The sequence below is a fragment of the Bradyrhizobium sp. genome, assembly GCF_027451485.1.
GTDB lineage: Bacteria > Pseudomonadota > Alphaproteobacteria > Rhizobiales > Xanthobacteraceae > Bradyrhizobium.
In genome coordinates this window covers 1-56,217 of sequence record NZ_DAIDJE010000011.1, presented here as the reverse complement: position 1 = coordinate 56,217, position 56,217 = coordinate 1, and the positions used below count along the sequence as shown (strand labels likewise).

Below are 56,217 nucleotides of genomic sequence, written 5' to 3'. Positions count from 1 at the left end.
GCGGCGGGGCCGCCCTCCAGGCCAAGGTTGCCCAATTCCTCGTCGGACTCGGCCTGCCGATCGTTGAAGGTTACGGACTGACGGAAGCCGGGCCCGTCGTCGCCTCGCGAGCCATCGAGGGCAGCCTGCCCGGTTCAGCCGGCCGACCGCTCCACGGGCTTGAAGTCAAACTCGGCGCGCAATCGGAACTCATCGTGCGGTCGCCGTCGACCATGAAGGGCTACTGGCAAAATGAACAGGCGACCGCCGAAACGCTATCGGCGGACGGTTGGCTCAGGACCGGCGACATCGCCCAGATTCGAAACGGCAGCGTCTTCATCACCGGCCGGCTCAAGGAGATCATCGTTCTGTCGACCGGAGAGCATGTCCCGCCGAACGCCATCGAAGCGGCGATCCAGAACGATCCGTTGTTCGAGCAGCTGTGTGTCGTCGGTGACCAGCGGCCTTGCGTGACTGCAATCCTGGTGCTTGATCCCGAAGCCTGGCTGCGGCTTGCGCGCGACCTCGCGGTTGACCCCGCAGATCTAGACGGGCCCGTCGCGCAGGAGGCGATCCTCTCGCGTCTGTCGGCACAGACCCGCAGCCTGCCGGAATTCTGGCAAGTGCGCGCGATCCTGGCCACCATCACGCCGTGGACCATCGAAGACGGAAGTCTGACGCCAACGCTCAAGGTCAAGCGGCGCGTGATCGAAGCACGCTTCGAAAAGCAGATCGATGAACTCTACCGACGCATCGCGCAGCAACGGCAATCGGTTGTACCGCGGCGTCGGGCTTGACGCTGTTCCCCTGGCCGCTATGCCGGCGTGAGGACGCGGTCAGCTCGCAAGACTGGCGCGTTGGCAGCCGTCGCCTGCCGGCTCGGCGGAGCCGCGCCAGGACCTGGCAATGAAGCCGCGAATGCTGGCAACGATCTTGACGTCGTCAAGGTCGTCATGGCCGCCGAGTGGAAATCGAACGAAGCATTTGGGCGCCTTGACAAGGTTGTAGAGACGCTGCCCAAACGAGATCGGCACCGTCTCGTCCTTGGCCCCATGGAACACCAGCACCGGCGCAGTCACCTTGCTGATCAGCCAATCCGAATGGAATTGATCCTTGAGCAACCACCGCACCGGCAGCAGCGGGTAATTCATGGCTGCGACGTCCGCGACCGAAGTGTAAGGCGACTCCAGCACGAGCGCCTTGATCTTCCGCTCGACCGCAAGCCAGACCGCGACGCCCGTGCCAAGCGACTGCCCCCACAGCACGATACGGTCAGGCCCGATCTGATGATCGGCGGCGAAGGCATAGGCCGCCGCAGCGTCGAGATGCATGCCATCTTCGGACGGACTGCCGGTCGACCCCTCGTAACCTCTGTAGGACACCGCGAGCAGCCCGCTGCCGTCGGCCACGAGCTTGCGGTCGCGACCGACGCGCCAGTTGAGAGTATCGCCGTTGCCGTGGAAATAGATGAAGAGGGGCTTGTCGGACTTGGGTGGCACATACCAGGCGACCAGACGCTCGCCATCGGATGTGTGCAGCGCAACCTCCTGCGCCTCGGGGAAACCCGCTTCAACCGCAGTGACATGGCCGGCCAGCTTGGGAAAGACCAGAGAGCGCTGCATCACGTACATCACCGTGCAGACGGCAATGTAAGCCACCACTACGGCGGCACCGGCCCATTTGCCAAGTTTCCAGCTGAACCCCAAAACCGCACGCATGCGATACTCCTGCGAAGGTGCCAGAATAGTTGGCCGTGCGCGACGCGAACACAAGCCGCATTCAAAGGCAAGTTGCCGCGCTTTCCTTCGAATTCTTGACTTTGATCAAGGCACGTCAGCATATTTTGTCCGATCAAAGGCGTGCCTGCCGAAAGACACTTGCGGGCGATGATGGAACGGGATGGACATGCCCGGACTCAAGCTCAATCCCGTCGAGATACCGCGTGACTTCCGGCTCGACCTATATCGGGGATTTGCGCTCTGGCTCATCTTCCTGGCCCACATTCCCGGCACGATCTTCAATCGGATAACGCCATGGAATCACGGCTTCAGCGATCCGGCTGAGGTCTTTATCTTCGTGTCCGGCTACGCCAACGCCTATGTCTATGGGCGCGTGATGGAGCAGCGCGGCTTCCTGGTCGGGGCTGCGCAGATCGTGCGGCGCGCCGTTGAAGCTTACATCGCCCAGATATTCCTGTTTGTGATCGTGATCGGCGAGGCGTTCTGGCTCTCGCATGGCTCACACGCGCTCGACGATGCGATGAACATCGCTGTGGTCCATCAACGGCCGGACGAAAGCATTCTGGCGCTGCTGCAACTGAAGTTCATGCCGGTGAACATGAATGTGCTGCCGCTCTATGTCGTGGTCCTTGCGGTCTCGCCGGCCGTCCTGTGGCTGCTGCGAAAAGCGCCGGCGCTGGCGCTGGTATTGGCCATCAGCCTATACGCCGCGGCCAATGGGTTCGGACTGAACTTCCCGGCTTTTCCGTCCGGATACTGGTACTTCGATCCGTTCGCCTGGCAATTACTGTTCGTCTTGGGCGCCTGGTGCGGTCTCGGCGCGGCAGACTGGGTGTGGCGGCTGGCGCGCTCACGCTGGGTGCTCATTCTGTCGGCCGTCTATGCGGTATCGGCGTTCGCCTTGTTTCTCCCCTGGAATGGCCTGAACCTTGGTGAACTCCTCCCCGAATGGAGCCTTTACGCGTTCGGCAAGACCAATCTCGGCGTGCTGCGCCTTGTGCATTTCCTGGCGCTTGCGGTCGTCGTCGACCGGCTGATTCCCCGGGACTGGCCGCCGCTGAACTGGCTGGTCCTGCGGCCGCTCGTCGTGAGCGGGCAGCATTCGCTGGAAGTGTTCTGCCTGGGCGTGGCATTGGCCTTTGCCGGCCAGGTCGCCGCGGTTGAAGCGCCGGGCAATGCCTTGATCCGCCTGCTGGTCGCCGTGACGGGGATCGCCGCGATGGTCGCGGTCAGTGCGCTGTTGAGCTGGTACAACTCGACCCGCGTGTCCTTCCGGATCATTGCCGATGCCGACGAGGCCATGGCGCGCCCCGTTCGAAGTTTTGCACCGCCGGTGCGACCGCCCGAGAGCGGACCTCAGCTCTCGTAAGAGGAAATCTCGATCAGACTGCCGTCGGGATCGCGGCAATAGACCGATCGTAACGCGCCGCGGGCGCCTTGCTTGATCACCGGGCCCTCCTCGATCGCAACCCCGCACGCCTTCAGGTGCGCCACCACCTCCTCCGGCGCGCTCGCAGTGAGAAAGCACAGGTCGTCGCTGCCAGGCATGTCATGATCGGCGGTGAACCATTCGGTCTTGTCGGCGCCGCGCGGACGTACATTGATCTTCTGCTGACCGAAAGTCAGCGACGTCCTGACCGGCTTGCCGTGGCCGGGATCAAACACCCTGACCTCCATGCCCAGCACCTTGCGGTACCAGTCGACCGAGCGCGCCACGTCGGCGACATTGATCACGAGATGATCGAGCGCATCGACTTTCACCGACATACGAATCTCCGCGAGCTTTCGTTTGACGTTCCTTTGAAGAATTCGCGGCAACACTGCAAGGTACGTCAGTGTCGCCACGGTGGATTTTGTTTGTTACAACGCGCGCCATGTTCAATTCAACACGATCGAGCCTCGACAAACCAGGCTCGCACCAGGAGAACGACACCATGTTTCGCCGAATCGCGATAGCTCTTCTGGCATTCGGCCTGTGGGCTCTCGCCGCACCAATCGTCCCGGCATCCGCGCTGGATTATCCGACCCGGCCGGTGCGCTTCATCGTCGGCTATCCTGCCGGCGGTTCCACCGACATCATCGCCCGCCTGATCGGGCAGCGTTTGTCGGAACGGCTCGGCCAGCAGTTCGTGATCGAAAACAAGCCCGGCGCCGGCAACAATATCGGCACGGAGGCCGTCGTGCGAGCCGATCCCGACGGCTACACGGTGCTCCTGGTCAACCCCGCCAACTACATCAACACTTCGCTGTACGCCAATCTAAGCTTCAATTTCCTCAAGGACATCGCGTCGGTCGCCGCGTTCATTCGCGTGCCCAATGTGATGACGGTGGCAAAGCAGGTGCCCGCCAAGACGGTGGCCGAATTCATCGCCTATGTGAAGGCCAATCCCGGCAAGGTGAACCTCGCCTCGTCCGGCAACGGCACTTCGGTGCATTTATCCGGCGAGATGTTCATGGCGATGACGGGCGCGAAGATGCTGCACGTCGCCTACAAGGGCGCCGCGCCGGCGACGACCGATCTCATCAGCAACCGCGTGCAGGTGATGTTCGACAACATGCCCTCGATCATCGGACATATCCGTGGCGGCGAGTTGCGCGCGCTGGCGGTGACCACCGCCCAGCGGTCGTCGCAGTTGCCCGACGTGCCGACCGTCGCCGAAACCGTTCCGGGCTATGAGGCGAGCGCGCTGTTTGGCATGGGCGCGCCGGCCAAGACGCCGCCCGAAATCATCGCCAAGCTCAACCACGAGATCAATGAAGTCCTGGCGGAGCCCGAGGTGCGAAAGCGCCTGGTCGAGCTCGGCGGCGAACCGCTGGTCACTACGCCGAAGGATTTTGGCGACATGATCAAGGCCGAAACCGACAAATGGGAAAAGGTCGTGAAATACGCCGATATCAAGATCGAATGAGCCGTACGATGAGCGCAGGTTAGCGAAGCCGGCGCCGGGACTTCCGATGCCGGCTTCGACCTGTCAGGTGCCGTCCGCCGGGGCCATCGCGGACTCAGCCGGCTTGGCGCCATCCGCCACCGGCGTCGTCGACGGTTCGGGATCGAAGCCGAACAGTTCGACGAGGAACTTGTAATATTTCGGCATCTTCTCCTTCAGCCGCGCGCGGGTATGCGGCTCGTGAAGGGATTCCTTGTCGGCCAGGAAGACGCTCGCGGTCACGGCGAAGAATTCCTGTGCGTTCTTCATCGCATACTCTTCCTTTGGGAAGACGTTCTTGCTCACGGCCTGGGCGTACATGGCCTTGATGCCGAGATTGTCCAATCCTCCGGCCATCAGCTTGGCGTGATAGGCGTGCAGCAACTCGTGCAGAATGACCGGATCCTCGGCATATTTCAGCATGTTCGGACGCAGCTTGATAACGCCGGGGCCGGCATCCGCCGCGAGGTCAACAAAATTCGGGTTGCTCCAGCTCATGGTCTTGGAGTCCCAAACCGTGAAGGTGCGATTACGTGCCGTCGTTTCAGGCGCGATCGAACCATAGCAGGCGATCGCGGCCCCAAGCTCGGTGCAGCCCATCTCGCTCGCGACGATCGGAACGGTGTGGAAGAATTGCAGCACCTTCGGTGAGAGCCCGACGCTCTCGACGACATCGAGCTGCTTTTTCAGAAGATCGACAATCGCGCCTTTATCCTTGCGGTCGACATTTTCGGACAGGTCGTAAATGTAGCCGCGATAGGTCTCAAAGCCAGGAGGCACCTCTGTGGCCGCCGGGTCAACCTCGATGACCCGCGGACCTGCGCCGGCAAAAGTCGAGGCGAACGAAAGCATCAGCACAATGGACGAAGTCAGAATCAGTCCGCGCATGGTTTCCCCACTTATGGTGTTGGCGATCAATGAAGGCGTGTGGCCCCACCGTTCTCCCAACATCATACAAAAGCGAACTTGCAGCGCGGTTTCGCCATTCCGCCCAAGTTTCGGCAGGGTGTTTTGTTGGCATTAACCATGGGCACGCAGCCTTGTCGCCACTTCTGGAACGACAGACCCCCGCCTGCCGGCGAGTGGGGGCGCTCGCGGGGGAGGCAAGCGAGGGTCTGTATTCCGGACACGCCACCGAGAACGGCGTGCCAGAATTCACTTAAGCGAGCTGTGGATCGCCAAAATCCGGCGTTGAGGACCTAGCCGGTCACGGCCGTAATGACGGAAAGCGACCGGCCGAAAGACCGCATTCATGGCCCGCCGCCGCGGCGGTCGTCAAAAATGTTGTGATGATTTTCACGCTCGATGGCCTCTCCCCGTTATTCCGTCCAAACGAACCGTTCTGGAAAGATAACGCGCGGGCTTCTCTCGCAGCGCTGGTGGATGGATAGCACGAAGCACTTGCGAAAATGCTAATCATCAAGGTTAAGCAATCCTGGAGATGGCGGGAACGCTGCCGCCAAAAACAAGATCGGGAGAAACGAAGATGATGGAAGGCTTCACGAAGGAAACGCTGCATGTGAACGGGGTCGACATCGTCCTGCGCCACGGCGGAAAAGGACCGCCGCTGCTCCTGATGCATGGCAATCCCTTCACGCACTTGTCGTGGAATCGCGTGGCGCCCGATCTCGCCGAACGCTTCACAGTGGTGACGCCCGATCTTCGCGGTTATGGTGACAGTTCCAAACCGGACGGCGGCAACGATCACTTTGCCTATTCCTTCCGCGAGATGGGCAAGGACATGGTCGAAGTGATGCAAGAGCTCGGCTTTTCAAACTTTTCGGCCGCCGGACACGATCGCGGCGCGCGGGTGCTGCACCGGATGTGCCTCGATCATCCCGAGAAGATCGACAAGGCCTGTTTCGTCGACATGCTGCCACAGCACCACCTGCTCAACAACGTGACGTTCAGCTGGGGCAAGTTCTCCTGGCACTGGTTCTTCATGATCCAGCCGACGCCCTATCCGGAGACGATGATCAGCAATGATGCGGAATTCTTTCTTCGCAGGAAGTTGTCGAAGACCGATCAGGGCACGGCCTTCTTCGTACCCGAGGCGCTCGACGAATATATTCGCTGCATCAAGAATCCACGAACCGTCTATGCGATGTGTGAGGATTATCGAGCCACGGTGTCCTGCGATCTCGAAATGGATACCGTCGATTTCAACGCCGGAAAGCGGGTGACCTGTCCCACCTTTCTGTTATGGGGCGCCACCGGCGGCGTCGGCCGCAACCACAATGCAAAAGAAGTCTGGTCGAAATACGCGACCAATATCGTCGGCACGTTTGCCGCCCCGGCCGGCCATTATGTGCAGGAAGAGGCCCCGAAGGAAACTCTTCAGGCGATGCTCGGCTTCTTCGCCGGTTGAGGCAGCGGATAAACCACGCGGGATGCGCAATCGCTCGGTTTAGCGTCGCGAGGTGAATTGGGCGGCCGAGCGCCGGCATTCCCATTTCGCGCGCTCCAGAGCCGGCCGGTCATCCTCGGTCTCGGGATAGCCAAGGCAGAGATATCCGATGAACTTCCACGTTTTCGGCACGTCGAGGATGTCATTGATCCGCGCCGGATTGAGGATCGAAACCCATCCGAGCCCGATTCCCTCGGCGCGCGCTGCCAGCCACATCGAACAGATGGCGCCGACGACGGAATATTCTGTTGTCTCCGGCATCGTCATGCGACCAAGACCATGGCCGGCCTGGCTTTCCTTGTCAGCGAACACGGCGAGATGGGCCGGGGCTTCTTCAAGGCCGGCCAGCTTGAGGGTTGCATAGTGCGAAGCCCGTTCGCCCGAATAGGATCGCAGCGCATCGGCATTGCAGGCCTTGAAATCCTCGATGACGGCGCGGCGCCGCGAAGCGCTCTCGACCATGACAAAGCGCCACGGCTGGCTCAAACCGACCGAAGGTGAAAGGCAGACGGTCTCGATCAGCCGTTCCATCGCGCCTTCAGGCAATGGGTCGCGGCGGAACCGCCGCACGTCACGGCGCCACACGAACAACTCATGCAGCTTGTGGCGAAACGCCTCGTCGAATGCGACCATCCCGGAACTCCGATACCGAGGTTCGAAAGCTATAAGCGGCGACCGCTGATGCAAATATTGATCTCTGGTATGCTTTGAATTTCAAAGTGCCTGTGATCGCCGCGACGTTGATAGGAACTTCTTATCGGCAGCACTGGCCATACCTAAAAAGCCGCGACTGCCATCAGCAGAATCGCGATCTCGCCGGTCTGCTCCAGCGCGCCCAGAATATCGCCCGTCTGCCCGCCGACTTGTTTCGTCGCCAGCCAGGCCCATCCCGACCCAATGAGCGCCAACAGTAAAAGTCCCATGACAGCCTTGCCGAAACCCAGAGCGAAGGCGAGACAGAGGAATCCGAGACCCGCGGCGATCACTGCGCTTTGCGCCGCCGCCTGTCCGGCTGCGGCCGAAAGCCCGTCCGACCGCGCCGGCGGAATCAGCCACATGAACACCGGCAATTGCGCGCGCGCTGCAACATGCGCGGCCAGGAGCGCTGAGGCCACCGATGCCGGCTCAGCAATCGTCGCCAGCGCGCTCCAGCGCAGCAACATCGAAAGCACAAGAGCACAGGCACCGTAGGTGCCGATCCGGCTGTCGCGCATGATATCAAGCTTCTGTTCGCGGCCGTTGCCGCCGCCGAGTCCATCGGCCGTGTCGGCAAGCCCGTCTTCATGGATCGCGCCGGTGACGATAATCGTGGCCGCGAGCGCCAGCAGCGCGGCCGGGCTGGCGGGGATTCCAGTCCGGCGGGCGAGTTCGTAGACGATCGCGGCGATAAGGCTCACGACCAAACCCGCCATCGGCAGAGCCCAACTCGCCGCCGCGATCCGGCCATCGTCGAGCGGCTTCTCCGGAGCGGTCGGCAGAATCGTCGAGAGCGACACAGCGATCCGGATGTCGATAACGATTCGCTCGATGAACTCGGATTGGCGCATCCGGGATCGGCCCTATTTCAGCTTCATCGGCAGGCCGGCAACGACGAACTCGACCTCGTCGGCGACGCCTGCGATCGTCTGGTTCATGTGACCTGCCGCATCGCGATAGGCGCGCGCCAGCGCGTTGTCGGGCACAATGCCGAGCCCGACCTCGTTCGTCACCAGCACGACCGGGCTCTGCTGACGTTTCAAAGTGTCAGCGAGCTCGGTGATGGTTTGCGGCCAGTCGCGTTCGGCGTGAAGCAGATTGGAGAGCCAAAGCGTCAGGCAATCGACCAATCGTGCGCCGACGCCGTCGGTTTCAATCAGCGCTTGCGACACATCAAGCGGTTCTTCGCGTTCGATCCATTCGCTGCCGCGCCGTGCGCGATGCCTGGCGATGCGTTCGGCCATCTCGTCGTCGAGCGCCTCGGCGGTGGCGATATAGACGGACCGGCCGGAAAAGGCGCGTGCGCGCACTTCTGCGCGCCGGCTTTTGCCAGATCGCGCGCCTCCCGTGATCAGAATGACCGGCATCCCGCCGCCGCCCCGTTAGAACCGGACTACTAGCCGCAGTAATCATCATTTACCGGCAAAGACAAAGCGAATTCGCTGCGTGAAGAGCTTGCGCAGGGGCGGCTTCTTGCGCATGAGAAGGGTGCCGTACCGGAGACATGAGCTTGGGATTTGCAGGAGCGATGGTGGTGGCGATGGCGATCGACGCCGTGCTGAACTGGCCGGAGCGGCTGTTCCGCGCCATCGGCCATCCCGTCACCTGGCTCGGCCGGCTGATCGAAGGCGCAGATGCAGCATGGAACAGGGATGGTGATCCACCCGCGTTGCGGCGCGCCATCGGCACTATGGCGGCGCTTGGTGCGATTGGGCTGCCGACAGTGGTTGCCTGGGCGGTTCAGGCGCAACTGGGGTCTGGATGGACTAGCATCATCGTTGCAGGAATCCTGGCGTGGCCGCTGGTGGCGTTGCGCTCGCTGCATGACCATGTCATGGCGGTCGCCGATCCCTTGCAGGCCGGTGATATCAAGGCGGCCCGCGCCAATGTCGCGCAGATCGTCGGCCGCGATCCATTGATCCTCGACGAAGCGGCCATCGCGCGGGCGGCGATCGAAAGCCTGGCGGAAAACGCCTCGGACGGCGTGGTTGCGCCGCTGTTCTGGGGCGCCATCTTCGGCCTCCCGGGCATCGTCGCCTACAAGGCCATCAACACGCTCGATTCCATGATCGGTCATCGCACGCCACGTCACGCGGCCTTCGGCTGGGCTGCGGCGCGGATCGACGACGTGGCGAATTACATTCCGGCACGCCTGACCGGCGTGCTGTTTGCGCTGCTTTCCAGGGAGCGGCGAATTGCCATCTCCCGCATGATCTGCGACGGCCCGCGCCATCGCTCGATCAATGCAGGCTGGCCGGAAGCGGCCATGGCGAGCGCGCTCGGGGTGCGATTGAGCGGACCCCGGACTTACCACGGGGAAGTGGCAGACGAGCCGTGGCTGAACGCCGGCGGACGCGATCCGCATGCGCCAGATATCCTGCAAGCTTTGAAGATCTACCGCCGCGCGATGCTGCTGCTCGCAACAGCGCTTGTCATTTTAGCCTCGGTGTGACGGAAAGATGCCTGAGCACGGCGGGAATCTCGATCTGGCGATGCAGCGCTTCGGCGGCGATGCGCGCGACTGGATCGACCTGTCGACCGGCATCAATCGCAAGCCATATCCGGTCGGTGAACTGCCCGAAACAGTCTGGCGCGCCTTGCCGTCGCGATCGGCAATCGAGGCGCTGCACCGGGCCGCGCGAGAGGCCTACGGCACGACGGCAGCAATTCTCGCGACGAATGGTGCGCAGGCCGCGATACAATGGCTGCCACATCTTGCCCCGCCTGGAAGGTCACGGATCCTTGGTCCGACCTATAATGAATATGCGGCTGTCTTTTCGGCCTCCGGCTGGGACGTGCGAGAGGTTTCTGATCTCGAAGCGCTCGCTGGCGCCGACATCGCCGTGCTTGCCAACCCCAACAATCCTGACGGCAAGCGCTATGAGCCGAGCCGGCTGTTGGCGCTTTTGTCGCGCGTCGGCCGGCTCGTCGTCGACGAGAGCTTTGCCGATGCTGCTCCCGAACTGTCGCTTGCGCCAGCTGCGGGGAAACAGGGGCTTTTGATCCTGCGCTCGTTTGGCAAATTTTTCGGGCTTGCCGGATTGCGGCTGGGCTTTGTCGCCGGGGCTGAGACCGACATCGCCGCACTTTCCGCCATGGCCGGGCCGTGGCCGGTGTCCGGTCCGGCGATTGCCATCGGCGAACGCGCGCTATCGGACCGAGAATGGGCGAAGACCACATCGGCCCGTCTCGTGCGCGACAGTCAACGGCTCGATCGCGAGGTGACCAAGCTCGGCTGGACGCTCGTCGGCGGAACGCTGCTGTTTCGGCTCTACGAGACCGGCAATGCAATCCGCGCGCAGCAGAGGCTTGCGTGCGCGCAGGTCTGGTCGCGCGTCTTTCCCGATCACAACGGATGGCTGCGGCTGGGATTGCCCGGCAACGAAGCCGAATGGGCGCGATTGTCCGCGGCCTTGACCGGCTGACTGCTCTCAGCGAGCGAACGCAAGAATGGCTTCAACATCCAGGTGGGCATCGATGTGATCGGCGAGCGCGTCGAGCGCGCTCTCGACCTTGGCGCAGTAGGTTTGATCGGCAGCGGGAATACCGAGTTGGGCGAGAAAGGCCTTTCGGAACGCATCTGACGCAAACACGCCATGCAGATAGCTGCCATGGACGTGTCCGTCCGCGGAGACCGCCCCCTCGGTTTCGCCGCCCAGAATGGCGAAAGGACGCGCGCGATCCGGTCCCTCGGTGCGACCGATGTGAATCTCGTAAGCGTCGATCGCCTGCGCCGTACCGGCATGACAAGCGCTGACGCGCGTCAGGGTCTTTTGCGGCGTCATCACGGTCGAAACGTCCAGCAGCCCGAGGCCGGGCGTCTCACCCGGTGGTCCTTCGATCCCTTCGGGATCGGCGACACTCTTTCCGAGCATCTGATAGCCGCCGCAAAGGCCCAGCACGTGACCGCCGCGACGATGATGCGCGACAAGATCGATGTCCCAGCCTTGCGCGCGCAGGAAGGCAAGATCGCCGCGCGTCGATTTCGAGCCGGGAATGATGACCAGGACGCAATCGCCCGGGATGGCTTCCCCCGGACGAACCATCACGAGATCGACCTCGCCCTCGAGCTTGAGCGGATCGAGATCGTCGAAATTGGCGATGCGCGACAATGCGAGAAAGGCGATCTTGCATTTGCCGATTCTGCGCGCTTCGCCCATTCCCAGTGCATCTTCGGCCGGAAGCTCCGTCGCGCGCGCAAAGTAAGGCAAAACGCCAAAGCCCCGCCAGCCCGTTCGCTGCTCGATCAGGCGGTAGCCGTCGTCGAACAAGGAAGCATCGCCGCGGAATTTGTTGACGATGAAGCCGCCGATCACGCCGGCATCGCGCGGATCGAGCACGGACTTTGTCCCAACGATTTGCGCGATGACGCCACCGCGGTCGATATCGCCGACCAGCACCACAGGTACGTCCGCCTTGCGCGCAAAGCCCATATTGGCGATGTCGGCGGCGCGAAGATTGACTTCCGCCGGACTGCCGGCGCCTTCGACCAAAACGAGATCGGCGCTTTCCTTCAGCCGCGAAAAACTTTCCAGCACCGGCGCCATCAGGGAGGGCTTCATGGCGGCGTAGTCGCGTGCTCGCAGCGTCGCGACGCGCTTTCCCTGCACGATGACCTGCGCGCCGATGTCGGTCTCGGGCTTCAGCAGCACCGGGTTCATGTCGGTATGCGGTTCGACCCCGGCGGCTTGCGCCTGCAACGCCTGCGCGCGCCCGATCTCGCCGCCATCCACCGTCACCGCCGCATTGTTCGACATGTTCTGTGGCTTGAACGGAACGACGCGAAGGCCGCGACGCCTGGTGGAACGAAGTAGGCCGGCCACAATGAGCGACTTACCCACGTTCGAGCCGGCTCCCTGGATCATCAATGCGCGGGCCATCGGTCGAAATCCACTTGTTCAGAATTCCACGCCGGGCTGCGCCTTGATGCCGGAGCGGAACGGATGCTTGACCGGCGTCATCTCGGTGACGAGATCGGCGGCATCGATCAATTCCTGCTTGGCGTTGCGACCGGTGAGCACGACATGCGTCATGTCAGGTTTTTCATTTCTCAGGAATTCGACGACTTCGTTGATGTCGAGATAGTCGTAGCGAAGCGCGATGTTGATCTCGTCGAGCACGACCATCCGCAGATGAGTATCGGCGATGAGTTGCTTGGCTTTTTTCCACCCGGCTTGCGCGGCAGCGATGTCGCGGGCACGGTCCTGGGTCTCCCAGGTAAAGCCTTCGCCCATCGCGTGGAACTGGCAGAGATCGCCGAAATGACCGGTCAAAAGCCGCCGCTCGCCGGTATCCCACGCGCCCTTGATGAACTGAACGACGGCGCAGGGAAATCCATGGGCGACGCAGCGCAGGATCATGCCGAAGGCGGAGGAGGATTTTCCTTTGCCCGCGCCCGTGTGAACGATGATGAGGCCCTTGTCGCCGCTCTTGGTCGCCATGATGCGGTCGCGCGCGGCCTTCTTCTTCGCCATTTTTTCGGCATGGCGTTCATCGAGCGAAGCCTCGGACAATCCTGCTGTTTCGCCCGCTCGCGCGTCTTCGTCCGACGTCATCCGATCCGTTCCTTTGGCTTGACAAGTACCGCCCATCGGCAAATGGTGGGCCCGCGTTGGTTCCTGTCCTACGACAGGCGAAGAGGGAATGCGATAGGGCTAAATCCCTAGAAGCAGCCGCCCCCGCGACCGTGACCGGAGAGATGCCCAAAGCCACTGACCCCGACGGGTCGGGAAGGCGGGGATCGAAGGGAAACAAAACCCTGCTCCGCAAGCCGGGAGACCTGCCAGCGCACGAGTTTCAAGACCGGCGGACGGGGTGTTCCGCGACGGGGAGCGGACCGTGATCGTCGTTGGTCCGCGCACCTCATCGCCTTCCGCCGAGAGATTGAGGAGAGCGATGAGCGTCACGCTTCACGTCTGCATCACCTGCCGCGCCGGCCAAACCGTCAATGAGGGCGAGACCACGCCCGGCGCGCGATTGCATGCGGCGATTATCGATGTCGGCGCGCCCGAAGGCGTGGAGGTGGTCCCGGTCGAATGCCTGTCGGCCTGCAGCCAGGGCTGTTCGGTCGCGCTTAGCGCGCCGGGCCGCTGGTCCTATGTTTATGGCCGTCTTTCCGAGATCCATGCACGAGATGTGATTGCCGGCGCCGCGGCTTACGCTGCCGCGCCCGACGGCATCGTGCCGTGGCGCCGTCGCCCGGAAATTTTCCGCAAGCAATCGCTCGCCCGCATTCCGCCCATCGCGCCATTGATCGCCATCGCTCCAGAGGCCGCCGAATGAATTCGCTCGCCAAGGTTCCCGTTACTGTCGTGACCGGCTTTCTCGGCTCCGGGAAGACGACGCTGATTCAGCACCTCCTCGCGAACCCTAACGGCAAGAGGCTTGCCGTTCTCGTCAATGAATTCGGCAGCGAAGGCGTCGACGGCGACATATTGAAGTCCTGCGCCGACGCCAACTGTCCGGCCGAAAACATCGTCGAACTCGCCAATGGCTGCATCTGCTGCACCGTGGCCGACGACTTTATTCCGGCGATGGAGCAGTTGTTGTCGCGGCGCGTACGTCCCGATCACATTCTGATCGAGACGTCAGGGCTGGCGCTGCCCAAACCGCTTCTGAAGGCGTTCGACTGGCCCGAGATCCGGTCGAAGATCACCGTCGACGGCGTGGTGGCACTGGCCGATGCGGAGGCAGTTGCCGATGGCCGCTTCGCGCCCGACCCTGCCGCCGTTGAGGCACAGCGCGCGGCGGACAAAAATCTCGACCACGAGACACCGCTGTCGGAAGTATTCGAAGACCAGATCGCCTGCGCCGATATCGTGCTCTTGACCAAGGCGGACCTCGCCGGCGCCGCGAGGCTTGAGGCTGCGAAAGCGATGATCGCTGCCGAGATGCCACGCCGCGTGCCGATGCTGCCGATCACGAACGGCGCAGTCGACCCGCGAATCATCCTTGGCCTCGAGGCTGCCGCCGAAAATGATCTGGCCGCGCGCCCCTCGCACCACGACGGCGAGGAAGACCACGAACACGACGATTTTGCCTCGGTCGTGATCGACCTGCCGGAAGTGAACGACATCGACGCGCTGGTCGCCTCCGTGCAGCAGCTCGCGCGAAAGCAGAATGTGCTGCGCGCCAAGGGGTATATCGCCGTCACAGGCAAGCCGATGCGGCTTCTGTTGCAAGCCGTCGGCGAGCGGGTTCGGCATCAATACGACACGCCGTGGGGCGCCAGGCCGCGGCAATCGAAACTTGTGCTGATCGGCGAGCAGGGCGATATCGACGAGGCGGCGATCAGGACGGGACTGGGCATCTGATGCATGTCATCTTCCGCGAGAGCCGCGGGCTTGAAGAGACCGCGGTGCCAAAGGACCTCGGCCAGGACCCGGCCGATCTCGCGGTGCTTTCGTTTTCCGACAGCGATCTTGCGGCCTTCGGAACCGGCTGGCGGCGCGATGCCGCCGCTCTGCCATCGCTGCGGCTCGCCAATCTCGCAGAACTGCGGCATCCACTGTCGGTCGACACCTATATTGAAAGGACTTTGCCGCGTGCACGCGGCATCCTGGTGAGGCTGATCGGCGGCGAGCCTTATTGGCCATATGGGCTTTCGGCGCTGCATCGCCTGGCGAAAGACCGCAACATCGCGCTCGCCGTGCTTCCGGCAGACGGCCGCGATGATCCACGGCTTGACGAGCTCTCGACAGTTCCGATTTCGGCTCTCCGGCGGCTCAAGACTTTATGCGATCAGGGCGGCGGGATCGCGGCACAGGCTGCGATTGCTGAGCTTGCGCTGGCCGCTGGTCTCAAGGCGAAACCAGTCACCGGCGCAACCGATATTCCGGCGATGGGCTTTTACGATCCCGCCCACGGCGTCATCGCAGCGCCGTCCAGCCGAGCTCAACGGCCGCACGCGCTGGTGACGTTTTATCGCTCCTATCTGACCGCGGCCGACGTGGCGCCAGTCGATGCGCTGATCGATGCGCTGCGGCAAAAGGGTTTCGATGCCTACGGCGCCTTCGCCGCTTCGCTGAAGGCGGCGGGCGTCGCGGATTGGTTGAAAGCGCATTTTGTTGCGAAACCGCCGGCCGTAATCGTCAACGCCACTGCCTTCTCGGCGCGCGGAGATGATGGGGCGACGCCGTTCGATGCCGCATCCTGTCCTGTCTTCCAGGTCGCGCTGTCAACGGCGCGGCGCGAAGACTGGGCGGAATCGCTGCGCGGTCTTGCGCCAGGCGACCTCGCGATGCACGTGGTGCTGCCCGAAATCGATGGCCGCCTGTTTGCTGGCGTGGTGAGCTTCAAGTCGCCGGGCATGCGCGACGGCGATTTGCAATTTGTGCATCTGGCGCACCGGCCCGACGAGGAAAGAGTGAATGCCGCCGCCGCACGGGCGGCCGCTTGGTGCCGGCTTGCCAAGAAGCCGGCAGGCGACAAGCGTCCCGCCATCGTGCTTTCGAATTACCCCGGCCGACCGCACCAGATTGCCCATGCGGTCGGGCTCGATGCGCTCGCTTCGGTCGAAGCGCTGCTGTCCGATCTCAAGCTAGCCGGGTTCGACGTCGCGCCGATGGGCGACCTGGGCAACGCGTTGTTGCGCCGGGAATTGACGTGGAGCATCGACGATTATCGTGTCGAACTCGCGAGGCTTCCACAAGCCTTGCAGGACGATCTCACCCGAACCTGTGGTGCGCCGGAAGACGACGCTTGCTGCCGCGGCGGGAGATTTCACTTTGCCGCAATCGAATGCGGCAGCGCCATCATCGCCGTGCAGCCGGAGCGAGGGGACGTCAGCGCACGCGATGCTGATTATCACGATCTCTCCCGCACGCCGCGCCACGCTTATGTCGCGTTTTATCTTTGGCTCCGCCGGCAGGGATGTGATGCGCTGATTCATATGGGCGCGCATGGAACGCTGGAATGGCTGCCCGGCAAGGCCGTGGCACTGTCGTCATCCTGCTGGCCGGAAGCATTGATCGGAGAGATGCCCGTCATCTATCTCTTCATCGTCAACGACCCGGGCGAGGCCGCGCAGGCCAAGCGGCGCCTAGGCGCCCTCACCATCGGCCATCTGCCGCCGCAGCAGATTCAGGCGGCGGTGCCGGAGCATCTGCGCCGGCTCGAGCAATTGCTCGATGAATATTCCACCGCCGATGGGCTTGATCCCGCGCGCCGCAATCGCCTGATCGCATCGATCCGCGACGAGGCCCGCAGCGCCGGCGTCGAAGACGATCTCGGCCTTGGACCGTCGACCGCGCCGGCCGAAGCCGTTCCGCGGATCGATCGCTTTGTCTGCGATCTCAAGGAAAGCCAGTTCGGCGAGGGCCTTCACGTCTTCGGTCGCGGGGACTGCGGCGAAGCCGAGCGTGATGCGATCCTCGCGGCTCTCGCTGGCAAGCGGATTGCCGCGGGACCGGCCGGTTCGCCCTGGCGGGGACGACGCGACGTGCTGCCCACGGGACGCAATCTGTTCGCGGTCGATCCGCGTGCGGTGCCGACGCCTTCAGCCCACGCGCAAGGCATCAAGCTTGCCGAGGAACTGCTCCGCCGTCACTTGCAGGATCACGGCGACTGGCCGAAAAGCCTGATGGTCGATCTCTGGGGCTCTTCGACCATGCGCACGGTTGGCGAGGACTTTGCGATGGCGCTGCACCTCGCCGGCCTCGCGCCGCGCTGGGATCATGCGTCGGGCCGTGTGACCGGCTACGACATGATTGCATTGGCAGAACTCGGGCGGCCGCGTATCGACGTTACGCTGCGGGTGTCCGGCCTGTTTCGCGACGTGTTTTCGAATCTGGCGCAGATGTTCGAGGCGGCGACCACTGCGCTCGGCGCGCGCGAGGACGAAGGCGACGAAAATCCGTACTTGCTCAAGGCCGCGCGGGTGTTTGCGCCGCGCCCCGGGCACTATGGTGCCGGCATGGCGCACGCACTGGATACGTTCACGCAACAGTCGCGCGCAGCGGCCGGCGAGGCATGGCTGTCGGCATCCTCCTGGGCTTTCGCTCCCGATGGCGAGATGCGGCCCGACCGAAGCGGTATCGAAGCGAGGCTCGCGGCAGCGGATGCGTTCGTTCACATGCAGGACTTGCCGGAAACAGACCTGTTGCTTGCATCCGATTATGCGGCCCATGAAGCGGGCGTCGCGGCCGCAGCGACCCGGCTCGGCGCAGTTCCCCCCTCGCTCTATCATCTCGACGCCACCCGGCCAGACCATCCGCGTGCACGTGCGCTCACCGAAGAGATCGCGCGAGTGGTGCGCTCCCGCGTAAGCAATCCCGCCTGGATCGAGGGCATGATGCGCCATGGCTTTCGTGGTGCCGCTGAAATCGGCGCGACGCTGGAGCATATGGCCGCATTCGCACATCTTGCCGACGCCGTACCGCCGCATCTGTTCGATCTCTATTACGATGCGACCCTCGGCAATGATCGTGTGCGCGCCTTTATCGCGCGGGAGAATGCAGCGGCGTTGTCGGCGATGAAGACCTGCTTTGCGCGCCTGCACGAGGCTTCGCTCTGGAAAACGCGACGCAACTCGATCGCGGCCGCTCTGGGAGACGCCTCATGAGCGCCGTTGCAATCAAGGGATGGTGTCCCGGCGCCTGGCATCCGATGCTATCGGGCGATGGGTTTGTCGTCCGCGTCCGTCCCTATGGCGGCCGGATTGATGCGGAGCAAGCGGCCGGCCTTGCCGATCTAGCCGAACGATACGGCAACGGGTTGATCGACCTGACCAACAGGGGCAACCTTCAGATCAGAGGCGTCAGCGAAGACCGTCATCCACCGCTGATCGACGCTCTCGCGCAGCTTCGCCTGCTTGATGCCGACCCGGATGTCGAGGCGCGGCGAAACGTTATGGTCGCGCCACTCTGGACGAAGGGTGACGAGATCATCTCCGTCGCGGGGGAGCTTGAGTGTGAGCTTGCGGATGGTCCCGTCGGCCTTCCTGCCAAATTTGGCTTTGCCGTCGATTGCGGCAGCGAGCGCAGGCTGTCAGCAGCCTCTGCCGATGTCAGGATCGAGCGTGACGTCGGTGGCCAGTTGATCGTTCGTGCCGACGGGGCGGAATATGGGCGATCCGTCACGCGGGCCGACGTCATAACGATCGCGCTCGATCTGGCAAGATGGTTCGTTACGTCAGGCGGCGTCAACCATGGCCGCGGCCGGATGGCCGCGCATCTTGCGGCCGGCGCGAAGCTGCCAGAGACGCTTGGCGGCCATATGCTGCCGGCGAGAAGGCAATCCGTGCCGCAGCCCGGTCTTACGCTTCTCGGCGCACTCATCGGTGTAGCCTTTGGACAAATGACTCATTCCACCTTGCAATGGCTGGCGGAACACGCGAGCGGCTTGCGCATGACGCCATGGCGCATGCTGCTCGCTGAAGGAATGAACGAGATGCCCGCCTGCGATGGCCTGATCACGTGTGCGGACGATCCGTTGCTGCGCGTCGTTGCTTGCAGCGGCGCACCACGCTGCCCGCAGGCGCATGCCGATACACGTGCGCTCGCGGCCGTACTGGCGCCGCATCTTGCGCCTGGCACGCGGCTGCATGTCTCCGGCTGCGCCAAAGGCTGTGCTCAATCCGGTTCCGTACCGCTGACGCTGGTGGCCACTGCGGAGGGGTTTGATCTCATCCGCGACGGCGCGACGCGCGACAAGCCCGTTCGACGCGGGCTGAGCGTCGCCGGCATCCTGGCAGACCCTGCCGTCCTGTCGGGAGCGTGCTGATGCTCCACCGCTATGAAACCGACGGCGCGGCGATCTACCGAAAATCCTTCGCCATCATCCGTGCCGAAGCCGATCTCGCTCGTTTTTCGCCCGACGAAGAGCCGGTGGTGGTGCGGATGATCCACGCGGCCGGCATGGTCGGGCTGGAAACCCACGTCCGCTTCACGCCGGGTATGGCGAGCATAGCGCGCACCGCTCTGCAGCAGGGCGCGCCGATCCTTTGCGATGCGCGCATGGTCTCCGAAGGGATCACGCGTTCGCGCCTGCCGGCCGGCAACGCTGTGATCTGCACACTGGCTGACCCTTCCGTGCCTGAGCTTGCACAAAACATGCGTAATACCCGCTCCGCCGCCGCAGTCCAGTTGTGGCGGCCGCATCTTGAAGGCGCCATCGTTGCCATTGGCAACGCGCCGACCGCGCTGTTTCATCTGCTCAATCTCCTGAAGGATGAAAGCTGCGCAAAGCCCGCGGCCATCATCGGCTGTCCGGTTGGATTCGTCGGAGCTGCTGAGTCAAAGGCGGCGCTGATGGCCGACCCGCCCGCGCCGGCGCTTAGCGTCCAGGGAAGGCTCGGCGGCTCGGCCATCACGGTGGCCGCAATCAATGCGCTGGCGTCCAGGAGCGAATAGCAGTGGGCAAGATCATTTGCTGTGGCCTTGGACCCGGCGATCCCGACCTGATGAGCGTGCGTGCGGCGCGCGAGGTGCGCGGCGCCCGCCACGTGGCGTTCTTCCGCAAGAAGGGCCATCCCGGCCAGGCGCGGAGCATCGTCGAGGGAATGCTCTCGGAAGGCGCGATCGAATATCCCATGGAATATCCGGTCACCACCGAGGTCGCCTTCGACAGTCCCGAATACGCCCGCCTGCTTGACGCCTTCCATGATGATTGGGCCGCGCGGCTTGCAGAGCTGGCGCTCCGCGATGACGTCGTCGTGCTCTGCGAGGGCGATCCCTACTTCTATGGCTCCTTCATGCATCTGCATCTGCGCCTGCAGGGGCGCACGGAGGTCGAAGTGATCGCCGGCATCCCGGGCATGGTCGGATGCTGGAATGCAATCGGCCGGCCAATCGCGCTCGGCGATGATGTGGTGACGGTTCTGACCGGCACGCTCGGCGAAGACGAACTCGTTCGACGCATGCGCAACTCCGACGCGCTGGTCATCATGAAGACCGGCCGCAACCTCGGCAAAATCCGCCGCGCGCTTCAATCCGCCGGACGCCTCACTGATGCCTGGCTGATCGAACGCGGCACCATGCCGGGCGAACGGGTGGCGCGACTCGTCGATGTCGATGAGACCGACTGTCCCTACTTCGCGATCGTGCTGGTCTATGGCAAGGCTTGGCGCATGAAGGCGGCCGAATGAGCGGAACACTCACCATCGCCGGCCTTGGACCCGGCAGCGAGGCGCTGGTCACGCCGGAAGTATCGGCCGCGCTTAGCCGGGCGACGGACGTTCTCGGCTATGCGCCCTACGTCGCGCGCGTCACGCCCCGCGATGGCCTCACGCTGCACGCCTCCGACAATCGCGAGGAAATCAAACGTGCGACCGAGGCCCTGCGGCTGGCCGCGGAAGGACGGGACGTGGTCGTGGTTTCCTCTGGGGACCCTGGCGTGTTTGCGATGGCGTCCGCCGTGTTCGAGGCGCTGGAGGGAGCGCCGCAATGGCATGATCTTTCCATCCGCGTGCTGCCCGGCATTACCGCGATGCTGGGCGCTGCAGCGCGCATCGGTGCGCCGCTGGGCCATGATTTCTGCGCGATCAATCTTTCCGACAATCTGAAGCCCTGGGCCACGATCGAGAAGCGTCTGCGGCTTGCGGCGGAGGCCGATTTTGGCATCGCCATCTACAATCCCCGGTCAGTGAGCCGCCCCGACGGCTTTACCCGCGCGCTCGAAATCCTGCGGGAAGCCGGCTCCAGTGAACGCCTTGCGATCTTCGCGCGCGCCATCAGCACGCCTGACGAGAAGATCGAAGCGGTGAGCTTGCGCGACGCGCGCCCCGAGATGGCCGATATGAGGACGCTCGTGATTGTCTGCAACTCGGCGACACGCCGCGTCGGCCGCTGGATCTACGCGCCGAGGCAGGCCGGATGAGACAGCCATTGCATGACCTCGGCTGCGCTCTCGGCCCGCAATCGCTCCGGGAACTGCGGCGGCCTGATCATGACCACCGGCAGGCGCAACGCGCGCGCGGCATCGATCTTGGCGCGCGCACCCTCCCCGCCGGAGTTGCGCGCCACGACCCATTCGATCCGACGCGAACGCATCAGCTCGAGTTCGCCGGACAGCGTGAATGGCCCGCGCGAGACGATGAGATCGGCATCCGGCAGCGGCAGCGGACCTCCCGCAGCGTCGATGAAGCGGAGCGTGTAGGCATGCTGCGGCATGGCTGCGAACGGCGCAACATGCTGCCTGCCGATCGCGAGAAAGATATTGCTTCGCGTTTTGGGCAGCGCCGCTACGGCGGCCGCGATGTCATCCACATCGATCCAGCGATCGTCAGCCGTCTTGATCCACGGCTTGCGCTCGAGCGCGACCAGGGGCGTGGCCGTCGCTACGCAGGCCGTCAGGGCGTTTTGGCTGATTTCGGTTGCAAACGGATGGGTCGCGTCGACCACATGCGTGAATCTTTCCCGCCGAATAAAATCTGCAAGCCCGTCCGCACCGCCGAAGCCGCCAATGCGGGTCGGCAGCGGCTGATTGACCGGCACCTGTGTTCTGCCGGCATAGGAATAGGCGGCGTCAAGCCCCGCGGCCGCAACCTCGGCCGCCAGCCGATTGGCTTCGCTCGTTCCACCCAGGATGAGAACGCGCATGGATAATCCCTGGCTGACCATCATCGGTATCGGCGAAGATGGCCTTTCCGGCCTCTCGGAAGCAAGCCGAAAGGCGCTTGCCGATGCCGAAACGATTTTTGGCGGAGAACGGCATCTGGCGCTTGCGGATGCCGGCGCGCGCGGCCGGCCGTGGCCGGTGCCCTTCGATGCCGGCGCGGTACTCGATTGCCGTGGCCGCGCAACGGTCGTGCTCGCCTCCGGCGATCCGTTCTGGCATGGCGTCGGCAGCCGGCTGGCCGAACGGCTGGAGAACGGCGAGTGGATCGCCCACCCGGCGCCCTCGACGTTCTCGCTGGCGGCGTCAAGGTTGGGATGGCCGCTCGAAGCCACGATTTGCCTGGGTCTGCACACCGCGCCCTTCGAGCGCCTCTTGCTTCATCTGGCCGACGGCGAAAGGATCCTTTGCCTCGTGCGTGATGGTCGGGCCGCGATCGAACTGGCCGAATGGCTGACCGCGCGGGGTTGGGGTTCATCGAAGCTTTGGACGCTCAAGGCGCTGGGCGGCCCGCGCGAGTCCATCATCCAATATTGCGCCGACGCTTACGCGGGCGATCCGGCCGCGGCGCTCGTTGCCGTGGCATTGGAAGTCAGAGGCGCAGGCGGCCTGCCGCGGAGCGCCGGTCTTGCGGACGATCTCTTCGTGCATGATGGCCAGATCACCAAGCGGCCGATGCGCGCGCTCGCGCTCTCGGTGCTCGCGCCACGGCAAGGCGAGCGCTTATGGGATATCGGCGCCGGCGCGGGCTCGATCTCGATCGAGTGGGCCCTGCACGGTGGAACGGCCATCGCCGTCGAAGCGAGAGAAGATCGCGCGGCGAACATCCGCAAGAACGCCGACGCGTTCGGCGTGAGCCATCGGATCACCGTGATCGAGGGGACTGCGCCCGCGGCGCTATCCAGCCTGCCGCCGCCGCAGGCAGTCTTCGTCGGCGGCGGTCTTGATTCCGCGCTGTTCGATCGCGTTTGGGGGCTTCTTCCCGAAAGCGCGCGGCTGGCAGCCCATGCTGTCACGATCGAGACCGAAGCGCTCGTCTCAGAGCTGCACCGGCGTTGCGGCGGCGAATTGATGCGGATCGAGATTGCCCATGCAGGTTCCCTCGGCCGTTACCGCGCCTTTGAGCCGGCGCGGCCGGTCGTGCAATGGTGCGTCACCAAAGGATCGGGAGGCGGCCAATGACCGTCCACTTCATTGGCGCAGGGCCCGGTGCTGCCGACCTCCTCACCTTGCGCGGGCGCGATCTCATCGCCGCCTGTCCGGTCTGCCTCTATGCCGGTTCGCTGGTGCCGGAAGGCGTGCTGGCGCATTGCCCGCAAGCCGCGCGCATCGTCAACACAGCGCCGCTGTCGCTGGACGACATCATGGCCGAGATCACCTCTGCGCATGCCCAAGGCAAGGACGTCGCGCGGCTGCATTCCGGCGATCTCGCGATCTGGTCGGCGATGGGCGAGCAGATGCGCCGGCTGCGCGCACTTGATATTCCCTATACAATCACGCCCGGCGTGCCCTCGTTTTCCGCGGGTGCCGCAGCGCTCGGCGCGGAACTGACGCTGCCGGGGCTTGCGCAGTCGGTCGTGCTGACGCGAATGGCCGGCCGGGCAAGCGCGATGCCGGAAGGTGAGCGCCTTGCTTCATTCGCCGCGACCGGCGCGGTGCTGGCGATTCACCTGTCGGTGCACATGCTCGACCAGCTGATTGCCGTGCTTGCTCCGCATTACGGGGACGACTGCCCGGTGGCGATCGTGTGGCGCGCAAGCTGGCCTGATCAGCGCATCATCCGCGCTACCCTCGGCACGCTCGATGCAGCCGTTGGGCCTGAGCTTGAACGCACCGCCATTGTTTTTGTCGGCCGGACGCTGGCTTCGGAAGAATTCGCTGAAAGCCGCCTTTACGCCGCCGACTATGACCGCCGTTACCGTCCGACCGGCCCCGCGCCCCGCTTTCCGGAAAAATCGTGATGCCGCGCGGTCTCATCATCTCGGCACCCGCTTCCGGCGTCGGCAAGACGACGCTGACGCTGGCGCTGGCGCGCGCGTTTCGCGACCGCGCCCTCGCCGTGCAATGCTTCAAGAGCGGCCCCGACTATATCGATCCCGCCTTTCACGCCGCGGCAACGGGACGCGTTTCCGTCAATCTCGACAGTTGGGCGATGACGCGCCAGACGATCGAAGCGCTGGTCGGGCGCGGCGCTGACGCTGATCTTGTCCTCGCCGAAGGCTCGATGGGGTTGTTCGACGGCGTCGCGATGCCAGGTGTTTCCGGCAGCGGCGCCACGGCCGACATCGCGGCGATGATGGGCTGGCCGGTTCTGCTGGTGATTGATCCGTCAGGGCAGGCGCAGACCGCCGCAGCGGTTGCCGCAGGCTTGCGCGATTTTCGCAGCAATGTGCGGCTTGCCGGCGTCGTTCTCAACCGCGTGGCGAGCCCCCGGCATGAAAGTCTTGTGCGCGGTGCCCTGGCCGACGCCGGTATTCCGGTTCTCGGCGCGCTGCCCCGCCACGCCGAAATCGAACTGCCGAAGCGGCACCTGGGCCTGGTGCAGGCCGAGGAGCGTAGAGATATCGACCATCTGATCGGCGAAGCGGCGCGCTTCATTGTCCGGCATGTCGATCTTGACGCAGTTCTGCAATCGGCCGCTGATTGGTCGCCGAAACCGGCCTTGTCGGCCGCCAACTTCACGCCACCCGGCCAGCGCATCGCGCTGGCACGGGACGTCGCATTTTCCTTCATCTACCCGCATATGCTGGAAGGCTGGCGCGCCGCCGGGGCCGAAATTCTGGCGTTCTCGCCGCTCGCCGATGAAGGCCCCGACGCCAGCGCTGACGTGTGCTGGCTTCCCGGCGGTTACCCCGAATTGCACGGTGGACGTCTCGCAGCGAACCAGAGGTTTCAGAGTGCGCTCGCTTGCTTCGCGGCGACGCGCCCGGTCCATGGCGAGTGCGGCGGCTACATGGTGCTGGGGACCGCGTTGACCGATGCCGAAGGCGTGCACCACGCAATGACGGGATTGCTTGGCCTGGAAACGAGTTTCGCCAGGCGGCGCATGCATCTCGGCTACCGCCTTGCTGAGCTGGCAAGCCCGATTCCTGGCTACCGCACCGGCGCGCGGCTACGCGGCCATGAATTTCATTACTCCACGATTGTCGCACAGCCGGATACACCGCTTGCGACCGTCCACGACGCCACCGGCGCAGTTGTCGAGGAGACCGGCTCGCGCCGCGGCAACGTCACCGGCACGTTTTTCCATCTCATCGCGGAGGATAAATGAGGTCATCCGCCTTACCTCCAAGCGGCGTTGCACTTTCACTGATCGGAATCGGCAGCGGCGATCCAGGGCATCTCACACGAGACGCGATCCGCGCCATCAATGCCGCCGATCTCATCCTCATTCCGCGGAAGGGCGACGAGAAGTCCGAACTTGCCGATTTGCGCCGGAGCATTTGCAACGACGTCCTCACCGGCGATAACACCCGCATCGTCGAATTCGATTTGCCGGTGCGAAACGCGGCGGAGAGCGACTACCGCAAGGCCGTCGATGATTGGCACGACGCCGTCGCCGCGGCATGGTCGCAGGAAATCAGAGGTCATCTCGGGGACCAGGGGCGGGTGTCCCTGCTGATCTGGGGCGATCCGTCGCTCTATGATTCGTCCTTGAGGATCGCGCGGCGGCTCGATCCCCTGCCCGAGATCGAGGTGGTGCCCGGCGTCACCTCGATCCAGGCGCTTTGCGCCGCGCATGCGCTTCCTTTGAATGAAATCGGCGAGCCGTTTCTGGTCACGACCGGACGGCGCTTGCGCGAGGACGGCTGGCCGGTCGGCACCAACACCGTCGTGGTGATGCTCGACGGCGGCACCGCGTTTCAATCGCTCGATCCGGCCGGCCTGCACATCTGGTGGGGCGCCTATCTCGGGATGCCGGCTGAGATACTGATATCGGGACTGCTCGCCGAAGCTGGGCCGCGCATCGCAGCCGCGCGAAGCGAGGCGCGCGCGCAGCATGGCTGGATCATGGACAGTTACGTTCTCAAGCGCAGCGCATGAACTTTACAATTGACGACAGCAAAAGAGGCAGGACGCATGTTCCCTGAATGGGTCTATCGACAATGTCCGGAAATCTCGGCAGACCATCGCGAGGCTGCGCTCGCGCGCCAGGCGCAGTTGACCAAGCCTGCCGGCTCGCTCGGCCGTCTCGAGCAACTCGCCTGCGAACTCGCCGGCCTGCAGAAGACCGCGAAGCCGCGCGCAGCAACGGTGCCGATCATCGTCTTTGCCGGCGATCATGGTGTCGTCGCGCAGGGCGTGTCGGCCTACCCGCAGGAAGTCACGATCGCCATGATGGCCAATTTCGCCGGCGGAGGTGCGGCGATCTCGGTGCTGGCGCGCGAATTGGGTTCAAGCCTGGAGGTGGTGGACGCAGGAACGCTCGCAGACCAGCCGGTTCCGGGCATCGTCACCGACAAGCCGCGCCGCTGTAGCCGCGACTTCAGCAGGGAGCCGGCACTGACGCCTGACGAAGCAGCCTTTGCGCTTGAGTGTGGCAGGCGCGCCGTCCTGCGCGCCGGCACGCCTGATCTGCTGATCTTTGGCGAGATGGGCATCGGCAATACGACATCATCGGCGGCGATTGCGTCCGCCCTTCTGAAAGCGAGCGCAGAGCAGACGACCGGCCGCGGGACCGGCATCGACACCGAAGCCCGTGCATTGAAGGTCCGCGTAATCGATCGGGCGCTCGCGCTTCACGGTCTGACAATGCCAGGCGCTTCCATTGAAAGCATTTTATGCGCGGTCGGCGGGCTGGAAATTTTGGCGATCTGCGGCGCTATCATCGCGGCGACCCAGCGCCGGATTCCGGTGCTGGTCGATGGCTTCATTGTCTCGGTTGCTGCACTGGCGGCTGTGCGCCTCAATCCTTCCTGTCGGCCCTTTTTGCTCGCCTCGCACCGCTCGGCCGAGCAAGGGCACCGGCTGGTGCTGGAGGCGCTCGGCGCCCAGCCGCTGATCGATCTCGACCTCCGGCTCGGCGAAGGATCAGGCGCTGCAATCGCGCTGCCGCTGCTGCGGCTCGCCTGCGCCCTCCACAACGGCATGGCAACCTTCGGCGAAGCCAATGTTCCGGATCGGACATAGCGACTACGAGCGGAAAGTCAGGTTTACGCCCGTCACGCGCCAGGTGCCCTTGAGGCGATCGATCCGCGTCAGCGACAGCGGATCGATCACAAAGCGCAGTGCGGCCTCAGGTTCAATGTCAAGCGCAATGGCGAGCGCAGCGCGAACCGTTCCCGAATGAACCACCAGGATGGCTGAGCCCGCGTCGACTTGCTCGAGACCGCGTCGAACCCTGATGATCTGATCGGCAAAGCTCTCGCCGCCCGGTGGTCTCGAACGGGCCGCGTCATGCCAGAAATCCGCGTAGAGTTTGCCGCTGGCGACTGCGAGATCGTCATGACGATGGCCGGTCCACTCGCCGAAATCCTGCTCGGCCAATTCTGCCATCGGTACGGGATCGAGCATCAAGGCTCTCGCCGTGTCGATCGTCCGGCGCGCCGGGCTTGCATAGACCTTCGCCTTCTCGGGCAGATGCGCGCGCAACAGGTCGAACGAGGCGCGGTCGCCAAGGCACGCCGGAGCATCCGGCCCCCAGATCAGTCCCGCCGGGCCGTCAACGGCGGCGTGCCGGATGAGCCAAAGACCGGTGCTCTCGTCCACTTCGAATACCCCGCGCCTCAATTTGAGCAAATGATCGCAACAGCCCTCGCACGCGTAACGAGCCTTGCGAGCAAGCGCAAGAAGGCCGGCCCCGGTGTCATTGCCCGGGCAACTCCCAAAGACCATTCTGCCGTTGCGCCCGGAACTCTCGCCGATCCGCGCCGTTGGACCCGAAAAGAAAGGGCCCATTCATGGCAGAATCATCCCGACAAAAGCGCATCACTGGCCGCGTCATGCACGAGTTCAAGCATGGCGAGTTGAAGAGCGGCCGAGCCGGGAAAGCCGGCAAGGTCAGAAGTCGCCGCCAGGCCATTGCGATCGCGCTGCAAGAGGCAGGCGACTCGAAGTATGACAGCAAGAGGCGCAACCGCCGCAACCTTCGCCGCACCGAGCGGAAGGAAGCGCGCGGGCAAACCGCCCAGCAGGAGCGCGAAGGCCGCTCACATGTCGGTGCCCGCCGCAAGCGCGAGAGCACAAAGGCGATGGGAGGCCGCAATGCACGAAAGCAGACCGCGCGAGGCCATCGTGCCGCACTGGCCCGTGCTCACCGCGCCGACGGCCACACGCGCCAGGAACTTTACGAAAAGGCCAAAAAGCGGCACGTGGAAGGACGGTCGAAAATGAGCAAGCGGCAGCTTGAAAACGCGCTCGGGCTCAGCTGAGGGTTCGCGGAAGAACGCATGAGTTCGTATGGGTCGTCCATCTCAACTCATGCTGCCCGGCATGAAGCAGCGGATGGTCTTTCCGACCGGACTTTCAATGGGCCACACCACGGTGCGGCCAAACCGGTTGGGCTGGGTGATCACCGCATCATCCGGGACGTCGATCCATTCGCCGTCGAGACGAACGCGATAGTGGCCGTTCTTGGAATCCCAATCGGGGTCGGACACAGTAACGCCGTCGGCATCCGAGCAGCACGGACCCTTGCCGCTCTTCAGTGAGTCGAACCACGGCTTCAAGGGAGAGTTGGCAAAGCGTCCGTCATCGCGCGCCATCACCGCCCCCGTCGCGACCAACAGGATTGCAGCGGCGGCAAGACGCGCAAGGAAAGTTCTCATTCGCGGCCAACGCCGCGACCCTCAAGACGTTCCTACTCCAGCAATCACGTCGACGTGCTGACGGAGCGACGGTCGAAACCGATTTCCGCTTAGGAACGCGCAACGCCTGCGACGATTGCTCCCAGGTCGCGCCGATCCGATCGAGTTGGCCCCTCGTGATGCAGTGATTCAGACCGGCGCTAGACTGCCCTTCGGAGCTTGCATCATGGACGCCCGCTTGCCCCCTTACGAGATTCAGGAACAACGCCAAGAAAACCTCGGTGACCGCGGTTTCTTCGTTGCTCCGCTCGATGAGCTCGTCACCTGGGCGCGCTCGGGATCGTTGATGTGGATGACGTTCGGCCTCGCGTGCTGTGCGATTGAGCAGATGCAGGTGTCAATGCCGAGATATGACGTGGAACGGTTCGGCGCCGCGCCGAGGGCTTCGCCGCGGCAATCGGATGTCATGATCGTATCGGGCACCCTCTGCAACAAGATGGCACCGGCATTGCGCAAGGTCTACGACCAGATGCCAGAACCGCGTTACGTTATCTCGATGGGCTCCTGCGCCAACGGCGGCGGCTATTATCATTATTCGTATTCGGTCGTTCGCGGCTGCGACCGCATCGTTCCCGTCGACGTTTACGTACCCGGCTGTCCGCCAACGGCGGAAGCCCTGCTTTACGGCATTCTTCTCCTTCAAAAGAAGATCAGGCGCAGCGGCTCGATAGAGCGGTGACTGGTCCGGCTCGCATCTGAACCGGGCCGCTTAAATTTGTTTCGGCGTAGTGAGTTCGGCGAGACGCCCGGCGAGTTAAGCCCGCGAGAATGAAAGCGGCAGCCGCGCCGGATCGAAGCTCTTGTTGGCCGTCAGGCAACCGGCACGCCGTAATAATCATCGACCGCACGGCCGGTCGCGGAATCAGCCCAGTCCCAATCCTTTTCGTTGCTGAACTTTGGCCCGCCGCGAAGCTGCTCTTCGGTCACGCCGGTCACATAGCCGCCAAGCCGCGTGTCATATTTGAGGGATTGCCACGGCAGCGGATAATGATCGTTTCCAAGCCCCAGGAATCCGCCGAAACCAAGGACCGCGTACGACACCTTTCCGCTCAATTTGTCGATCATCACCCTTTCGATCGAGCCGATCTTGTTGTCGTCGGCGCCATAGACAGCGGTTCCCTCAACCTTGTCGCTGCCAATGAGATTGCCGTATTCGCGTTCATCCGTCGTGGTTACCATTCCATCTCTCCAACAGTTCGGCTGAACTATGCCTCGTGGCATTCCAACATTCGCCCCTTCGCAGGACATTTCTGCGAGTATAAAAATCAAGAGATCACCAGCAGACACCTCGTTTCGAGGAAGTCTGGCCTCGCTGATCTGAAGTCCCTGCACGTGCGGCGAATTCGATCGGAGGCTTCAGATCGCCGGTACTAGCCCGACGGCGCGTCACCATTGTCGTTAGGGGTCATTCCGGAACCGGGCGTCTTCTCAGCGTCGTTAAGTTCGGGATCGCGTGTCGCTTCGTGCGTCGCCGACTTCTGCGGATCCGAATGATGTGCGGTTTGTGCGCGCTTCTTGTCGACGGGTTGCTCCTGCCCCTGACGATCCTTGGCGATGCCGTGACCGGAGTGTTCTGTCATTTTGGCGCTCCTGGCTGGCATGCGTATGCCGCTTTGCTTCGAAGACCTGCCCCCCGACGCTTCAGACGCCGGAGGGCGGTCCGGAAATACTTTCGTGCCCCGGGGAGAAAAAGCACGAAAGCGCTGAGGCTACGCGCCACGGCGCAAACCGTTCCAAAGCCCGCGCCCAGTAAGTTAGCGACGATGACCTGGAACGCCCATACCCTGAGTTCCTCATCGTGGAGCGGGACGCCAGCGATGTCGATCGAGGAATCGTTTGATTCGCCCGCGCTTGCCAACATGAACATCGCGCTGGATCGTGTTTGCGCGAGAGCTGCAGGCGGCCAGGAACATTCGGTCCGCAAGCGCGTCGCCAAACAGATCATCAAATGCGCGCGTAGCGGCAGGACTGCCCTCGTTGGCCTGACGGCAGCCGGGCGCCGCGCGCTCATCGAGATCGTTCCGAACCCGAATAGCCTGCAACGCGAGACCTAGCCGCCTTGTGGAAGGCACGCCGCTTTTTCGGTCGCAACAACGCCGTGCCCGCATGGCGCGGCCACACCTTCCGGTCAGCTGATCGCTTCGTCGACTTTAGCGCTTGCGACGGATCGGATCGTCTTTGGCTCTTCCGCGGAATATCCGGGACTGTTCCAGGCAGGCTGCCATGCGGCCCGGCACATTCATAGCGGACCGTTGTCTGGACGACGTCAATCATCCATGGATGCGCGCGCGTCTTGCAGTTTCGGCCCGTCGCGCTTTCCTGGACCGACCTTCGCGTCCCGGGTCATGCGGCAGTAAGTCTGACGCATTTTTGCAAAAATCAACGTGCCTGGCTCCGCAACAACTCCGGTCCGGACGCAACGCAGCGAATGGCGGCAACGAAGCTAATTCTGGCGGTTCACCGAGCGCATCAGCGCCACATCGATGGAGGCGGGCGTAGCGCTGCCTTGCCCGCCTCCTTCAACTCATCGACCGACAGGCGACCCCACTTGGTCGCGGCAAGAAGTTTCGATGCAACGCCGGTCCTGGTCGCCGTATCCTCAAGAGCGACTTCCGCGCAGAGCTCGTCGAGAACCGCGCGAAGTACCGCAGCTGTTTCCGCATCCGGCATGGTGGAATCTCCCCGAGAGAGCAACGAAGCATAAGCGGCAATTCGGTGCAGCCGCCCTCACCTATGTTAACGACCGGGAAAATTTCGGAATCTTCGCGTACTTGTCGAATCGAACGCAAGTGGTCCGATTCCACCATTCGCACCCTTCTCAGCAGGCAACATTTGCGAATGTTGGAATTAAAAGGGCGGCCAAAAAATCTGCTAGGGATTTTAGATCTAACATTCGTTGCAAACTGCCACCAGGTGGGTAGCGAATGGCAAATCTACTCCCTAGGCAATACTCGTCGTCCTATAGCGCCGCCATCCGTCGCTTCGCAATCGGCAGGCATCGCATGTCCCGCAACCAAAGCCCCATTCGTGGCGCCGGCTCCGGTTGCCCTCGTAGCAGGTGTGTGTCTTTTCGATAATCAGATCGACCAGCGCGCGTCCGCCGAGTTTATGCGCCAGCTCCCAGGTCGCCGCCTTGTCGATCCACATCAGCGGCGTCTCGATTGCAAGACGAGCTTCCATCCCGAGATTGAGTGCGACTTGAAGAGCCTTCATCGTGTCGTCGCGACAATCGGGATAGCCCGAATAGTCCGTCTCGCAAACCCCCGTGACGAGGCGCTTGATTTTGCGTTGGTGGGCGACGATGGCTGCAAAGGTCAGGAACAGCAGATTTCTTCCGGGGACGAATGTCGCCGGAAGCCCATCTGCGCGCGTGCCGAACGGCAGATCTGCGGTAAGCGCGCTGACGCTGACCTCCGCGAGAATACCGAGATCAATCAGATGATCGCGTCCGAGCTTTTGCCTCCAGGCCGGCTCGACCGCCGCAAGGCCTGCGCGCACGGGTTCCCGGCATTCCATCTCAACCTGATGGCGTTGACCATAGGTGAAGCCGATCGTTTCCACGTGGTCGTAGCGCGACAGTGCCCATGCAAGACACGTTGTCGAATCCTGCCCCCCGGAGAAAAGAACAAGCGCATTTTCGGCCATAAGGTCTCCTGGTGCCCACTTTCCGAAGTTCGTGTACACCTCAGCACCCACTTTCACGAACTTCGGAATGTCATGGGCACCAGCTAATTTACTGTTTCTAGTACCGCCGATCTGAAGTCCCTGATCGAATTCGCCGCTTGTGGTGCAGGGACTTCAGATCGGCGGTACTAGCATGGTTCATTGGCACCTGGTGCCCATTTTCGACATTCACTGTCCCTCGCGGCGCCCAGCTTCGCGAACTCCGGAGGGTCATTGGCACCAGCAAACTGATCGATTGTAGTACCGCTTTGTCGATCGGAAGTCCCTTCGCCGCTTAGGTGACGTCAGATCGGCGGGACCCGAATGTCCCACCCCAGCCGGCAATGCTGCCGAGGCGCTTCATGGCTCGTTTCCGCGGACTGATTTCTGCCAGCAGGCGATCTGCCTTTCAAGCTGCGTGAGGGCGCAGCATATATCCCAGTCCGCGCACATTCGCGATCCGACTGGGCAAGCCGTGCTCGTCGATCTTCTTTCGAAGATTGCTGATGTGGGTGTCGACGACGTTGGTTTCGACCTCGAAGTCGTACTGCCACACATCCTTGAGCAGCATCGCGCGCGTGATGAGCTGGCCGGGCCTGCGCGCGAAATATTCCAGAAGCTTGAACTCGCGCGGCAGCAAATTGAGTTTTGCGCTGGCTTTGAATGCCGTCCCTTCGAGGAGATCGATTTCCAGATCGCCGACGATCAGCCTGGTCGTGCTAATGTCGCCGAGCCGGCGCAGCATGGCTTCCACCCTGGCCACCAGCTCAACCATGTAGAAGGGTTTCGGGAGGTAGTCGTCCGCCCCTGCCCGCAAGCCTTCGGCGACATCATCGGCGGACGAGCAGGCCGATATGATCAGAACCGGAATTTTGGCGCCCTGCTTACGAATGATTTGCACCGTGTGCAGGCTGTCGATGCCGTGATGGATCCGGTCGAGAATCAGCATGGCAGCGTCGCTCATTGCCGCCGCGTCGGCGGCGTCGGCGATTGACAGCCTGCGCACGAGATAGCCGTCTCCCTCGAGTTCGGCCTTTATCTCGTTGGCCAGATCCTCTTCGTCCTCGACGAGCAAGATGGTCGGGACGCTGACCGAAGGCCCCTTCGTCAACGACCTTCTCCCTCCGCTTGGCTCCTGCAACGATGAGGTCTGGCTCGCCGAACTAAAACTTAAGAATTCTTTAGGGTGTTGACTGCCTCTTCGGAAACTGTGGCCTGAAGAGACTCCAGGCCGTGCCGGCGCCGTGGTGCGGTCGAAATCGTCGGAGAGATGAGGCAACGGACCGCATGCGGCGGACGGGCAATAATGGGTTAGCTCGCGGAGACAGCCGTTTCCGGCCGATCCCGCAGAAGCGCGACGAACCCGCCCCTCAGGACGGCGCCCTCACCGTAAGTTCGTAGGTTGATCCGTCGGGCGTGAAGCCACCGAGCCAGCGATAGCCGCGCTTTTCAAGGTGAGGGAACAGGAAAACAGGCTCGCGCCGCAGCAGCGCCGACAGCGTTTGGCCCGGCGCAAGTTGCTCGGCGGCACCAAGGATCCGGACCATCGGTTCCGGCGGATCGAGATCGCGGTTGTCGAGACGGACGGCAGGCTCTGGCCAGTCATCGGTCGGCTGCGAGTTCGGCGAAGCCATCGCCGGCGCGGGCTCCGCAGGAGAGAACAGCACCTCCCATTCACCACCGCCGATCTCGCTGGCGGAATGCGCGAAGCCTTTGTCAGCCATGACAGCGAACAACGGGAACGGCTTGAAGGTCGCATAGAGGCGAAGGCCCTGTCCCGGCTCGAGCCGCTCGAGCGCGGCCATGATCACGGAGAACGGTTCGCCTCCGGCGCGAAGGATCGGTCGGACGTCGACGTCGATGTACTGGGTCATCGATTGCTTCCTTTCGTTGGTCAGTTGCGCGAATAAAGAAGACGCGGCGCCTGCGTCCCGTCAGGCAGCCGCAGCGGCGCGGCGACATCGGCGAGCTGTCGCGTCCGGATCAGCTCTTGAACGATACCGACCGTGGCGATCAGCATGACAACATTGATTCCGCGAAACACCAGCGCCTGGTTGACGAGAAGTGCCGCCGTGCTGCCCCAGACGCAGGCGAAATAAACCGCAAACCACTTCGATGCCCGCCGTTCGGCAACAAGATCCTGAACGCGGGGTGTCGGCACTCGGCCCATCGCGGGCCCATAGGTCTCAAGCCAGGTAAGGAACGCGACGATCTTGTAGAGCTTGGCCAGAACCAGCCCGGACAGCCATCCGAATGCGACCAGGAATGCGAAGGCTCCCACATGAGCAGCGAAGGAGCCGGTGGTTGCAAGCGCGCCCCCCAGCAGGGCCGCTGCCACAAGGCTCGCGATGCCGTAGGCCGCCATCCTGGTGTTGAGCTCCAGGCGCCGACGTCTGCGATTGCGATAGAGCCGCACGACGTCACGTCCATAGAGCGCAAGCGCAGCGAGGCTGAGCGCCGCGGCGGCGCCGAGCACGATTGGCAGACCTGTTTCCGCCGCGACGGTCAATAGGCCGCCTGCCACGGCGACGCCGATTGCGGCCGCGCCCAAACCAAGTGTCAACCGGCTGCTGCGGCCGTCGACCTCGGGCGCCAGCATGAACATCGAGAGCAGCCGGTAGCTCACCCCCATCGCCGTCAGCGTCAGCCAGCCGCCCAGCCCGGCGGTGGCATGTAGCGGCACTGCCGATGCGAGCACCGCGTCGAGCGCTTTGCCGCCGTGACCCGATAACGACCAGGCAAAGACGCTTCCAAGCGTGACGGTTGCGGCGAGAAAAATCAGGCCTGCGAACACGAAGTGTGCCGGTCCGACCGGGGGGCGCGCGCGCCAGATTGTCAGGCCGAGATCGAGGACCACAAGCGCGAAGCCAGCTGCCAGCAGGGCGGCTCCGACCGGCAGCAACCACAGCCCGACGGGAAGACGGCCGCCCAACGACAGAAAGCCCGCGAGTAGCGTGGCAAGACCGGCGGTGAGCAAGGCCAACGCCGGCATCTCCCATCGCTCGTCGAACAGCGGCTCGCCCACGAGCACCGGAACGAACTGGAACAGAGCGCCGCACATCGCCATGCTGAGCCAGCCGATACAGACGATGTGAACCAGGACCAGCGTATCGGGAGAGGCAAGATCAGCGGCAGGAAAGCCGAACCCGAACGACATCAGCGCTTCGGCCGCGATCAGCCAAGCGACCGCGATCGCGAAGTAGCTCATCGTCCATCGTGATAATCTCGTCCCCGTCATCATCGCCTCAGAATTTGCGGGCACGGCCCAGAAGCGGCGCGTAAACCAGCGCGAAGCCGAGAAGGGCAAAAACCCATGCGGCGCCCGCAAGCTCCAGCAGTGGAATCGAATGAGCAGGCTCGAGCGCGGCAAAAATACGCGCCAGGGCGGACACGACGATCGAAGCATAGATCGCTTGCGTAGCGAACGAGGCCGACAGGGCCTGTCCGGTATGACCGAGCGAGGCGCGCGTCATCACAGCGAGCGTCATCGAGCCGATCGCGCCGGCGGTCCAGGCGTGAATTCCCGCGCTCGGAGCGACGAGATCAAGCGCCGAGAGCGCTGACAGAAAGAAGCCAGCGGGTACGAACGCATAAGCGACGTGCAGGATCAGGACGAGACGGTCGGCGAGGGTTCGCTCACCCGCCCAGCGGGCGAGACGGACTACATGTAGCAGTCCTGCGAGACCGAGCGCGACCGCCGTGAGGCGGCCCGAGGGAGCCGCGACCCACGCGATGAGGGCGGCGGTTCCGGCCACCATGGTGACCGCATCGAACTTGCCGAAGGGAACAGGCAGCCGCCCCGATCCACGGCGTGCAAGCCAGTTGCGCGTAAAACTCGGCACGATACGTCCGCCGATGACACAGACCAGCGTCACCACCAGCGCGATGCCGGCGCGACTGGAAAATTTCGCAAGCCCGTTGAAATGGGCTTCGAGGTGAAACGCGATATTCGTCACGGCCAGCAGCGTGACGATGGTAACAACTTTGAGATTGTTCCATTTCCGCCCTGCAATAATCTCGCGGGCGATGGCTAAAGCGAGCAGAAGCAGGAACATGGCGTCGACGCCGAGTGCCGCCTGCCATCCGATCAGTCCGGAGAATGCAACGGCTAGGCGACCAGCAAGCCAGGCTCCGAACAGGATCATCAGCGGAACGCCCTGTATAGGCAGCCGGCCGGTCCAGTTCGGCACCGCCGTCAGGAGAAAGCCCGCGATCACAGCAGGAACATAACCGAACAGCATTTCGTGCACATGCCAGTCCCGCGGTGCGAAGGAAGCCGGCAGGGACGCATCGCCGTAGAAGACTGCGAGCCAAAGCGGAATCATCGCGCCTGCATAAATGGCGCCGAACAGGAAGAACGGGCGGAAGCCGTACGAGAACAGCGCCGGGCCGCGGTAAGATCTCAATTTCTGCATCGTCGCCATTGGCGTCTCGCGATCATTTAACGCTAACATACGCCTTCGCTGTGCAAGCCTCTTTGTCGCGGCTCAAATTACAGCCTCTTCTCTTGGCGCCAGTATTTGGTGTGTGATCCCCGATCGGCCCGGCCGCGATGAAAATATGTGTTCGCCATTGAGGGAGGACACATGCGGACTTTTGATTGCGATAGCGGCAACGAAGCGCACGCAAGCTATTTGGAACCGACACACGCGGCGTTGAAACTGCACGACTCGCGCAGGTTCCGATCCTTCTAGACGGCGAATGATGCTCGCGCCGGCCGGGTAGCTGGCGAGACCCATGTCTTCGCCCGAAAACGCCCCAATCCGCAAAATGGCGGGAAGCCGGCGACGTAAATGACATCGGAAATCCCGTCTTAAGTTGCTGGCAGGCCGTTGAGGCTTGCGCACGCGGCGGATAATGTGCGCGGCGAAATCGAACGAGGATATCCATGGCCGCCGTCGACCGAACCCTGGTCGCGAATTTGCCGATGTTCGCCGGGCTTGCGCCCGCCGAGCAGGATGAGCTTTTGCGCGAGGCCCGCTCGATCCGATACCCCAAGGGGACTGCCGTTTTCGACCAGGGCGCGGATGCGGACCGGTTTTTCCTGCTGCTGCATGGACACCTCAGAGTCGAGAAGACCACGGCGCAAGGGCAGCAATCGGTGGTACGCTACGTCTCGGCTGGGGAACTATTCGGCGTGGCGCAAGCCATGAGCCTGACGCGTTATCCGGCAACCGCAGTTGCCGCCGTGGACTCGATCGCACTAGCCTGGCCGTCGTCCTCCTGGCATCAGATGATCATCAAATACCCGACGCTTGCTTCGAGCGCGCTACAAACCGTAGGCAGCCGGCTGCAGGATACGCAGGCCCGCGTCATGGAAATATCCAACGAGCAGGTCGAGCAACGCATCGCCCACACTTTGCTGCGGCTGGCAAAGCAGGCCGGCCGCAAGGTGGAGGCCGGCATCGAAATCGATTTTCCGATCAGCCGCCAGGACGTCGCCGAGATGACCGGCACGACGCTGCATACGGTCAGCCGGATCTTGAGCGCCTGGGAAAGCCAAGGTCTGGTCGAAGGCGGAAGGCAACGGATTGTCCTGTGCGACGCGAGCAGCCTGCGCGCCTTGGCCGAGGGCAAGGACAGCTGACCCAAGCCCCAGCCGGGCTTGTTTGCGCTGGCGCAAATTGTCAGTCGATTTTCGACCGCATCGCCGCGAAATCACCCCTTTCCCTTTGATGCAGCACAAAGATTATTTGGGTGCATAGCAGCATGATGGCGCCATCGAACGAACCGAATGGAGAGCATCATGCTGACGAGAAGGACCGCCCTGATGGGAGCCGCGATCGCGGCGCTTGCGATGACCCTGCCGGCCCTGGCCGACGAACTCAATTTGCCGCGCCAGAAGATCGAACTCGTGGCGCCTCCATTCGTCCATCCGCACGAACAGGCGACCAAGGCCGGCCCGAAGATCGTCGAGTTCAAGCTGACGGTGCAGGAAAAGCAGGTGGTCATCGACGACGCCGGCACCAAGATGTGGGCCATGACCTACAACGGCTCGATGCCAGGCCCGATGATGGTCGTCCACGAGGGTGATTATGTGGAGCTGACACTGGTCAATCCGGCGACCAATACCATGCCCCACAATATCGATTTGCACGCCGCGACCGGAGCTCTCGGCGGGGGCGCGCTGAGCAAGGTCAATCCCGGCGAGCAGGCGGTGCTGCGCTTCAAGGCGACGCGGGCCGGCGTGTTCATCTATCACTGCGCCCCGGAAGGCATGATCCCCTGGCACGTCGTCTCTGGCATGCATGGCGCCGTGATGGTGCTGCCGCGCGATGGCCTGAAGGACCGCGACGGCAAGCCGCTGCACTATGACAAGGTCTTCTATATCGGCGAGAACGACTTCTATGTGCCGAAAGACGAGAAGGGCAGTTACAAGACCTACGATTCGCTCGCCGAGTCCTATGCCGATACGACGGAGGTGATGCGCAAGCTCATTCCGACCCACGAGGTGTTCGAAGGCAGGGTCGGCGCACTGACCGGAAAGAATGCATTGACGGCGAAGGTCGGCGAGACCGTGCTGATTGTGCATTCCGAAGCCAACCGCGACACCCGCCCGCACCTGATCGGCGGTCACGGCGACTATGTCTGGGAGACGGGCAAGTTCGATAACCCGCCGCAAAAAGATCTCGAGACCTGGTTCGTCCGTGGCGGCTCCGCCGGTGCGGCGCTCTACACCTTCCGCGAACCCGGCGTCTACGCCTACGTCAATCACAATTTGATCGAGGCGGTCGAGCTCGGGGCAACCGCGCACATCAAGGTCGATGGCAAGTGGAATGAAGACCTGATGAAGCAGATTTCGCCGCCCGGCCCAATTCCGCCTCAGAAACTCGGCGCCGCCGTGCTGCCCGGCGGACCGATTGCGAGGTAGGCGGACAAAGGGACCGTCAAACCCCCTCCCTTCAGGATCGAGGAGATCGGAGCCATGTTGATCGCACTGAAGCTGAAGGCCGCCGCGCTGGGCGTCGCCGTGATGGCTCCGATCGTTGCTGCATCGCTCACGCCGCCCGCTGGTCAAAAGATCGACGGCACGATTGCCCTCGCCCCCGCCTCTTTCGATTATCGGGCGGCGGGCGACTTCTCGCGCGACGGCAAGCCGGCCGCCAATCCGCTGCACAACGTTCGCTTGGCGGACGGGCTCGTGATCATGAAGGACCAGGTGACGGCCGCCGAATATGCGCGCTGCATGGCGGATGGCGCCTGCCCGCGCGTCGCCCTGCCGTCCGGGTCGCTGGATGTCCCGATCGTCGGCGTCAACTGGCACGACGCGACCGCCTATGCGGACTGGATCTCGCAAAGGACAGGCATTCCCCATCGCCTTCCGACCGACGAGGAATGGACCTTCGCCGCCGCCGAGAAGGCACGCGACGAATCCTTGCCCCTGATCGACCCCGCCGATCCGGCGCAGGCCTGGATCGCACGCTACGAAGCGGAAGCCGCCCGCGCTGGACCGGAGATCGCGACACCTCAACCGACCGGGACTTTCGGCGTCAACAGCAGGGGAATAGCCGACGTCGCCGGCAATGTCTGGGAGTGGACAAACTCCTGCTTCCTGCGCGTCTCTCTCTACGGCGGCACGGAGCGTGTCACCAATACCAATTGCGGGGTTCGCGTGGTCGAGGGCGCGCACCGGACCTACATGACGGATTTCATTCGCGATCCGAAGTTCGGTGGCTGCGCGGCGGGCGTGCCACCGTCAAATCTCGGCTTCCGGCTCGTTGTCGACTCTCGGCAGTCAGTCATCGCGGAGGCCGTCCGCAAAGTATCCAATCTGATGCCGCGGCTCTAGAACTCTCCGATTCCGAAGTTCGCAAGCCATTTTCCCCTCGCGTTCGGCTGCACGCGCGAGGCAACGCTGTCCGGAAAAAATGGGCATGCTTTAACCTGTGTCGCGGTAAACACTTGGTTGAATTGCCCGCCCTATAAACACTTGATTGACTCGCGCCCAAATGACTGCCGTCATCCGGTAAGTTCTTGGAAATGCGTGACGTACATCGGCGGTGAAATAACCCTTGAGCTGAATTTCCTGTTGCTTCGAGAACGATGCTCAAGGCAAATGTCGGGCAACGCTTCGACGTTGGCGCAGGAACAAAATGTCCCTTGCGACGTTTGCCGCATCGTTCAGCGCGTATTGGGGATACCGCTTTGACGCTTCGAAAGCTGATCGTCGGATTGGGGTTGGCGCTTTCGGTCCAGACGCTCTCCGCCACCGCCCAGACGCCTGGCCAGCCGCCCGATACGATGGCGGCCCGGGTGGAAGCTTGTACGCCATGCCATGGCAACAAGGGGGAAGGCACAACCGACGTGTATTTCCCTCGGCTGGCCGGAAAGCCGGCCGGCTATCTCTATAACCAATTGCTCTCCTTCAAGAACGGACGGCGGAAGTACCCGCCGATGAACTACCTGCTCGAATATCTCGGCGATCAGTATCTTCAGGAGATCGCCGATTACTTTGCCGAGCAGCGTCCGCCGCTGCCGGCGCCCGCCGCAAGCGAGGTCAGTGCGCAAGTGATGCAGCACGGACAATCTCTGGTCGCTCGCGGCGATCCGGCCCGCCAAATTCCGGCTTGCGGCAGTTGCCACGGCCCGGGCCTCACCGGCATGGAGCCGGGCATTCCGGGTCTGCTCGGTCTGCGTCCGAACTACATCAGCGCGCAATTGGGCGCCTGGCGCTACGGCACCCGGACGGCGAAGGCTCCTGACTGCATGCAGCAGGTCGCGGCGCGTCTCACGGAGGCGGACGTAACAGCGGTGGCGGCCTATCTTGCGAGCCGGCCGGCCCCGATCAACGCCGCCCCGGCAGGCAAGGGCGCCTACGTGCTGCCGTTCGCGTGCGGAAGCGAGCCGGACTAGGAGTCGAGGATGCGATCGTTCTCTCAAGTCCTTGGCCTGTTCTTCCTTTCCGTCGTGGCCGGCGGGGTCGCCGACGCGCAGCAGCCGACCGCCGGTCATAGCGCCAGCGACATTGTCAAGCGCGGCGAATATCTCGCCCGCGCCGGCGACTGCATTGCCTGCCATACCGCGCCCGAAGGCCGCACCTTCGCCGGCGGGCGCGCCATGCCGACGCCATTCGGCACGCTCTACTCCTCCAACATCACGCCGGACCGCGAGACCGGCATCGGCAAGTGGACCGCCGAAGACTTCTACATCACCATGCATAGGGGCCGTTTCCCCGACGGCGGCCTGATCTATCCCGCGATGCCGTTCGCCTCCTACACCAAGGTGAAGCGCGAGGACAGCGACGCGATCTTCGCCTACCTGAAGTCGATTCCGGCCGTAAAGCAGCAGAACCGGGAGCACGACCTGCGCTTCCCCTACAACAACCGGGAACTCATCCTCGGCTGGCGGACGCTGTTCTTCACGGAAGGCCAGTACAAGCCGGATCCGACCAAATCGGCTGAATGGAATCGGGGAGCCTATCTCGTCGAGGGGCTTGGCCATTGCGGGATGTGCCACTCGCCGATCAATGCCTTGGGGGGGACTTCACAGTCGGAAGCGTTCAAGGGTGGACTGATCCCGATGCAGCACTGGTACGCCCCGTCCCTCACCTCCAACCGCGAGGCGGGACTTGGCGACTGGAGCCTCAAGGACATCACTGACCTTCTGAAGACCGGCGTCTCGGCGCGCGGCGTGGTGTACGGCCCAATGGCAGAGGTCGTCTACAACAGCCTGCAATACCTGACAGATGAGGATACCCGGGCGATGGCGGTGTATCTGAAGGGCATCGCCGAACCTACTCCGAGAGCCCCGGCGGCAACAACGCTGCCGAGCACTGAGGCGAGCCTGCTTATCAGTCTCGGCAAGACCGTATACGACACGAAGTGCGCCACCTGCCACGGCGCGCAGGGCGAAGGCAAACCGCCGCACTGGCCGCCGCTCGCGGGCAATCAATCGATCGAGATGGAATCGGCGGTCAATCCGATCCGGATGGTGCTCAACGGCGGCTACCCGCCCGGCACCGAAGGCAATCCCCGTCCCTACGGCATGCCGCCCTTCGCGGGCCAGCTCTCCGACAACGAGGTCGCCGCTGTCGTGAGCTATATCCGCACGGCGTGGGGCAACCGCGGCACGGCCGTGAGTGCACGCGACGCCAATGAACTCCGCTCGGCACCACTTGATTGAGGCTGCGCATGATCAATTCGGACCTGCCGGGAGAGACCACGGACACGCTGGATGAGCGGGTCGAGCGGATCGTTGCCGCCGGACCGCGCGGCGCGCTGACCTTGGCAGGGATCACGACCGCGATCGTCATCGCGCTTTGGCTTGCCTTCTACCTTTTCGTTTTCCTGCCTCGCGGAGCCCTGCAATGACGGTGCAGGACGATTCTCACGCTGCCGCGGTCGCCGAGCGCACCGAAAAGCGCTGGGCGACGATCTCCGTCATCGTCATCGTCGCTCTGGTGCTTCTGGCGACCTTCGCCGGTCTCCACCAGGCGACGATGCCGCAAGGCCGCGTTGAGACCATCGATCCGACACGGCTGCATCTTGCCGGCGAGTTCGTCGAATCCAATCTGGGCACGGCAACCGAGCCCGACGGCAGCGTGACGGTCCGCGCGATCGGCCAGCAATACTCGTTCACGCCCGCCTGCATCCTGGTGCCGGCGCAAACTCCAATCATGCTGCGCGCTACCAGCGCCGACGTCATCCACGGCATCCTGATCCAGGGCACCAACGTCAACACGATGCTGGTGCCGGGCTATGTTTCCGAGCAATTCATGCGCTTCGAGAAAACCGGCGAGCACCTGATGCCGTGTCAGGAGTTCTGTAGCTTCGGCCACGAAGGGATGTGGGGCAAAGTCAAGGTGATCGACAAGGCCGAATTCGCGGCGCGCGCCAAAAACGGCGGGAGGTTGAGCTGTGTTGGTGAATAGAAAGCTCATTCTCGCGCATTTCTGGTTCGCTTTCGCCGTGTTCGGGCTCGCACTGTGCCTCGGCGCATGGCAGATGTTCGTCCGCAGTCCGCTCTACACATGGATCAGCAATCCGGAATGGTACTATCGCTCGCTGACCGCGCACGGCACGGTGATGGGCTATGTATTCCCGACGCTGGTCGCCATGGGGTTCGGCTACGCGATCACCGAGTCCGCCCTGCAACAGCGCCTGGTCGGCGTGCGGTGGGCCTGGGCGGGATTCTGGCTCATCGTCATTGGCGCGATCATGGCGATGGTCCCGGTCGCGCTTGGGCGAGCGTCGGTCCTATACACGTTTTATCCGCCGCTGATCGGCAGTCCGTTCTACTACATCGGCGTCGTGCTGGTGGTGGTCGGCTCCTGGATCTGGGTCGCGTTGATGTCCGTCAACCTGCGGGTCTGGCGGCGCGCTCACCCGGGCGAACCTGTGCCGCTTGCGATGTTTGCGAACGTGGCGGGATCCTATCTCTGGGCCTGGACCGCGGTCGGCGCGGCGCTCGAACTGCTGCTACAGATCATACCCGTGGCGCTCGGTCTGAAGACCACGATCGACGCCGGCCTGGCGCGCGTCTTCTTCTCCTGGACGCTGCATGCCATCGTCTATTTCTGGCTGATCCCGAGCTATATCGCCTATTACGTCATCGTGCCGCGCGCGATCGGCGGCCGGCTTTATAGCGACACGATGGCCCGCCTCGCGTTCATCCTGTTTCTGGTCGTGGCCATGCCCATCGGCATCCACCACACCTTTGCAGACCCCGAGGTCGGCGCCGGCTTCAAATTCATCCACTCGGCGTTCACCGCCCTGGTCGCAGTGCCGACCTTGCTGACCGTCTTTACGATCTGCGCATCCGTCGAGATTGCCGCCCGCCTGCGCGGCGGCCGTGGCGCGCTCGGCTGGATCCGCGCGCTGCCGTGGCAGAATCCAATCATGCTGGCGGTCGCGTTCTCCTTCGTGATGCTTGGATTCGGCGGCGCCGGCGGGCTCATCAACATGAGCTACCAGCTCGATACGACCATCCATAACACGCAGTGGATCACCGGCCATTTCCATCTGATCTTCGGCGGCGCTATCGTCATCATGTATTTCGCCATCGCCTATGATTTGTGGCCGCACCTGACCGGCCGGGCCCTGCCCAATCTCGCGTTGGTACGAACGCAGCTGTGGCTCTGGTTCATCGGCATGATCGTAACGACCTTCCCGTGGCACTGGGTCGGCATTCTCGGCATGCCGCGCCGGATGGCCTATTACGACTATTCAAATCCGGCGATTGCTCCCGAAGCCCTCTCCGTCAGCCTGTCGGCCGTCGGCGCTTTGATCCTGCTGGCCTCGGGTCTGCTGTTCTTGTTTATTCTCATCCGCTCCCACGCGCAGGGCGCGACCGAAGCCGGCGCCTACCGCTTCAGCATGCCCGTCCATCCGGTCCGCTCGGTGCCGCTCGCGCTCAACAGTTTCGCGATCTGGGTGGCGCTGATGATCGGACTGACCGTCACGAACTACGGCTATCCAATCCTGACTTTGGCCACGCGCCACGATACGTCGGTGCCCGCGGTCTACGTGGGAGCGCATTGATGAGCACCCGCGAACTCTTCACGTTCCGCAACAGCTACTTTTCGGTCGCTGTCGGCCTGGCCGCAGGCCTTTTCGTGCTGACGGCGGTCGCCGGCTTCGTCGTTTTGCCCCGCCTGCAGCCGGAACTGAAATACGCCGATCTCTGGGACGCCTTCTGTAGCGCGGCCGGACTGCCGCGTCGGAGCGTCTCGTCCGGCGAGATACCGAAATCGGCGCACCGGTCGTCCGAGGCGGTCCTCACTTCGATGACGCTTGCGCATCCGAGCCAGGAATCGATCGGCCGGGGAGCGACGCTTGCGCAACGCTGCGCCATCTGTCACGGGCCGACCGGCATCAGCAGGGCCGATTCCCCGAACCTCGCCGGACAATACGCGGCTGTGATCTACAAGGAGTTGCTCGATTTCCGATCGGGCGCGCGAACCAATGCGGTGATGTCGCCGTTCGCCGCCAACCTGTCCGACCGGGAAATCACCGACGTCGCCGCCTACTATTCCTATCTTCCGCGACTTCCTGCCTTTCATCCTGTTGAGCAGCATCCCAAGCCCCGCGTGGTGATCTACGGGGCGCCGATGCGCGGCATCGCGCCCTGCGGCTCCTGCCACGGCAGCCTGGACAACAAGACCGGCAGCCCTTGGCTCGAGGGTCAGTCAGAGGCCTACCTGAAAGCCCAGCTACAGGCGTTCGCGTCGGGTCAGCGCACCAACGACATCAGCCAGCAGATGCGTAATGTCGCGCGTGGCCTGACGCCACAGGAGATCGATGAGGCCGCGGCGTACTATGCATCGCAGCCACCGGAGATCATCAAGGCAACAGACTGACCGTCAACTCGTCGACGGTGTTCCCGCTCGCCTGCCGAAGCGCCTCTTTGCGCCTTCACGCCAGCGCTGGAAAGTGACGTAGAGCATCGGCACGACAAAGATGCCGATCGAGCTTGCCGCAAGCATGCCGCCGAACACCGCCGTGCCAACCCCGCGGCGGCTGATCTCGGCAGCGCCGGTTGCGAATACCAAAGGCAGCAGACCGAGGATGAAGGCGATCGAGGTCATCATCACGGCGCGAAAGCGCATCCGTGCTCCGAGCTCTGCGGCTTCCGTCACCGACCGCCCCGCTTCACGCTGCTCCTTGGCAAATTCGACGATCAGGATGCCGTTCTTGGCGGCAAGCGCGATCAACACCACGAGGCCGATCTGGCCGTAGAGGTCGAGGTTCAGTCCGCTTGACTTGATGGCGAGGTAGGAGCCGAGCACGCCGACGGCGACCGACAGCAGCACCGGCACCGGAATGGTCCAGCTCTCGTACAACGCCACAAGGAACAGATAAGCAAACAGCACCGCCAGCCCGAGGATAATGCCGGTCTGGCCCGAGGCCGCCTGCTCCTGATAGGCGGTCCCGGTCCATTCATAGGAATAGCCGGCGGGCAGCGTCGTTTTCGACAATTCCTGCATCGCGGCGATGGCTGTCCCCGAGGAGACGCCCGCTGCCGGGCCGCCGTTGATAGTGACCGACCGATAGTTGTTGTAGCGGGTAATTACCTGCGGTCCGGTTACGATCCGCAAGCTTGCGATGGAGCGGATCGGCACCATCTGATTCTTGTTGTTGCGAACATAGATCTGCCAGAGATCGGGAATGTCCCGGCGATTGGCGGCTTCGCCCTCAAGGTTGACCTGCCAGGTGCGCCCGAACAGATTGAAGTTGTTGACGTAGATTCCGCCCAGTGTCGCCTGCAGCGCGGTGAAGACGTCGCTGATGTTGAGGCCGAGGGCCTGCGCCTTGGCGCGATCGATATCAAGATAGAGCGAGGGGTTGGTCGCGGTGAAGGTGGAGAAGACGCGCGTCAGCCGCGGGTCGCGGTTGGCGGCGTTGATGAGGCCGCTGACCACACTGCCGAGCGCGGCCGGGTCCTGTCCTTCGAGCGCTTCGAGCTGGTATTCGAAGCCGCCCGAGGTCGAAAGCCCGATGATAGGCGGCAGATTGAAGGGCAGGATGCTGGCCTGACGGATCTGCATGCCGGCACCGAACATCTTTCGGATCGTCGCCTGTACCGAATCTGCGGCCGCCTTGCGATCCGCAAACGGCTTCATGCTCGCCACCATGAAGGCGGAGTTCGGTTCGTCGCCGCCGTCAAGCAGCGAAAAGCCGATGATCGAAAGCACGTGATTGACCGCCGGCATCTGCTTGAGCAGCGCCTCGACCTGCTTGGTCACCTCGCTGGTGCGCGCCACCGATGCGCCATCCGGCAGCTGCACAGCAATGAAGAACGCGCCCTGATCCTCCTCGGGCAGAAAGCCGGTCGGCGTCAGCCGCGAGACGCCGAAGATGCCAACGAAGAATACCACGACCGCAACCAGCGCCAGCACCGCGACTCGCAGCAGCCGCCGCACCATGCCGGCATAGCGGTCGCGAACCCAATCGATGCCGCCGAGCACGCGTCCGATGATGCCGCGGCGCTCCCCGCGGTGCCGCAAGAACACCGCGCACAGCGCCGGCGAAAGCGTCAATGCATTGAGCGCCGAGATCACCATGGCCGCGCTTATGGTCACCGCGAACTGACGAAACAGCGTGCCGGAGATTCCGGGAATGAACGCGATCGGCACGAACACCGAGAGCAACACGAGACTTATGGCGATGATCGGCGCGGTTATCTGCGCCATCGCCTTCTTGGTCGCGTCGGCGGGCGAGAGTTCCGGTTCTTCCTCCATCACCCGTTCGACGTTCTCGACCACCACGATGGCATCGTCCACCACGATGCCAATGGCGAGCACCATGGCCAGGAGCGTGACCGTATTGGCGGAATAGCCGAGCGCCAGCAGAACCGCGAAGGCGCCGATCAGGCTCACCGGGACCGCGATCGCCGGAATCAACGTGGCCCGCAGGTTTCCAAGGAACAGAAACACGACGATGACGACGAGAATGAAGGCCTCACCGAGGGTCTTCAGCACTTCGTGAATCGTATCGGAGACGAAGGCCGTCGAGTCGTAATGCACCAGATACGTCAATCCCGGCGGGAATCGCTCCGACAGTCTGGCGAGCGTGGCCTGTACCGCCTTTGCCGTCGCCACCGCATTGGCGCCGGGCGCCAGATAGATGCCCAGGGGGACTGCCGGCTGACCGTCGATCCGCGACTCGCTGTCCATGTTCTGCGCGCCGATCTCGACGCGCGCGACATCCTTGATGCGCAGGACCGACCCATCGGGGTTGGCGCGGAGCACGATATTGCCGAACTGTGTCGACGTCGTCAGCCGGCCCTGCGTCTGCACATTGAACTGGAATTGCTGCTCGTTGCTGATCGGCCGGGCGCCGATGCGGCCAACCGGCGCCTGCACGCTCTGCGCACGGATCGCCGCGATCACATCAGAGGGCGCTAGGTTGAGGCTGGTGAGCCGCTGGGTATCGAACCAGATCCGCATCGAATAATTCAGCTTGGCAAACAGCGTGGCCTGGCCGACGCCTGGCGTGCGCGAAATCGCATCCAGCACGTTGATGACGGCGTAGTTGGTGATGAACAGCGGATCCTGCTGGCCGTTCTTGCTGTAAAGCACGATGAACTCCAGCACGGCCGAGGATTTCTTTTGCACGACGAGCCCCTGGGCCTGGACCTCGGTCGGCAACTGCGAGAGCGCGGTTTGAACGCGGTTGTTGACGTTGACGGTGTTGATGTCGGGATTGGTGCCGAGCGCGAATGAGACGGTCAGCGTATAGCTGCCGTCGTTGCCGCTCGTCGACTTCATGTAGAGCATCTTGTCGACCCCGACGACAGCCGCCTCCAAAGGCTGGGCGACACTGGTTTCCACCACCTCAGCAGACGCGCCTGGGAACATGGCCGTTACCGTCACCTGCGGCGGCACGATGTCGGGAAATTGCGCGACCGGGATTTGTAAGAGCGCGAGCGCACCTGCGATGGTGATCACAAAGGCGATGACGACCGCAAGCCGCGGACGATCGACGAAGAGCGCGGAAATCATGGAGTGCTTCCCGCAGGCCGTGCCCCGATCCCGCCCTCGCCACCTCCCCTCGCGTCATCCGCCGTGTTGTTCATGCTGGACTGGATCAGCGCGCTCGCCGGCCCGGGAGCGACGGTTTCGCCGGGGCGCACGCGTTGCAGGCCTTCGACAATCACCTTGTCGCCTGGAGAAAGGCCGTTCGTCACCGATGCGACCGTGGATGTCGATTGTCCGAGCTTGATGCGTCGCTGCTCCGCCTTGTTGTCGGCGCCGAGCAAGTAAACATACTCGCCCTGCTGATCCGACAGCACCGCGGAGCGCGGGATGGCCAGCACCTCGACGGGCTGCACCCCTTCCAGCAACACGCTGACGAACTCGTTATCGGTCAGTTCGCGAACGCCGCCGGCCAGCTTCGGATTGGGAATGGTCCCGCGCAGCTGGATGGTGTCGGTGTTTTGATCGATTGTGTTGTTGACGAAATTGAGTTGGCCAACCTGGTCATAGGGCCGGCCGTCCGGCAGGCGTATCCGGATGACAACCGCCTTGAAGCCGCCGCGGGTCGCGTAGCGTTGCCGCAGCCCCAAGGCTTCGCGTACCGACACGGGGAAGGTGACATACATCGGGTCCTGGCTGACCACCGTGGTCAAGGTGCCGGAACTGGGGGTGACGACGTTGCCCTCCGTGACGGAGGTGCGGCCGATCCTGCCGTCAATGGGCGAGTGGATTTCCGTATAGTCCAGATTGATCTTCGATAGATCGACCTGCGCCTGCGCTGCCTGGACCTGCGCTTCCAGGCTCTGCTGGCTGGCGATCGCGGCATCGTAGGTGGATTGCTGGCCGGCGGGGCCGCCGAGCAGGGCCTTTGCCCGGTTGGTTGTCAGCTTGGCGTTCTCGAGCGTCGCCTGCAATTGAGCGACCTGGGCCTGCTTTGCCTTGAGGTCGGCCTCGAACGGGCCGCGCTCGAGCCGGTAAAGGAGCTCGCCGGTCTTGACCTCCGCGCCTTCCGTGAAGAACCGCTTGTCCAGAAAGGCGGTGACGCGGGCGACGACGGCGACGCGATTGACCGCCTCTATGCGTCCCAGAAATCGGTTGGTTTCGGTGATCGGACGCTTGACGGCTTCGAGCACGCCGACGGCCGGAGGTGCCGCAGCGCCCTGCTTGGTCTGGGCAGAAGCCGGTGCATCGATCGCGGCAGCCAGGACAAGGCTCAGGACCCCCGCCAACCTTCCGAGCTTCATGACTCCGCCCTTTCAACGTCGCGCGCGGGATGCACCGGCTCAATAACTGGTGTCGCCGTCAGAAGGTCCAGCGTGGTCGGCCGGATATCGGCCCGCCGGCAACCTGGGCAGACGGTGCAATGGTAACTCGCGACCTCTAGGGGCGCTGGGTCCAAGTGCTCGAGTTTTACAGCCGGAATTGGTCATCGCGATGACGTGCCTCGCGCCGGAAGCGGGCGATTCTCCGAGGGACGCACTTTCCTCACCTCAAGCTGACGTTGGTCATCGTGAGCAAAAGAGAAGGCCGCCCGGTACCGCCGATCTGAAGTCCCCGCACCACAAGCGGCGAATTCGACCAGAGCCTATGACTCTCCGAAGTTCGTGACAGTGGTTGCTGCAATGGGCCATGAACTTCGGAAAGCGGGCCCTAGAACAGTTGTCTCAGAAGGTCGCCTTCATACCAAGGTAAAAGGCACGCGGCCGGGCCGGTGCGAGGGAACGCGCATCGGTGAACTGGTTACCGGTGTAGAAGTTCGGCAACTGTGTCGTATCGAAAAAGCCGCCATAGGTATAATAGCGGTTATCGAGGATGTTATCGACCCGGCCATAGATCTGGTACGTCTTGTCGAGCTGATAGGACGCGTGCGCGCTGAACACGGCATAGGAAGGCAATTGCGGTTCCTGGTTGGATGCGTCACCCACCAGATACTGGCTGCTGACCCACAGCGCATCGCCGCCGACCTTGAATGCGTCCGTGACCGAATAATCGAAGCTGGCCTTGATGCGATGACGCGGAATGGCCGGGATGATGTCGCCGGGCAAAACCTGGATGTTGCCGTTGGCATCGGCGGCCGGGCTGTTCGAGCCCAGCTGCAGTGAATCCAGGAAGCGTGCGTCGATGAAGGCATAGCTGGCGCGGAACTGCCACCGGGATGATCTCAGGTTGGCCTCGGCCTCGATCCCTTGCCTGCGCGTGTTGCCGACGTTCTGGAAGTAACCGAACCCCTGCAGCAGCGACGGAATCTCGAGAATGTCGTCGGTATTGGTGGCGCGGAAGCCGTCAAATTTCCAGTCGAGCGTTCCGAAGCTGAAATCATGGGTGCCGCGGAAACCGGCCTCATAGGTGTGAGAAACCACCTGCTTGAGCGGCGGATCTGAAACCAGGAAGGTCGCCAGGATGCAGGGATGGTTTGGATCGGCGCACTCAAGCTCAAGCGGGGTCGGCGCCCTATTGGCTTCCGAATAACCTGCATAGGCAGTCAGCTCGGGCGTGATCTTGTAAGTGGCGCCGATCATCGGATTGAAGCGGTCGTAGACTTCGTTGCCGTCGAGCGCGGTGCCGATCTGGTCCTGCAAAACGATGCGCGCATCATTGAAGCGCCCGCCGGCAGTGACCGAGAGGGCCTTGGTGACATCGAATGTGTCAAGCGCGTAAAGCCCGGTGTATTGATTGGTGGCGCGCAACGATACAGGCCCGTCAGAGGCTGGATTACCCGATGTTCCGAGAAAGATGCCACTGCCGCTGACGACATAGTCGGTGCCGATGGTGCCGAGTTCTGCGCTGCTACCGAAATGAGTCACGCTGGCGTCAAAGCTCGTGCCCACCACAAAGCGATTGTCGTGACCGAACAATTGGTCGGTGTTGGTGGCCTGCAGGGAAGCGCCGCCGGTGTTTGTATTGGTGATCGTGCGATCGATCTCTCCCAAAAACGAGCCCGCCGGAAACGGATTGGCAAGCTGCTGTCCATTCATTCCGTTCGCCGGCGCGATGCCATCGCCGAAACACAGCAGCGCCTGATTGGGAGGATCGCACAGCTGTGTCCCGGTGGGATTGCCGTCCACGGTTTGCTGGTTGAACGCCCGGTAGTGGGCCACGCCCTCCAGGGTCCAGCTTGGCGTGACGTCGACCTTTCCCGTCAAATTCAGGTAGCCGACCTGATTTTGCGAGGTTTGCGGCGTGGTGTAGACCGCGCCCCAGTATTGATCGAGCAGTTCGAGGGGCGTGGTCGCGGAAGCGCCAAAATTGTTCTGGGCGGCTCCCATGTTGAGATGGAATTCGCTGCTGTCATTGCGGTAGCCGACATCGCCGTAGAAACGGCGGATGTCCGATTGGCCAAAGTAGCGATAGCCGTCGTCGTGCACGCCTTCCAGCGCGGTATAGACCGACCAGTCGCCGATCTGCTTGCCCCATTGCAGCGAGCTCTGAAGGCGGCCGAAGGACCCTCCCATCAAGTCGACTTCAGCGCCGTGATAGTTAAAGCCATCCTTCATCTGGACCGAGACGGCGCCGCCGAGCGCATTGAGGCCATAGGCCGGATTGTTCGTCACCACGGCGATCGACTTGATCGCCGCGGTCGGGATCAGGTCCCAGTTGATGGTATCTCCGAACGCCTCGTTGACGCGGACGCCGTTCTGGTAAACGGCCAATCCCTGCGGCGTGCCCGACACCGGCGAGGCAACAAAGCCGCGAAACTCGACGTTGGCCTGAAAATCATTGCCGGCGACGTTGCTGATGTTGAGGCCGGCGACGTTTTGCTGGAGCGCATCCATGACGTTGAGGGAATTCGTGCGCTGGATGTCCGGCGTATTCACGAAGTTGATGCTGCCGGGAACCTTGTCGACGGCCAGCGCCGTGCTTGGCGTCGCGATCGGGGTCGTTGGGTAGACACCAACCCTCGTCACCGCCGTTCGGTGGGCTGCCGTCGCGGCTGGACGAGAGGCGGGCCTGGCCCGCCTGACCGTCGTTCTCGCCTCCGTCTTCGGCGGAGCGACTTCGACCGCCGGCAGCTCCGTCGTGAAACTTCCGCTGTCCTGCGCGCGCATCTGGGTGCTTGCGGCAGCAAGAACTGCCGCCGCGACTGACGCCATCAGCAAGACCCGAACACGCATCCCCACCGCCCCCATTCCGGCAGGCGTTGTGGTCTTGTCGTCGCCGGTCTGGAACGGACCATATTAAAGGGAGCGGGGCGGCGCGCATCCGAAAAACGTCCCGGAGCGATCGGGAAATTTCCCGGTTGCCAAAATGGCTGGGAGCGATGGTTTGGGCCCGGTCAGCGACGAGGCGCGGACCTTCAAGCCAAAGGGCGATTGGGAGAGGCCGGAACCGGCTAAATTAATGGCGTGTCCGAGCTCAAGTTCGCTCACCGCCCGACAGCCTCGCATGCCGACGTTTGAAGAATCCACCTCAATCGAGATGACCTTGATGTCGTTGACGTTGTTCGCGACCCTCGAAACGCTCAACGTTTTCGGCGAGAGCGCGATAGAACCCGTTGCACCTCAACGCTTCTTCCCGGACGTGTCGCTATCTTGATGTGCGCGATTGCGGAAGCATCCGTTGAACGCGCTTCGGCATGATACGAGATAGTTGAGCCATCTCGTGTATTGCCGCTCGGTGGTGCAGGACGACAATGTTGGAGATCCGATATCTGCCCTCGGGCTTGGCCGAAGTCAGCACGAGGGAATGTCGCCGAACCGGGTGTCCAAAATTTTGTGGTTCGACGGCTGGCCTATCGAGGGTGCTGGCGCGCCACGGCCGATGAAGATGGGCACTACTGCTTCGCCGTGGCGCTATGATGCTGCGGTCCACAGCACGCACCTACGCTCAAAGTTGCGATGCCCAGCGATATTCCGCTACGCCGACTAGCTAGGCCGCCTCCGGCTTGTTTACGGTCTCGATGCGCTCAAGAACCTTGCCGAGATCGCGCTTCGCGACTTGAACATCGTAGTCGGTCTGCAGATTGAGCCATAGTTGCGCCGTTGTGCCGAGCGCCTTGGCGAGGCGAAGCGCAGTATCGGCAGTAATGCCGGTCTGCTCGCTCGCAATCCGTTCGATTCTCGTCCGAGGCAAGCCACAAACCTTGGCAAGAGCACCCGCCGACATATGGAGTGGAATGAGGAACTCCTCCCTCAGAACTTCACCGGGATGCATGGGCTTGAGCTTCTTGGGCATTGTGGCGTCTCTCCTAATGGTAGTCGACGATCTCGACCTCTGCCGGGCCTTCCGCGGTCCAAACAAAGCACACCCGGAATTGGTCGTTGATGCGGATCGAGTGCTGTCCCCGGCGATCGCCTGCAAGCGCCTCAAGCCGATTGCCGGGAGGCGACCTCAAGTCGCCAAGATCGCCGGCTGCGTTGAGATAGCGCAGTTTCCGGCGCGCCACCTTGACCAGATCGGCCGGAAAGCCCTTCGGGCTTTCGCCGTCGAAGACGGCTTCAGTGGTCTTGTCGCGAAAGCTCCTGATCACGAGTCCATGTATCATTAAATGATACGAGCGTCAAACGACATCGTATCAAACGATGGTACCAACTGATCCTCGCCCGCCTACGTCTATTGCCCCCTCCGTTCAGACTGATCGTCCCGGCAGCTCGCTCCTGCCGCGGCGTTGGGCATTTGTGCGGTAATCGGCGGGATGGCGCGGCGCTTGCCGGCCAACGGCGGCAATATCGCGCAAGATCGTGAAGTGGCGCGCCCGACACGATTCGAACGTGTGACCTTTGCCTTCGGAGGGCAACTCAGCATTATTGCGCAAATTTGATAAGGACCTTTTTGGCTAGCAGATCAAAGCTTCTCGGCTTCCTAGCGCTTGTTCCAATTTGCGACCGTTGGCGACCGCTTGAGCGGAGTTGGTAGCCATGGGGTAGCCGTTCGTCCCCGTACCTAGGGTATGACGAAGAATGGGAAAGCCCGAATTGGCTTGCGGAACATACGAGCCCTCCAAGAGCACGAAACGCTTTGGGACGATCGCGTGGTTGGTTTCTGTGCTCGACGCAGAAATACCCCGGCGATCGTCTATGGACTTAAGTACCGTACTAAACAAGGACGACAGCGTTGGTACACCATAGGCCGACACGGCGCGCCTTGGACTCCGGAGACGGCCCGGGCAGAAGCCCAACAAGTCTTATCAGAGGTCGCCAAAGGCCACGACCCTGCTGGGAATAAGATCACCCAGCGCCATTCGGCAACGATAGCTCAGATTTGCGATGAGTACCTGGCCGCCGCGGGGGCTGGCCGCCTGCTAACCCGCAGAGGGCACAGCAAAAAGCGTAGCACGCTCGTCACCGATCAAAGCCGTATCGCTGCCCACATCAAGCCTTTGCTTGGGAGCAGAAAGATTTCGGATGTCGCACGCAAAGATGTTGAAGCGTTCATGCATGACGTAGCGGAGGGACGAACAAGGAAACGCGTTCAGCTAGAGAAGCCACGGGCTGTTTCAAATGTAAGAGGTGGTCGAGGGGCGGCCACACGTACGGTTGGCTTGCTCGGCGCAATTTTCAACTTCGCAATTCGTACAGGTGTTTGTGACCAAAATCCCGTCGTGGGAGTCCTTCGCTTCGCGGACGGCAAGCGCGATCGGCGGCTAAGCAACAGCGAATATAACCAGCTTGGTTCGGCCCTGGAGCGAACCGATGGCATTTGGCCTTATGCGGTGTCCGCCACCCGCTTCCTGGCAATGACTGGCTGGCGCTCGGGTGAAGCTCTTAACCTGCGATGGTGCGATATCGATTTCGAGCGCCACTTGGCGCGCCTTCCAGATACAAAGACAGGATTCAGCGTCAGAGTGCTCTCGGCCTCAGTAGTTGGCGAGCTCGACCGGCTCGCCCGTTCTGATGACGGGCTTGTCTTTCCATCGGCACGGAAAGGCGTTCCGATGACGGGCTTTCCGTCGCTCTTCCGAAAGATTGTACAAATCGGTGAGTTGCCCGCTGACATTACGCCCCATGTGCTGCGGCACTCATTCGCTTCAGTGGCCGCCGACTTAGGTTTCTCCGAACTAACGATCGCAGCGTTGATCGGACACCGGGCTGGCTCG

General features: G+C 62.9%; 55 protein-coding genes and 1 riboswitch (1 of these 56 only partly in view). Of the genes, 31 read left to right on the top strand and 24 right to left on the bottom strand.

Annotated elements, in window-relative coordinates:
• Positions 1–776 carry the final stretch of a long-chain fatty acid--CoA ligase gene (locus NEZ08_RS02035; protein WP_298102718.1) on the top strand. It extends 1,081 nt beyond the left edge of the window, so the window shows 776 of its 1,857 coding nt (coding positions 1,082–1,857); its start codon lies beyond the left edge, outside the window; the stop codon is at positions 774–776.
• A 39-nt stretch (positions 777–815) separates the two neighbouring features.
• Here NEZ08_RS02035 and NEZ08_RS02030 read toward each other — a convergent pair whose 3' ends face one another.
• Positions 816–1,697: an alpha/beta hydrolase gene (locus NEZ08_RS02030; RefSeq protein ID WP_298102715.1), complete on the bottom strand. Its 882-nt coding sequence runs from the start codon at positions 1,695–1,697 to the stop codon at positions 816–818.
• Between the two features lie 187 nt (positions 1,698–1,884).
• On the opposite strand from NEZ08_RS02030, the gene NEZ08_RS02025 reads away from it, so the two are divergent.
• Positions 1,885–3,087, top strand: coding sequence for an OpgC family protein (locus tag NEZ08_RS02025; protein WP_298102712.1), 1,203 nt, complete (start codon positions 1,885–1,887; stop codon positions 3,085–3,087).
• Here the strand turns inward: NEZ08_RS02025 and NEZ08_RS02020 are convergent.
• Entirely contained in the window at positions 3,075–3,485 is a 411-nt protein-coding gene (locus NEZ08_RS02020; RefSeq protein ID WP_298102709.1) for a VOC family protein, read from the bottom strand. The two genes, NEZ08_RS02025 and NEZ08_RS02020, sit on opposite strands and share 13 nt — an antisense overlap.
• A gap of 167 nt (positions 3,486–3,652) precedes the next feature.
• On the opposite strand from NEZ08_RS02020, the gene NEZ08_RS02015 reads away from it, so the two are divergent.
• Positions 3,653–4,627 carry a tripartite tricarboxylate transporter substrate binding protein gene (locus tag NEZ08_RS02015; RefSeq protein ID WP_298102706.1) on the top strand — a complete coding sequence of 325 codons (975 nt, stop codon included), beginning with the start codon at positions 3,653–3,655 and terminating at the stop codon, positions 4,625–4,627.
• A gap of 63 nt (positions 4,628–4,690) precedes the next feature.
• Here the strand turns inward: NEZ08_RS02015 and NEZ08_RS02010 are convergent, their stop codons facing one another.
• The gene (locus NEZ08_RS02010; protein ID WP_298102703.1) at positions 4,691–5,533 is read right to left on the bottom strand and encodes a hypothetical protein; all 843 of its coding nucleotides are present in this window, start codon (positions 5,531–5,533) and stop codon (positions 4,691–4,693) included.
• Positions 5,534–6,131: 598 nt separating this feature from the next.
• On the opposite strand from NEZ08_RS02010, the gene NEZ08_RS02005 reads away from it, so the two are divergent.
• Complete coding sequence (locus NEZ08_RS02005) at positions 6,132–7,013, top strand: alpha/beta hydrolase (protein ID WP_298102700.1); 882 nt, start codon at positions 6,132–6,134, stop codon at positions 7,011–7,013.
• A gap of 39 nt (positions 7,014–7,052) precedes the next feature.
• Here NEZ08_RS02005 and bluB read toward each other — a convergent pair whose 3' ends face one another.
• From bluB to cobU, 3 genes are all read right to left on the bottom strand, one after another.
• A complete protein-coding gene (gene bluB / locus NEZ08_RS02000; RefSeq protein WP_298102698.1) occupies positions 7,053–7,685 on the bottom strand; it encodes a 5,6-dimethylbenzimidazole synthase in 633 nt (210 codons plus the stop codon).
• A 143-nt stretch (positions 7,686–7,828) separates the two neighbouring features.
• Positions 7,829–8,599 (bottom strand): adenosylcobinamide-GDP ribazoletransferase, encoded by a 771-nt coding sequence (gene cobS, locus NEZ08_RS01995; RefSeq protein ID WP_298102695.1) that lies wholly within the window; start codon positions 8,597–8,599, stop codon positions 7,829–7,831.
• Positions 8,600–8,611: 12 nt separating this feature from the next.
• Positions 8,612–9,115 carry a bifunctional adenosylcobinamide kinase/adenosylcobinamide-phosphate guanylyltransferase gene (gene cobU, locus NEZ08_RS01990; protein WP_298102692.1) on the bottom strand — a complete coding sequence of 168 codons (504 nt, stop codon included), beginning with the start codon at positions 9,113–9,115 and terminating at the stop codon, positions 8,612–8,614.
• A 143-nt stretch (positions 9,116–9,258) separates the two neighbouring features.
• Here cobU and cbiB point away from each other — a divergent pair, with 143 nt between their 5' ends.
• Both cbiB and cobD read left to right on the top strand, forming a co-directional pair.
• Positions 9,259–10,200, top strand: coding sequence for an adenosylcobinamide-phosphate synthase CbiB (gene cbiB, locus NEZ08_RS01985; RefSeq protein ID WP_298102732.1), 942 nt, complete (start codon positions 9,259–9,261; stop codon positions 10,198–10,200).
• 7 nt (positions 10,201–10,207) lie between these two features.
• A complete protein-coding gene (cobD, locus tag NEZ08_RS01980) occupies positions 10,208–11,173 on the top strand; it encodes a threonine-phosphate decarboxylase CobD (protein ID WP_298102689.1) in 966 nt (321 codons plus the stop codon).
• Between the two features lie 6 nt (positions 11,174–11,179).
• Here cobD and NEZ08_RS01975 read toward each other — a convergent pair whose 3' ends face one another.
• Both NEZ08_RS01975 and cobO read right to left on the bottom strand, forming a co-directional pair.
• Complete coding sequence (locus NEZ08_RS01975; RefSeq protein ID WP_298102686.1) at positions 11,180–12,628, bottom strand: cobyric acid synthase; 1,449 nt, start codon at positions 12,626–12,628, stop codon at positions 11,180–11,182.
• An 18-nt stretch (positions 12,629–12,646) separates the two neighbouring features.
• Entirely contained in the window at positions 12,647–13,303 is a 657-nt protein-coding gene (gene cobO / locus NEZ08_RS01970; RefSeq protein WP_298102683.1) for a cob(I)yrinic acid a,c-diamide adenosyltransferase, read from the bottom strand.
• A gap of 40 nt (positions 13,304–13,343) precedes the next feature.
• A riboswitch (cobalamin riboswitch) is annotated at positions 13,344–13,550 on the top strand.
• A 93-nt stretch (positions 13,551–13,643) separates the two neighbouring features.
• Between cobO and NEZ08_RS01965 the strand changes: the two genes are divergently transcribed.
• From NEZ08_RS01965 to cobJ, 7 genes are read left to right on the top strand one after another with little or no spacing between them, the layout of a single operon-like run.
• Positions 13,644–14,030, top strand: coding sequence for a DUF1636 domain-containing protein (locus NEZ08_RS01965; protein ID WP_298102680.1), 387 nt, complete (start codon positions 13,644–13,646; stop codon positions 14,028–14,030).
• Complete coding sequence (gene cobW / locus NEZ08_RS01960) at positions 14,027–15,061, top strand: cobalamin biosynthesis protein CobW (RefSeq protein WP_298102678.1); 1,035 nt, start codon at positions 14,027–14,029, stop codon at positions 15,059–15,061. The genes NEZ08_RS01965 and cobW overlap by 4 nt, the downstream gene beginning before the upstream one ends.
• Entirely contained in the window at positions 15,061–18,309 is a 3,249-nt protein-coding gene (gene cobN, locus NEZ08_RS01955) for a cobaltochelatase subunit CobN (RefSeq protein WP_298102675.1), read from the top strand. Before cobW ends, cobN begins: the two co-directional genes overlap by 1 nt.
• Positions 18,306–19,469: a precorrin-3B synthase gene (gene cobG / locus NEZ08_RS01950; RefSeq protein ID WP_298102672.1), complete on the top strand. Its 1,164-nt coding sequence runs from the start codon at positions 18,306–18,308 to the stop codon at positions 19,467–19,469. Before cobN ends, cobG begins: the two co-directional genes overlap by 4 nt.
• The gene (locus tag NEZ08_RS01945) at positions 19,469–20,098 is read left to right on the top strand and encodes a precorrin-8X methylmutase (RefSeq protein ID WP_298102671.1); all 630 of its coding nucleotides are present in this window, start codon (positions 19,469–19,471) and stop codon (positions 20,096–20,098) included. The genes cobG and NEZ08_RS01945 overlap by 1 nt, the downstream gene beginning before the upstream one ends.
• 2 nt (positions 20,099–20,100) lie before the next feature.
• A complete protein-coding gene (locus NEZ08_RS01940) occupies positions 20,101–20,832 on the top strand; it encodes a precorrin-2 C(20)-methyltransferase (protein WP_298102669.1) in 732 nt (243 codons plus the stop codon).
• Positions 20,829–21,563, top strand: a complete 735-nt coding sequence (gene cobJ / locus NEZ08_RS01935; protein ID WP_298102667.1) for a precorrin-3B C(17)-methyltransferase — start codon at positions 20,829–20,831, stop codon at positions 21,561–21,563. Before NEZ08_RS01940 ends, cobJ begins: the two co-directional genes overlap by 4 nt.
• Here the strand turns inward: cobJ and NEZ08_RS01930 are convergent.
• Positions 21,539–22,285, bottom strand: a complete 747-nt coding sequence (locus tag NEZ08_RS01930) for a cobalt-precorrin-6A reductase (protein WP_298102664.1) — start codon at positions 22,283–22,285, stop codon at positions 21,539–21,541. The genes cobJ and NEZ08_RS01930 overlap by 25 nt on opposite strands.
• Between NEZ08_RS01930 and cbiE the strand changes: the two genes are divergently transcribed.
• Genes cbiE through cobT form a run of 5 tightly spaced genes read left to right on the top strand, consistent with a single transcriptional unit; the run spans position 22,284 to position 27,431 of the window.
• Positions 22,284–23,483 (top strand): precorrin-6y C5,15-methyltransferase (decarboxylating) subunit CbiE, encoded by a 1,200-nt coding sequence (cbiE, locus tag NEZ08_RS01925; RefSeq protein WP_298102662.1) that lies wholly within the window; start codon positions 22,284–22,286, stop codon positions 23,481–23,483. The genes NEZ08_RS01930 and cbiE overlap by 2 nt on opposite strands.
• Positions 23,480–24,262, top strand: coding sequence for a precorrin-4 C(11)-methyltransferase (cobM, locus tag NEZ08_RS01920; RefSeq protein WP_298102659.1), 783 nt, complete (start codon positions 23,480–23,482; stop codon positions 24,260–24,262). The genes cbiE and cobM overlap by 4 nt, the downstream gene beginning before the upstream one ends.
• Positions 24,262–25,572, top strand: a complete 1,311-nt coding sequence (locus NEZ08_RS01915) for a cobyrinate a,c-diamide synthase (protein WP_298102656.1) — start codon at positions 24,262–24,264, stop codon at positions 25,570–25,572. The genes cobM and NEZ08_RS01915 overlap by 1 nt, the downstream gene beginning before the upstream one ends.
• Positions 25,569–26,345, top strand: a complete 777-nt coding sequence (gene cobF / locus NEZ08_RS01910; protein WP_298102653.1) for a precorrin-6A synthase (deacetylating) — start codon at positions 25,569–25,571, stop codon at positions 26,343–26,345. The genes NEZ08_RS01915 and cobF overlap by 4 nt, the downstream gene beginning before the upstream one ends.
• Positions 26,346–26,381: 36 nt before the next feature.
• Positions 26,382–27,431, top strand: a complete 1,050-nt coding sequence (gene cobT / locus NEZ08_RS01905; RefSeq protein WP_298102651.1) for a nicotinate-nucleotide--dimethylbenzimidazole phosphoribosyltransferase — start codon at positions 26,382–26,384, stop codon at positions 27,429–27,431.
• Positions 27,432–27,434: 3 nt separating this feature from the next.
• Here the strand turns inward: cobT and NEZ08_RS01900 are convergent, their stop codons facing one another.
• Positions 27,435–28,010: a histidine phosphatase family protein gene (locus NEZ08_RS01900; RefSeq protein ID WP_298102648.1), complete on the bottom strand. Its 576-nt coding sequence runs from the start codon at positions 28,008–28,010 to the stop codon at positions 27,435–27,437.
• A gap of 191 nt (positions 28,011–28,201) precedes the next feature.
• On the opposite strand from NEZ08_RS01900, the gene NEZ08_RS01895 reads away from it, so the two are divergent.
• Positions 28,202–28,672 carry a DUF6496 domain-containing protein gene (locus NEZ08_RS01895; protein WP_298102645.1) on the top strand — a complete coding sequence of 157 codons (471 nt, stop codon included), beginning with the start codon at positions 28,202–28,204 and terminating at the stop codon, positions 28,670–28,672.
• Positions 28,673–28,714: 42 nt separating this feature from the next.
• On the opposite strand, the gene NEZ08_RS01890 is transcribed toward NEZ08_RS01895, so the two are convergent.
• Positions 28,715–29,005, bottom strand: a complete 291-nt coding sequence (locus NEZ08_RS01890; RefSeq protein ID WP_367278357.1) for a hypothetical protein — start codon at positions 29,003–29,005, stop codon at positions 28,715–28,717.
• 268 nt (positions 29,006–29,273) lie between these two features.
• On the opposite strand from NEZ08_RS01890, the gene NEZ08_RS01885 reads away from it, so the two are divergent.
• The gene (locus NEZ08_RS01885) at positions 29,274–29,786 is read left to right on the top strand and encodes an NADH-quinone oxidoreductase subunit B family protein (protein WP_298102640.1); all 513 of its coding nucleotides are present in this window, start codon (positions 29,274–29,276) and stop codon (positions 29,784–29,786) included.
• Between the two features lie 131 nt (positions 29,787–29,917).
• Here the strand turns inward: NEZ08_RS01885 and NEZ08_RS01880 are convergent, their stop codons facing one another.
• Together NEZ08_RS01880 and NEZ08_RS01875 are read right to left on the bottom strand one after the other, a co-directional pair.
• Entirely contained in the window at positions 29,918–30,286 is a 369-nt protein-coding gene (locus NEZ08_RS01880) for a PRC-barrel domain-containing protein (RefSeq protein ID WP_298102637.1), read from the bottom strand.
• Positions 30,287–30,477: 191 nt separating this feature from the next.
• Entirely contained in the window at positions 30,478–30,687 is a 210-nt protein-coding gene (locus NEZ08_RS01875; RefSeq protein WP_298102634.1) for a hypothetical protein, read from the bottom strand.
• Positions 30,688–30,924: 237 nt separating this feature from the next.
• Between NEZ08_RS01875 and NEZ08_RS01870 the strand changes: the two genes are divergently transcribed.
• Positions 30,925–31,161, top strand: a complete 237-nt coding sequence (locus tag NEZ08_RS01870; RefSeq protein ID WP_298102632.1) for a hypothetical protein — start codon at positions 30,925–30,927, stop codon at positions 31,159–31,161.
• A 415-nt stretch (positions 31,162–31,576) separates the two neighbouring features.
• Here the strand turns inward: NEZ08_RS01870 and NEZ08_RS01865 are convergent, their stop codons facing one another.
• The 6 genes from NEZ08_RS01865 to NEZ08_RS01840 all read right to left on the bottom strand — a co-directional run bounded on the left by NEZ08_RS01865 (position 31,577) and on the right by NEZ08_RS01840 (position 37,194).
• On the bottom strand, positions 31,577–31,777 hold the full coding sequence (locus tag NEZ08_RS01865) for a hypothetical protein (RefSeq protein WP_298102629.1): 201 nt from the start codon (positions 31,775–31,777) through the stop codon (positions 31,577–31,579).
• A 270-nt stretch (positions 31,778–32,047) separates the two neighbouring features.
• Entirely contained in the window at positions 32,048–32,752 is a 705-nt protein-coding gene (gene queC / locus NEZ08_RS01860; RefSeq protein ID WP_298102626.1) for a 7-cyano-7-deazaguanine synthase QueC, read from the bottom strand.
• A gap of 427 nt (positions 32,753–33,179) precedes the next feature.
• Positions 33,180–33,845, bottom strand: coding sequence for a response regulator transcription factor (locus NEZ08_RS01855; RefSeq protein WP_298102623.1), 666 nt, complete (start codon positions 33,843–33,845; stop codon positions 33,180–33,182).
• A 295-nt stretch (positions 33,846–34,140) separates the two neighbouring features.
• Positions 34,141–34,644, bottom strand: coding sequence for a DUF2249 domain-containing protein (locus NEZ08_RS01850; protein WP_298102620.1), 504 nt, complete (start codon positions 34,642–34,644; stop codon positions 34,141–34,143).
• 20 nt (positions 34,645–34,664) lie between these two features.
• On the bottom strand, positions 34,665–35,978 hold the full coding sequence (locus NEZ08_RS01845; protein WP_298102618.1) for a hypothetical protein: 1,314 nt from the start codon (positions 35,976–35,978) through the stop codon (positions 34,665–34,667).
• A gap of 37 nt (positions 35,979–36,015) precedes the next feature.
• Positions 36,016–37,194 carry an NnrS family protein gene (locus NEZ08_RS01840; RefSeq protein WP_298102616.1) on the bottom strand — a complete coding sequence of 393 codons (1,179 nt, stop codon included), beginning with the start codon at positions 37,192–37,194 and terminating at the stop codon, positions 36,016–36,018.
• Positions 37,195–37,658: 464 nt separating this feature from the next.
• On the opposite strand from NEZ08_RS01840, the gene NEZ08_RS01835 reads away from it, so the two are divergent.
• From NEZ08_RS01835 to NEZ08_RS01795, 9 genes are all read left to right on the top strand, one after another.
• Complete coding sequence (locus NEZ08_RS01835; protein ID WP_298102614.1) at positions 37,659–38,357, top strand: Crp/Fnr family transcriptional regulator; 699 nt, start codon at positions 37,659–37,661, stop codon at positions 38,355–38,357.
• Positions 38,358–38,516: 159 nt separating this feature from the next.
• Complete coding sequence (gene nirK / locus NEZ08_RS01830) at positions 38,517–39,641, top strand: copper-containing nitrite reductase (RefSeq protein WP_298102612.1); 1,125 nt, start codon at positions 38,517–38,519, stop codon at positions 39,639–39,641.
• A gap of 54 nt (positions 39,642–39,695) precedes the next feature.
• Positions 39,696–40,559: an SUMF1/EgtB/PvdO family nonheme iron enzyme gene (locus tag NEZ08_RS01825; protein WP_298102609.1), complete on the top strand. Its 864-nt coding sequence runs from the start codon at positions 39,696–39,698 to the stop codon at positions 40,557–40,559.
• A gap of 383 nt (positions 40,560–40,942) precedes the next feature.
• A complete protein-coding gene (locus tag NEZ08_RS01820) occupies positions 40,943–41,623 on the top strand; it encodes a c-type cytochrome (RefSeq protein ID WP_298102730.1) in 681 nt (226 codons plus the stop codon).
• A 9-nt stretch (positions 41,624–41,632) separates the two neighbouring features.
• Positions 41,633–42,892 (top strand): cytochrome c, encoded by a 1,260-nt coding sequence (locus NEZ08_RS01815; RefSeq protein ID WP_298102606.1) that lies wholly within the window; start codon positions 41,633–41,635, stop codon positions 42,890–42,892.
• Positions 42,893–42,900: 8 nt separating this feature from the next.
• Positions 42,901–43,080 (top strand): hypothetical protein, encoded by a 180-nt coding sequence (locus tag NEZ08_RS01810; RefSeq protein ID WP_298102603.1) that lies wholly within the window; start codon positions 42,901–42,903, stop codon positions 43,078–43,080.
• Positions 43,077–43,640 (top strand): cytochrome C oxidase subunit II, encoded by a 564-nt coding sequence (locus NEZ08_RS01805; protein WP_298102601.1) that lies wholly within the window; start codon positions 43,077–43,079, stop codon positions 43,638–43,640. Before NEZ08_RS01810 ends, NEZ08_RS01805 begins: the two co-directional genes overlap by 4 nt.
• Positions 43,627–45,249, top strand: a complete 1,623-nt coding sequence (locus NEZ08_RS01800; protein ID WP_298102598.1) for a b(o/a)3-type cytochrome-c oxidase subunit 1 — start codon at positions 43,627–43,629, stop codon at positions 45,247–45,249. The genes NEZ08_RS01805 and NEZ08_RS01800 overlap by 14 nt, the downstream gene beginning before the upstream one ends.
• A complete protein-coding gene (locus NEZ08_RS01795; RefSeq protein WP_298102596.1) occupies positions 45,249–46,067 on the top strand; it encodes a c-type cytochrome in 819 nt (272 codons plus the stop codon). The genes NEZ08_RS01800 and NEZ08_RS01795 overlap by 1 nt, the downstream gene beginning before the upstream one ends.
• A 3-nt stretch (positions 46,068–46,070) precedes the next feature.
• Here the strand turns inward: NEZ08_RS01795 and NEZ08_RS01790 are convergent, their stop codons facing one another.
• From NEZ08_RS01790 to NEZ08_RS01770, 5 genes are all read right to left on the bottom strand, one after another.
• Positions 46,071–49,211 carry an efflux RND transporter permease subunit gene (locus tag NEZ08_RS01790; protein WP_298102593.1) on the bottom strand — a complete coding sequence of 1,047 codons (3,141 nt, stop codon included), beginning with the start codon at positions 49,209–49,211 and terminating at the stop codon, positions 46,071–46,073.
• Positions 49,208–50,428: an efflux RND transporter periplasmic adaptor subunit gene (locus NEZ08_RS01785; protein WP_298102590.1), complete on the bottom strand. Its 1,221-nt coding sequence runs from the start codon at positions 50,426–50,428 to the stop codon at positions 49,208–49,210. The genes NEZ08_RS01790 and NEZ08_RS01785 overlap by 4 nt, the downstream gene beginning before the upstream one ends.
• 420 nt (positions 50,429–50,848) lie before the next feature.
• Positions 50,849–53,296 (bottom strand): TonB-dependent receptor, encoded by a 2,448-nt coding sequence (locus tag NEZ08_RS01780; RefSeq protein ID WP_298102587.1) that lies wholly within the window; start codon positions 53,294–53,296, stop codon positions 50,849–50,851.
• 754 nt (positions 53,297–54,050) lie between these two features.
• Positions 54,051–54,356, bottom strand: coding sequence for a HigA family addiction module antitoxin (locus NEZ08_RS01775; RefSeq protein ID WP_298102584.1), 306 nt, complete (start codon positions 54,354–54,356; stop codon positions 54,051–54,053).
• A gap of 13 nt (positions 54,357–54,369) precedes the next feature.
• Positions 54,370–54,651, bottom strand: coding sequence for a type II toxin-antitoxin system RelE/ParE family toxin (locus tag NEZ08_RS01770; RefSeq protein WP_298102581.1), 282 nt, complete (start codon positions 54,649–54,651; stop codon positions 54,370–54,372).
• Between the two features lie 420 nt (positions 54,652–55,071).
• Here NEZ08_RS01770 and NEZ08_RS01765 point away from each other — a divergent pair.
• Positions 55,072–56,217: site-specific integrase (locus NEZ08_RS01765; protein ID WP_298102578.1), on the top strand; the 1,146-nt coding region annotated here is incomplete at its 3' end.

Coding starts and splice junctions, on each gene's coding strand:
- NEZ08_RS02015 (WP_298102706.1), top strand. CDS start 3,653: ATGTTTCGCCGAATCGCGATAGCTCTTCTGGCATTCGGCCTGTGGGCT.
- NEZ08_RS01895 (WP_298102645.1), top strand. CDS start 28,202: ATGGCAGAATCATCCCGACAAAAGCGCATCACTGGCCGCGTCATGCAC.
- cobO (WP_298102683.1), bottom strand. CDS start 13,303: ATGACGTCGGACGAAGACGCGCGAGCGGGCGAAACAGCAGGATTGTCC.
- NEZ08_RS01865 (WP_298102629.1), bottom strand. CDS start 31,777: ATGCCGGATGCGGAAACAGCTGCGGTACTTCGCGCGGTTCTCGACGAG.
- NEZ08_RS01890 (WP_367278357.1), bottom strand. CDS start 29,005: ATGGCGCGCGATGACGGACGCTTTGCCAACTCTCCCTTGAAGCCGTGG.
- nirK (WP_298102612.1), top strand. CDS start 38,517: ATGCTGACGAGAAGGACCGCCCTGATGGGAGCCGCGATCGCGGCGCTT.
- cobS (WP_298102695.1), bottom strand. CDS start 8,599: ATGCGCCAATCCGAGTTCATCGAGCGAATCGTTATCGACATCCGGATC.
- NEZ08_RS01785 (WP_298102590.1), bottom strand. CDS start 50,428: ATGAAGCTCGGAAGGTTGGCGGGGGTCCTGAGCCTTGTCCTGGCTGCC.
- NEZ08_RS01840 (WP_298102616.1), bottom strand. CDS start 37,194: ATGGCGACGATGCAGAAATTGAGATCTTACCGCGGCCCGGCGCTGTTC.
- queC (WP_298102626.1), bottom strand. CDS start 32,752: ATGGCCGAAAATGCGCTTGTTCTTTTCTCCGGGGGGCAGGATTCGACA.
- cobT (WP_298102651.1), top strand. CDS start 26,382: ATGTTCCCTGAATGGGTCTATCGACAATGTCCGGAAATCTCGGCAGAC.
- NEZ08_RS02030 (WP_298102715.1), bottom strand. CDS start 1,697: ATGCGTGCGGTTTTGGGGTTCAGCTGGAAACTTGGCAAATGGGCCGGT.
- cobG (WP_298102672.1), top strand. CDS start 18,306: ATGAGCGCCGTTGCAATCAAGGGATGGTGTCCCGGCGCCTGGCATCCG.
- NEZ08_RS01790 (WP_298102593.1), bottom strand. CDS start 49,211: ATGATTTCCGCGCTCTTCGTCGATCGTCCGCGGCTTGCGGTCGTCATC.
- NEZ08_RS01850 (WP_298102620.1), bottom strand. CDS start 34,644: ATGACCCAGTACATCGACGTCGACGTCCGACCGATCCTTCGCGCCGGA.
- NEZ08_RS02020 (WP_298102709.1), bottom strand. CDS start 3,485: ATGTCGGTGAAAGTCGATGCGCTCGATCATCTCGTGATCAATGTCGCC.
- NEZ08_RS01880 (WP_298102637.1), bottom strand. CDS start 30,286: ATGGTAACCACGACGGATGAACGCGAATACGGCAATCTCATTGGCAGC.
- NEZ08_RS01930 (WP_298102664.1), bottom strand. CDS start 22,285: ATGCGCGTTCTCATCCTGGGTGGAACGAGCGAAGCCAATCGGCTGGCG.
- NEZ08_RS01875 (WP_298102634.1), bottom strand. CDS start 30,687: ATGACAGAACACTCCGGTCACGGCATCGCCAAGGATCGTCAGGGGCAG.
- cobW (WP_298102678.1), top strand. CDS start 14,027: ATGAATTCGCTCGCCAAGGTTCCCGTTACTGTCGTGACCGGCTTTCTC.
- cobU (WP_298102692.1), bottom strand. CDS start 9,115: ATGCCGGTCATTCTGATCACGGGAGGCGCGCGATCTGGCAAAAGCCGG.
- cobF (WP_298102653.1), top strand. CDS start 25,569: ATGAGGTCATCCGCCTTACCTCCAAGCGGCGTTGCACTTTCACTGATC.
- NEZ08_RS02005 (WP_298102700.1), top strand. CDS start 6,132: ATGATGGAAGGCTTCACGAAGGAAACGCTGCATGTGAACGGGGTCGAC.
- NEZ08_RS01885 (WP_298102640.1), top strand. CDS start 29,274: ATGGACGCCCGCTTGCCCCCTTACGAGATTCAGGAACAACGCCAAGAA.
- NEZ08_RS01795 (WP_298102596.1), top strand. CDS start 45,249: ATGAGCACCCGCGAACTCTTCACGTTCCGCAACAGCTACTTTTCGGTC.
- NEZ08_RS01965 (WP_298102680.1), top strand. CDS start 13,644: ATGAGCGTCACGCTTCACGTCTGCATCACCTGCCGCGCCGGCCAAACC.
- cobD (WP_298102689.1), top strand. CDS start 10,208: ATGCCTGAGCACGGCGGGAATCTCGATCTGGCGATGCAGCGCTTCGGC.
- cbiE (WP_298102662.1), top strand. CDS start 22,284: ATGGATAATCCCTGGCTGACCATCATCGGTATCGGCGAAGATGGCCTT.
- NEZ08_RS01780 (WP_298102587.1), bottom strand. CDS start 53,296: ATGCGTGTTCGGGTCTTGCTGATGGCGTCAGTCGCGGCGGCAGTTCTT.
- NEZ08_RS02010 (WP_298102703.1), bottom strand. CDS start 5,533: ATGCGCGGACTGATTCTGACTTCGTCCATTGTGCTGATGCTTTCGTTC.
- NEZ08_RS01810 (WP_298102603.1), top strand. CDS start 42,901: ATGATCAATTCGGACCTGCCGGGAGAGACCACGGACACGCTGGATGAG.
- NEZ08_RS01805 (WP_298102601.1), top strand. CDS start 43,077: ATGACGGTGCAGGACGATTCTCACGCTGCCGCGGTCGCCGAGCGCACC.
- NEZ08_RS02025 (WP_298102712.1), top strand. CDS start 1,885: ATGCCCGGACTCAAGCTCAATCCCGTCGAGATACCGCGTGACTTCCGG.
- cobJ (WP_298102667.1), top strand. CDS start 20,829: ATGAGCGGAACACTCACCATCGCCGGCCTTGGACCCGGCAGCGAGGCG.
- NEZ08_RS01835 (WP_298102614.1), top strand. CDS start 37,659: ATGGCCGCCGTCGACCGAACCCTGGTCGCGAATTTGCCGATGTTCGCC.
- bluB (WP_298102698.1), bottom strand. CDS start 7,685: ATGGTCGCATTCGACGAGGCGTTTCGCCACAAGCTGCATGAGTTGTTC.
- NEZ08_RS01845 (WP_298102618.1), bottom strand. CDS start 35,978: ATGAGCTACTTCGCGATCGCGGTCGCTTGGCTGATCGCGGCCGAAGCG.
- cobN (WP_298102675.1), top strand. CDS start 15,061: ATGCATGTCATCTTCCGCGAGAGCCGCGGGCTTGAAGAGACCGCGGTG.
- NEZ08_RS01815 (WP_298102606.1), top strand. CDS start 41,633: ATGCGATCGTTCTCTCAAGTCCTTGGCCTGTTCTTCCTTTCCGTCGTG.
- NEZ08_RS01945 (WP_298102671.1), top strand. CDS start 19,469: ATGCTCCACCGCTATGAAACCGACGGCGCGGCGATCTACCGAAAATCC.
- cobM (WP_298102659.1), top strand. CDS start 23,480: ATGACCGTCCACTTCATTGGCGCAGGGCCCGGTGCTGCCGACCTCCTC.
- NEZ08_RS01870 (WP_298102632.1), top strand. CDS start 30,925: ATGTCGATCGAGGAATCGTTTGATTCGCCCGCGCTTGCCAACATGAAC.
- NEZ08_RS01825 (WP_298102609.1), top strand. CDS start 39,696: ATGTTGATCGCACTGAAGCTGAAGGCCGCCGCGCTGGGCGTCGCCGTG.
- NEZ08_RS01975 (WP_298102686.1), bottom strand. CDS start 12,628: ATGGCCCGCGCATTGATGATCCAGGGAGCCGGCTCGAACGTGGGTAAG.
- NEZ08_RS01915 (WP_298102656.1), top strand. CDS start 24,262: ATGCCGCGCGGTCTCATCATCTCGGCACCCGCTTCCGGCGTCGGCAAG.
- NEZ08_RS01775 (WP_298102584.1), bottom strand. CDS start 54,356: ATGCCCAAGAAGCTCAAGCCCATGCATCCCGGTGAAGTTCTGAGGGAG.